Genomic DNA, 57,671 nt, shown 5'->3' with positions numbered 1-57,671 from the left:
GTAAACAGGATTATGCCTTAAATAGTTGGGATTCACTTGGATAGTATTACCTTGTTCTGGATCGTATTCATTGCCTTTTTCTCTAACAGGAATAGATTGTTCACTTTCAATAAATCCTTTGTATACTATACTGTCCGATGGTTTTACAAGCATAGCTCCTTTTTCACTAGCTAAATTAAAAAGTTTCTTACTCTTTACTCCTACTTCATATGCCCAAACGTCACGATCTCCAGTAGAAGTATCCTGAATCTCATAAAAACTGTAATTTTTTGTGGTATTCCATTTCTCATAGTTAGAATTTTGTGCTGTAAATTCTTGATAATTATTAAAGAAGTTAATAAACAGAATAACTAAAATTATTGAAAATATAAGCTTTGAGCTATAGTTTAAAAACTGAACTAGTTTTAAGGGTTTCTTATTTTTTAACATTTCGGCAATTTTTATATGGTATACCATTAAGAAAGGCGCTAATCCAAATAGAATAGACACAAATGTAAATACAAGCTGCCACACGACCCACCCGCTGCTAAAATCTAAAAACCTACTTATTCTATTATAAAAGAATAAGTAAATAACTTGGAATATAATCACTATTCCCAAAGCAATGGCATGAATTAGTACATTCTCTTTCATTAAATGCTTAAAAATTAGCTCTCTATCGCTGTAACCAAACATTTTTTTTATTGCCAGTTCTTTGTAATTTAATAAAATATAGTATAAAAAACTTAAGGAAATTAAAATGAATATGATAACAAGAACAATTATTAGATATTTACTAAATCCCTGATCTGCTAAGGTATCTATAATGTTTAATTGCTTTTGGTTTTTAATTTTAAAACCTACTTTTGTTTTCAATTCATCTTTTATTTTTTCAATAACTTTGGGTTTTTCACTATCAACTAAATAAGTTCCTCTTAAATTTTCATTCTTTGCTGCTTTTAGTGGTCTTATTTCAATAATGTTACTGGGTGAAAATAAATCTATTCTACCAACTTGTTTATTATTTTTTTCATTTAGAGATGATAAATATAGATCTGTAGAATCTTTTTCTGTAAATAGTTTGCCTGATTTCAAAGGAAATTCTTTCTTAAATTTATCTACATCGTTTATTGCGGAATAAAGAATTATTTTTTGCTTTTGTGAAGTTTCAATAGGCTTATATACTACTTTGTAGATATTCACCTTTTCTTTTCTTGAGATTTCATCTATCTTATTCAATTTATCTTCTGGTCTTTCGTTTTTACTCCATTCAACCACATTTAGTGATGCCTTATTAGATGAATTAATATCTATCATTTCTTTTACTTCATAGTATTTAATAAACATAAAAGATGAAATGCCATAGGCTACAAGTACTAGACCTATTAAAATCTTTTTCATGATAGTCCCCCGCTATAAGCTAATATTGAAATAATTACTCTTTTTAATCTTTTGAAATCCTTTAATAATTTTCATAAAACCTATGCCATAATGAGAAAAAATAGTTAAATAAATGTTTATTATTTTTTCCTCCACAGTTCACTAGATATATGTACGCTGTTAATTTTGTGCTTATTTTTATAAATATAAAAATAAGGAATTCCTGAGAAATATTGAAAAATACCAACATTCCTCAGGAATTAAATTATTGTTATAAAAATGACTAATTAAATCTATTAGATTAGTAAAAGAATGTAATGTTTAGCAATTATTCTGAAAAATACAAATAAAAATAATCTGTATTATTGTACATCCCAATAAGAATAATCGACTGCAAACGCTCTATCTGTTGCACTTGCATAAGATGTTACCCCTGGAGATTTCCAACCAGAATCATAATAATAGGCTCCTTGCACTGAAGATTTATGTACTTTAGAACCATGGTAATAGTTTGACCAAACCTTTCCTCCGCCTGTTCCATAGTCCCATTTTCCACCACCCACGTATGCTGTAGATGCAAATGCTGCTGTTACCCCTGAACCTAGAAGTGCACCGCATAGTACCAACGAAGTTAAACCTTTTTTTAATTTCATCTCCAAATCCTCCCTACAATTCATATTAGTAGCGTATTAGGCTAACAAATACCATAATAAACACTTATTGGAAAAAAGGGAAGTATTTTTTTACAAAAAAATAGATTTTTTTGTAAAAAACCTGCAAATGAAGTCGGAATATAGTTTCATATTTGGAATAATGTGTAAAAAGTTCGTATAAATAGTAACCTCTATTTTTTCTCATTTCTCCACTACTAAGTTTATATTTCTTTTTAAATACGTTTCTAGCTCTTAAGATCCTCTTTTCAGCTACCATTGAAAAACAGTTTGCTAAGAAATAATAGGTGAAAAATAATCTAGAAACTTTACGGATGCATAAAGGTGTCGCGCAAACCGTTCATTTATCCATTATTTATATCAAACAAACAGATGGAGGATTTCCAAGACGAGAAAAAATAGGCTGTGCTCCTAACTTAAACCAAGATTAATTTATATAAGGAATTTTTCTTTTCTTATGAGTAGAAATTCTTATATTGGCAGTTAGAAGATCTATTAGCCATTTTTCCTTTTGACATCCGTTCTTTATATTATCCAGTCGGAGCTATATCCGAATCATACAATCCGCAAGTACTCATAGAGAAATATAAGAGTCCTGTCAAACAGCAGAGCAAAGCGAGATCAAGAGTACCATCCCCCTCACATAGAATCAAAACTAACTTAACCTAGGATACAAAATGGTAAAAAAGAGTCCTCTTTTCCCATTTAAACTTTTGCTTTTTTTAATGTTCCATTTCTCGCGTTGCATTCCGTTTTTTTGTAAAATGTGTCCCATTGTTCCGTGCAAAAAATTTCGTGAATCCATTTTATAATTTCTCTTTTCTCCCTTTGTCATAATCCTTTATCTCTCTTAGTACCTCCCTCCTTTTTTAGCCGACTTTTAAAAATTCTCAGGAAGAAATGCTCTTTTCTTTCGTAATTTCATCTATTTTTTTAACGGCAATCAGATCGATATTTTTTAAAAACATATCCATAATATTTGTTTTTTTCCTATAAAGTGTGGTTCCCCACTACAAAAGAGAGAAGAGCATAAGGGGTTTTTGCCCCCACCATAGGTGTGGGGCTAGGCAAAGCCTAGCAAAACGATGGGGTCAAGAAAACAGTCTTGCTGTGGACCTACTGTGAACCTAAAACCACTCATGTTAACCTGCTGTGAACCTCCAAAAGCACGAAATTTGGAAGAAAAATAGGGAATGTGAACCTACTGTGAACATGCCTTTCTTCACTTCATGACCAAATCCTGTTCTTTTTTATTCAACTTTTTCAGCTTTTCTTGCAAACTTTTTTGTTCATCTTCATAGAGCTGAATGCTTTCGTCACTGAGCTGAATAGTATCTTTTTTTATCGCAATTTTTGATTCTGTCTCGACTTTTCCATAGCTGTTCATTTTTTTTTTATAAAATCTTTTTCTAACTCATTTGAACATGAAAAAAATAAATATCGGCGTCTTGTGAATGTATATTTTTTTAGAACGGTCATCGTTTATAGAATAAAAGTTGATTAATGAATTATAAAAAAGCACTCGTAAATCACTTGTATTGTAAGTAAAATGAAATGGCCGTTTTGAACATGAACGTGCGAAAGAAATAAAAAAAGATCGCTTGCTTCTGTCTTATTTTTTTCAAAAAAACACTTCAAAATGAAGTGACCCTTGAGGGGACATTTACCAACTATGAAGGGTCGGCGAAGGGGTTCCTTGCACAAATATTGTAATCACTGAGGGGCCCGTGAAGGGACTGCCTCTTAATTTGAGGATACGTTGAGGGGGTTCCTTGAAGATTTTGCATAATATCATGTTTTTGCTAGGCTCTGCCTAGCCTATCACACCTTGTGATAGCAAAAACCCCTTATGCTCTTCTCTCTATTTTTTAAAGGGTACCAGTATTTTGGGGATTTCAAATAAAATATGGAACCTAAAATAAGAAATGTTGATCCTACTGCTGTAAAAAAACTTGATGAGTTAGCAAGAAAACATGAACAATCATGACAGTAATTTTCAAAGAATTAGGTTCACACATGAGCCATTTTTAATCAACAATTCGACCGAGAAGGACCTCTTAAAAATTTAATTAAAGTCAAAAGCAAGACGATGGAACGTTATGTAATTTCTATGGAAAACTTAAATGATATGTTAAAAGAGTTGATGAGGAAGTATGGGGATGATGAATAGAAAGGCCGGATGATTTCACTCGACATAGTCACATATTAATACATTCAAGATTACATGCTAAAAAACAAAATTAGATATCCTGGCGACACTATATCTGATATTTGTAATAGATTCAAATATAAACAAAAAAAGAACGGAACTGCACTAATTTTCTCATAAGTAAGCTCACCACTTGGAGCTCCTACTTTTCCAATAGGACCATTTTCCCCTCACATATTAATAAAAAAAGCAGCTTCTACATTTATAAGTAGAAGCTGCCTTTATCATACTTTTGGAATTTTGCATAGTGTCATTTTTTATAGTCCCTTTTTAGAAAAAGGACTATAAAAAATGGCACTACCTAGAATGCCCATTTACCCTTACCATTGAAGTTGTATTCATTCATTAAATTTCCAAAAATAATAAAAACTACACATCATAACATACTTTAGAATACTTGAGGAGGGGAAACTTTTTCCCCCTCCCCTACTCTAAAAACCTCATATATGATAAAGGTGATTCCTACAACAATATAGGATCGCTCGTAGCTAAATATACTTGTTTTGATATATTTTGCTAATTTTTATTGAATTATGAGACTAGTTAACGCTATAATAAAACTAACAAAAACGTGCGGATAGAAAAAAGACTTCAACTGTTTAAGTAGTGCAGACACACTCTTAAACCGTTCCTCCTAGTTACGGTAGGAAAAACACTTGTCGAAGTCTCTTGTTAATAGAGTTAGTTTTTCTATAAAATAAAACTTATGGTTTTATTTTATATGAAATTGACATCTATTTCAAGGGCTTAGTTCATCAAAATCACGGCATTGTTTTCCTTTCATAAGGGAGACAGTGTCTTTTTTGTGTTCGTTAAAGGAGACGATGAACAAATGACAAAGCTCTTTACCTGCTATTTACAAGATGTAAATACCTTCAATGGACGATTCACATGGTTATGGAAAGAAAAACCGACCCTTCGCAAAAAGAAAGAAGCGTTTTTAGAAACACTTCGTACTTACTTTAAACAACAACAAGTAGCCCTACATAAAGTATTCCCTAAAAAACGGATGGAAATGTTAGATTACGTGATTTATAACCTTGTTGCTACAGGCATTCAAGCGATTCACTCAAAAACACTCATGCAAAAATTTGATGTATCCCAAAGTACCGTTTCTCGCTTTGTAAAATCATTAAAGGAAACACCGTTTATGATCGTGGCACGATATATCAAAGAAGATACAACAGGTGCTCATCCTGATAGCTATGTATTTATCCTTAAAAGCCATACGAATTTTGATCAAATTTGTGATGAAATCTTTTTTGCACACGATACAACAGGTGTACAAACACTTCAACAAGAAGAAATGACAACTCCTGTGACAACTCCTGTGACAAGTCCAGAAAGTGCTGAAAACGTTGATACACCAAACTTTGAGGACGAAAAAGCATCGTCCCCCTTTATTAACCTTGATTTACCTAAAAATCATTTAAATAATCATTTAATATCTGCTTCACAGTCATTTGCGTATATCAAAGGTGTGCCTAAAAAAGTAAATCATGTGTACGCAGGTAAATATGGTCATCAACTAAAAGACTTTTATGCGCGTATTCAAAATGCGGCAAAAGCAGTAAAACGAGATACAAAGATTGAGATTATGAAAGAACAAGTTCATGAAGTTGCTTATACAGCGATTGTAGGCTTAGATAAATATGTCCATGAGGCGAATCATAAGGGTACTACCCTATCACTGGATGAAATGTGCCGTCTTGTTTATCAAATTGCCTACAATCAATTTACAAATCTATCAAAAGAGAATAAAGAAGAACAATCATCTGAGTCAGACATACATACTGAAGCTGAAACAGCAGCACGATTTACGCCTAAACATATCATCCGTAAGGAATTGGTTCCTGCTTGGTTACAAGCTGAACAGGAGCAAAAAGCGTGTACACAAGAAACAGCTATTTCTCTGGATCAACAGCTTGAAATGATCCAATTAAAGCACGATTTAGGGCAAGAACTAACGCCAGAAGAAGAAAACTTATTCCAAGAGCACAGTACTACGTACAGTTCGTTCGAAATGGCGCAGCTGAAACAGGATCTAGGACAAGCCTTAACACCAGAAGAACAAGCTTTATTACACGAACAGGCCCAAATAAAAGGCTCAGTTTCCTAATTCAAACGTGAAGAAATCCCTTGGAAGCTGATGTTTAGTAAGAGTATTATTATTTAGAACATGTTTCTAAATAATTAATATATAAATCTATGTAGGAGGAGATCACGATGCCCCATAAAATGACAATAACAGGATCTGCGACAGGACCCTTACGAGAATACGATCGCTACGTTGCCTTTGATATGCGAGAAAAAGGTTCACCTTCTGCGCCTAAAGGTCTGAAGAAGAGTACGTTTATTTCGTATACCGTGTTTGTTGCCAAGAAAGCCTTTAATAAAACCGGACTGACAAAAAAGAGTATTATGCATGAAAAAATCTTAATTCAAGGGGAACCAACATTAGATATTCCCATTGACGAGTGCCCTGGAGAAATTGGTATCATCTGCTTTCAGATTACCGTTCTCCCGAATAAAAACGATAAAGAAGCCAATGATTCAAAAGATAAAAAAGAAGCGAGACAAGAGGCTTCTAAGGCACAACAAGAGGTTGCAGCTACCAAGCAGGAAGAAGAACAAGATCCTGTTTCTCAGCCTGTAGAAAAAGAAGCGAAACAAGAAGATAAAACTATACAATCAAAAGTGAAAGAAACGCCTGTTCAAGAGAAAAAGGCTGTGCCACAAAAGACGCAGCAACCAACTCAGCCAAAAGGGACACAGGATGTTGTGAACTTTGACGAGATAATCGTTCCCGAAGCCTTCTTAAAGACACGTCCAAACCCTGTGAAAACAGAAGAAGTTGTTGAGTTTGTAAAGCGTACAGGACACCTTGACAAGCCGTTAACGATTGAGAAAGGATCGAAGGTCTTAAAAGATGGCTATCGTCGTTATGTTGTGGCTAAAACGGTGAAAATGAATAAAGTTCCGGTTGTCTATGAATATCAAAAATAAAGAAAATCTAAGGGGGAGCTATGAATATTAAACATATGCTAGAGTTTGGACTGTAAACATGGGCTTATCATCTAAGCTTAAGTTACCCTTATGATTTAGATTATTTATCGCCAGATGATCGAAGATATAATATTTACGTGGCCACTTTAATCCCAAAATTAAGTATAGATGAAGATTCTATCCAATTCTTTGAAAATTATATACGTTTTGACGTAATCGTTGGGACAGGAGAACATACTTCAAGAGAGACACTGGACATTTCTATTTTTTCGGATGATATGCCGGAATTTGATCACAGAAAATTTGAATTTAACTATGAGAAGCCACGTAAAGCGATGGTATTCACAGGTTGGAAAAAAGGCACTATCGAGTTAAATCTTCTTCATGCCTACCGTGAGGATTCAAAGTATTACCTAGATATAGAGATTGTTTATATTGGGCAGGCATTTGGAGAAAATGGAGAGCGCCTTCCTGCTGAAGAGCTGATGTCTGATCCTATATTGCAGAAGGTTGAAGCAGCTCTTTTACGTGAATATCCTGAAAAAGATCTAGCCCTTTTATTATTGGAGTTCAAATCACAATTATTAGAGGAAATAGATAGTGAGGACGAGGATCTAATTCAACTACAAGAGATCACAAAAAATCCTCCTCTGGGATTAAATAATCAAATCTTAAATGCAACGGAAGCAGCTCTAATCAATTATTTTAAACCTGAGTACAATGAGAGGTTCAACAATGATTTTCCTAAGGTAGAAGATCACGGGTTACATTATCGTTCCGCCACTGTACAGGTTCATCCCGATATTATAGGATTAAAGCTATTCTCGAAGGAAAAGACATACCTATCAAATGAGCGTATTGTCCCTTCTCTTTCACACTCGAATAGCTAAAAGAAAATTGATTTAAAGCTACAATTAAACAAGGTCACACTACAAATATATAATAATCTTAAAATGCCTCTGTATGTTATTCTATACAGAGGCATTTTCTTTTTCCTTTTATAATGAATTACTAAATCAACTCAAGCTCACCTTTAGTTTAACTTGAGTTGAATTTATTATTTTTGAACACAACTCTATTTCTCGCAAGTTAAACTAAGGTTAAACTAAATATCGCGCAAATAGCGCTATGATATAATATAAAGGATTCTATACATATACAGAGAATAAGATTAGATATTATATATTCAGGAGGAAGAATATGAACAACAAATACGGTGTATTCGCTAAAGAAGTATATATGCACCTAGATATCAATCCTGCAACCCTTCGAAACTGGAGTTCTATGATTGAGAGTCACGGGTATGAATTTGAGAAAAATCATAAAGGACAACGTATTTATTACCAGCGCGAGATTTTCGCACTTGCGAATTTAAAGACTCTTTTGGCTCAAAGAGAGAGTTTAGAAAGCGCGACAAAAGCTGTAGCAGCAAAGCTTATTGAGGAAAAAAGCGCAGAAAAAGCGATAAGCGCTATTACAGAAAAAGAGGAAGATGAGAATACTATAACGCTATCTAAGAGTGATTTAGATAATTATATTGATAATTTAGAAAGGAAATTTAGTGATTTCATAGCCAAACGAGATGCTTTATTTTTAGAAGAGATGCAAAAACGAGATAAACTACTCCTTGAGGCTATCACTAAGATGCAATTACAAGTTGCTGCTAGTAAAGAGGCAATAGAAACGAGCATTAACGATGATAATAAAGATGACCATAAAAATGAACATACAGATATCATCTTAAATGAAATTAAAGAGTTGAAACAACAAATAAGTGCTTCACAAGCAGAAGGGAAAAAGGGACTGTTTCAGAAGCTTTTTGGGAAGGATTAAAAAGCGCTTCTATCCCTATAATAGCAACGTTCAAAACGCTAAAAAGCGCACAAAAAGCGATAAGCGCTTTTTGAAATTATTCGTTTTCAAATATAAGAGGGACTTGTTTCCAGAGTATAGAAACAAGTCCCTTTTCCGTTAAACTTTTCACTTACAAAGGAATATTCACAACAAAGACCGCCCATTATGTATTAGTGTACAAGGCGGTCTTAACTGTATTCATGCTATATGATTATGACAAAAATATCGACAGTATTCTAGTTTAATGGAATCTTCTCTAAATTTAACTGTAATTTTAGTTACTTAATTAAGCATATGGTCTTTGCCTGTCCTTTATGTGCAAAAGAATGAAAAATAATGCAAAAATATTGTATATTTTGGACTTGATTTGGAAATTATGTTATTAAAAACAGGAGTGTTCTAAGTTGTGGTGGAAAAACCCAAAAAGAAGTAAATTTGGAAGATTTCTAGATCATGAAGGTATTACACAAAACGAATTTGCGGAAAAAAGTCAACTTTCTAAACGTACTATATCAACATTATGTAATGACCGTAAATACGAACCAAGCCCGAAAACCCTAAAGAAAATTATGTCGGTTATAAAGAAAATTGACAAGAGTAAGCAACCAAATGATTTTTTTGATATATAAAAGATAAAATTATTATGCCTTTACATATTTTCTTTGATACTTAAAGGAAATGACCCTCTATTTAAAAAAATAGAAGGTCATTAATCCGTGCCTGCCTGTCAATAGTCAACCCTCGGAAGGTGACATCTCTATTCTTATCCAAAATAAACACAATCTAAACTGTCTATATAAACATATATCTTTATTTCCAGTTAACATAAAACCAGTTATCGGTACTTATTAAATAAACCAATTAAGATATGTTTCTTTGTCACATATTAAAGCTTCAAGATTAAGGGATTTAATTATATCCTCGATATTTGTATCTTTAGCTACAAATAATGTTATAAAAGAATCATAGATCCCCATAAACGCAAAATCCTTATTTTCATCTGTAATAATTGACTCATTAGGAGATAAGTTAGCTATTTCTAACAAAGACATATCATTGACTTTAAATGAACCATTTGTGTCATGAATAGGTTCAGAAAAATATAAAGTATTTGCCCCTTTTGAACAGAGTATCTTTAATAAACTATTTAATATAAATAATGATGTACGATCTTCTTCAGGGTAATAAAAATCAGAATTAAGCTTAACATAGGAAGCTAACTTTTTATATTCATCGCTAGGCGCACCAGTAAGGGTTTGCAACGCTATGGATAATTCCTTGTAGGATCTTAAATTACTCTTAGACATTACTTCTTTCCATGATATTGGTTCCCCAAGGTTAAACATTTCCTCGTCACTAGGATATATATGCTGATAAGAGTTTTCTCTCTTTGATTTTTCCCAACCAGATGGCATTTGAATAAAAAGATGTAATAGAATAGCAGCAGACTTAAAGCCATTAGGTAATTGAGATAAGATAGGTAAATCTCAGTCTAACCGTATATAATCCAACAATATATAAACATCTCCTTTTAATGTACTTAGTTACGTATATTTTATATGTATAGAACACTTACTTCTAGTTACCATAATGTGCATTATCGGAAATAAAAGGACTTTAACTTTTAAAGTCCTTTTATTTAGTGACTTATAGAAAGCTATGATAATTATTTCTTTTCTCGGTAAGCTGAACAGTGTTCATCAGAAATACGATAATTCTCTTTACCTGTTGAAGCTGCTACTTCAACTAATTTATGACCTAATCCGTCCCATACCGCAAGTGTATTTAAAGATACCCATGTTAAATCTCCCCTGGCAAGACGAAAGGAATGGTACTCATTTTCCGTAGTTACTAATACCCTTTTATAAGAAAACTGTTTCTTCTTCGGATTCTTAATTTCTAAAATAAAATCTAACATGTTTTCTTCCCTAGGTACTTGAATAATCCGAGCTATAAATGTTCCATTCGGATTTTTTTTAGTTTTATAAACTTTTTCTGTTTCTATTTCTAATTCTGGCCGTCCCCTCATATTTTCTCCCCCATATACTAATTAAAAAAAGGTAATCTAATTTTAGCATAGGAGCTGTATACGATATACAAAGGTAGTTAACATAATCACTCTTCAAGGAACCAAGCAAACGAAAAAACCCTTATAAATAAGGGCTCTCTGAAGGTTTTTTTTATTGGATATGCGGTTTCTTATACATCTTTGATATGATCAATTTTTCCCGTTCACCCGTTGAGAGGATAATGTATAAGAAACCTACCTTTTATACATATGCTAATTCATCCAAAAATAGCCATAATGGCAAAAATGTGCTATTGTTTACTTGCGGTTATATTTTGGTACTTTATAATTAGCAATCCTACTAAAAAGCTATCTCGCCTGGTAATAACGAGATAGCTTTTTATATTCTTTATCATTATGTGAGATTAATTTTAATCTCACCGGAAGAAGCTGATGTCCTTAGCTTTCCGTCTCTTTGTTGTTTACCCGTACCCTTATATTTCTCCATCAATTCATGAATACTTGCTACTTGTATAATGCGGATATGGTCAGAATGAACAGCATACCGAACAGGCGTAATCAAAATGACGGAAGGGAAGATGGCTGATCGGTCCTCTGGCTGCCAATGCAATGTCTTCCATTCATCTGAAAAGAAAAACTCTTCATAAAGGTTAATCTTCGCTTGCATTTTCTGTTCGGAATACTGATTACGTTGAATTTCAATCCAAAAGGGAGATCCTTTAAAAATACAAAAGAGGTCTGGTTCGATGCCTCCTTTTCGTCCAGTAGGTTTATCCTCCACAATGATCTGTTTAGGCGCACTATACGTGTACATTTGTTTATAGATATCTAGAATTGAAAGGAAATGGAGGATTTTTTGAGAATTCTTTTTAATCTTTGCATCTACAGGTAAGTAGACCGTCGGAGAATACTGCTGTGTGCGTTCAATTAGCCCCAATCGATATAAACGTACCATCACGCTATTACATGCATTTACGGGCGATTTCAGTTGTTTAAAGAATAGGTCAACTAATGAGTCTCGATCCACGGCTCTAAATTGATTAATAAACGCTATGATGTCTTTATCACGTTGAGATAAACGGAAACTCATCGCTGCTCCTCCTTCTCTAATAAACCAAAGATGGATTGTGATGCCACTTCTAGTTCAGGTTCAGGATCTTTCACGAGCGTTTTATAAGGCGAAAGTATTTCCTTACAAGCTCCTTCATCTAAGAAAAAGGCTTGAAACTCTTTGACCTCATCGATCTTAATTTTCATGCGCCCCCTGGCTGCGGCATCGATTTCTTCCGCACCGATTACTCCAGCTACTTTTGCATTTATCGCATCGGCCTGCCTTCCAGAGATCCGAACCCGTAAGTTGGCTTTTAGTGCTGAATTCAACAAATCGGCATCGGGACGCTGCATCGCAATAATTGTATGAACACCTAGTGCTCGACCTTGGCTGGCAAACTGTTGGATCATCTCTACAAGCTCCGTTTCTCTCTTCACTATGGACATTTCATCAATTACCACAACGGTACGAGGTAGCTTAAAAGGCAGCCTGCTTATATGTGTGACCCCGTGCTCTAACAATAAATCGCCTCTTCGGTACATCTCAGCTCGTAATAAAGCAAAAGGTTTTCTCGTATCCTTGGCCTCAAAACAAAGCGCATCCACATGCTCGATCCGGTGGAATAACCCTAGATCTGCTCGTTTGAGATCCACTAACACTAAGCGCAAGTCTTCAGGCGATGTATATTTCACCCATGTTGTGAGGATCACACGCATGAGACTGCTTTTTCCGGCTCCAATTTCGCCCGAAATCAGTAACGTTTCTAAATCAGCAAAATCCCATGAAACGGGGTTTCCATAGATATCTTGACCAATGCATACGGGAAGCTCCATTTTCTTAATATGGGGATGAATGACTTCATAACTATAGTTGAGCATCTTAGGTAGGTGTTTATGATGGACCGTGATACTAAAATTCTTTAGACTGCCATTTACTTCAATGTTGCTGCCTAATACTTGTCGTAGTGCCCATCTTTTTTTAACTAAAAGTTCAGGATCAATGCCATTCACTAAGGAAAAAGTATACCGAGTATAGGTGTTCTGATGATCGATTTGATGAATTTTCGGAAACAGATAGGAGGTACGATCCCCACGCTTTATGACCCGATAAATCTCTGCTGTACGAAACGCTTTAATAAGCTTTCCACGCAATTTTAGTTTCTCAAACATCTAAACCCCTCCTCAAAACATAAATGTCACAAAGAAATAAAATAAGACTCCATAAAAGGTGACAGGTAAGATAAACCGCATCACTTTTTCAAACTGATCGGCAAGATCTATTACACCCAATCGCTCTAATATCTGTTCAATGAAGGCAATTCCTAAGACAATTCCTCCTATGGTTAGAATGGTAGGATCAAGCATGGCAAATGGACTAAAAGGAACAAACGAATAAGCGTTAAAAGGACGAGGTTTTATGGAGGAGGTTAAAGAAGGTTTATGAAAGAAGTTTCGAAAGTCAAACCATTGTGTTTTTCTCATGTTGGCACCTACTTTCATTCTTTTTATTTTTTCGCTTTTCATGTCTCATTTATTTCAGCTCAACACATCCGGTCGCCCCCTTCGCCTCTTCGGCTCAGCTCCCTTACAGATTCCATGAAGAGCTTTACTGAACGAATAAAGCTTGTATTAATGCGGTAACATTAAATAAATAGATACTGGTTAGCGAGTGAAGTAGTGATTCCTTAGATACTATGTAGCTACAGCAGCAAGGTTGCATGTCCACTCTAAAAATAACAAAGATCCCTTACTGCAGTAAGAGATCGGTAGATGATTGTGTAAGAGGTGCTTGACTTATAGGTGCTAGTGGTTGGCCTAGTCGCTTATCTTTTTTATGAAATGGACGAGGTATACAAAGGTGTCCGGAAGACTAAAGGTATTTTCTAGCTCCTAACGCGAAGTTAATAGAGGCAAATAAAAAAGAGAAAGGTACATTTACAGACCTCTGGAAGTAAGCTAAATCACAAGCTATTGTAGCTATCATTACCCTGATCTGGGTATTCAGCATAGTTATACACTTTATCATGATGTACTTCTTGCTGCTTTTCTTAAATACTGATATATAGTAAAAAAGTCCACAACTTAAAGGTATGTTTTTTCTCGCAGTTAAGCAGACAGACCCTTATATTTAGTGTAAGATATCCATATAACTTAAATTTTGTATGTATAGAAAGGGTTCACCATGAAAGTCTTTACAAAAACAACGTACATCTCCATGACAATTGCAACTATGATGACAGCTTGTGGTACAGATACTACTGTTAATTCTGCTAACAAGGCTGAAAAAGTACAAATAATTAATGCAATAAATGGAGAGGAATTTAGGAATGCCAAAATTCTTGAACAAGAAAGAAATAAGGATAGAAAACGGTTAGAGGGAGGAATCTTAGTCTACGGTCAGGGGATAAAAGGTGATTACAGTACTAAATCTATACAAGAGGCTACATATAAAGAAAGTAATAAAAACTTCGGTATAGTTACAGCTAAGATTGAAGTTAAAAATATACGCAAAGATAAGAAGCCTTATGACCTTTCAGAATTTAAGTACTTCGTGAGAGATTCAAAAACGGGTGATACTTTTAAGGGTGAAGCAATTCCGTCTAGCCTTGAAGAGTTTAAAAATCTTCCTTCTAATACAACTATAAAGTATGATATCGCATTTAAAGTTAAAAAGAAGGATAACTTAAACAATAATTATCTATACATTGATAGTGATATTGAACCTTCTTCAAGAATAAGTTGGTACCTCAATGACCTAACTAAAAGATAACAATTAATTAAGGGAGCCGATGGGGCTCCTTTTTCAATTTAATCTTAGCATTTAAAACCAAAGTGAAATGGGGAAATATGAATGTTATGTCCAGATTATAGCATGTTTCTTTCCCGATATTTTTAGGATATTTAACATTTATTAAATAGATCAAGTATCGAAATGTTTATTTTGTGTGAACTATATGTATTGTTATTTAAATTTTAATTAGGCTTATAAACTAAAAAACTAATATTAGGGTATAAAATAACAGATTATATTAATACAGAAATATGTTGAAATATGAAAAATATTAAGTTAATGTTACAAATGGAGTGTAAAAAGAAACATAAACAAAAAAAGAAAAATACAGGCTAATTAACTATATGGGTTCCATTAATAACTAGCATGAATTTTTTATTGGGGTGAAAGTTTTGACAAAGAGATCTCTTATCATTATTCCTGCTTTTAATGAAGAAGCTAGTATTACAGATACAGTAAAGAGTGTAGAGGCATTAAAAGAATTTGATTACATTGTAATTAATGACGGGTCTAAAGATAAAACACTTGAAATACTAGAGAAAAACCAATTTAATTATTTAGATTTACCAGTTAACTTAGGGATTGGTGGAGCAATGCAAACAGGATATAAGTATGCTTTACGAAATAACTACGATTATGCTATTCAATTAGACGCAGATGGCCAACATAATCCAAAAGATTTAAAAAAACTTATCGATGAGATTGAAACAAAAAATTATGATATGGTAATTGGCTCAAGATTTGTTGAAAAAACAGCATATAAAGGGACTTTTATCAGGAGATTAGGCATTTTTTATTTTTATAAACTAATTCATGTTTTAACAGGAAATAAAGTTACAGATCCTACTTCAGGTTATCGAATTGTAAACAACAAAATAATTAAAGAATTCTCTGATTATTATCCGCAAGATTATCCTGAAGTGGAGGTAGTTGTAGACTTAGCTAAAAAAGGATATAAAATCAATGAAATACGAGTAGATATGAACGCTCGACAGGGCGGAGTTTCATCAATAACTCCAATTAAGTCTATTTATTATATGATTAAAGTTACGTATTTTTCGCTAGTGAGAAAGGTATTTTAGGTGGTTTTATGACAGCTGTACAAATTGTTTCGATATGCATTGCTTTAATATTTTTTATTCAGGTACTAATTTATACAAGTAAACACAAGTTAAAGGATCAAGTGGCTTTTTTTTGGATGATGGTTTCTTTATCAGGAATCATTATTGCTATATTATTACCTATTTTTAATAAAATAACTCATAAAATAGGAATCGCGTATACACCTTCTTTACTGTTTTTATTAGCTTTTATTGTTGTTTTAAATATTTTGATTTACCAAAACATTATCTTATCAAAACAACAAGATAAATTAAAGGATTTAACTCAACAAATAGCATTTTTAAAGCATAATTTGCAAACAAAAGAAAAGGATCGTCATTAAAATGAATCTTGTCAATTTTTTATTAATATTAGCTAATACTTTAATGTTAGTTTCGGGTCAATTTTTATGGAAATTTGGCCTTCAATCTAAATCTAATGTTTTTGAATCTTTCTATTCTGTTATCAAATTATTTTTATCTCCCTACGTTCTTTCAGGCCTTTTTCTTTATGGCCTAGCAACTGTTCTTTGGCTCTTCATCCTTACACGAGTGCCTCTAAGTGTTGCTTACCCTATCCAAAGTATTGCTTATATTTTGGCTGCTGTGGGAGCATATTTTGTATTTGGAGAATCAATTACTGTTTACAAAATCATTGGATGTACATTTATTATGATAGGAGTAGCATTTATAGGCTTTACTTCTACTCAGTGAGGCCTAATATGCAAGTGTGTAATTTATGAAGTTAAATAAATATTTAATAGCTATCCTTTTATTGGGGTTTTGTTTAAGAATATTAACATTTTTTATATATGGTTATGATTTAAATTTACAAAGTGACGATGCGAACTATCGTGTTAGTGCTGAAGTCCTCTTAAAAACAGGCATGTTAACATACGTAGAACATACAATTCCAACTGTCCATATTATGCCTGGACAAGTTTGGTTGTTGTCGCTACCTATTTTGTTATTTGGGCCTGGAAATGCTAGCCTAATCGCTACAAAAATTATGTTTATTCTCTTGGGCACATTAAGTATATATCTTCTATATAAAATTGGGGCTAAACTATTTAATGAAAAAGCAGGATTAATTGCAGCCTTTTTATTAGCTATCTACTTGCCTCAAGTACTTATGGACAACATCACCTTAACTGAAAGTCCATTTTTACCTGCCTTTCTGGCTCTTATTTATTTTAGCCTTAAATTAGTAGAGAAGAAAAATATGAGTACATTCTTAATCATGTTACTGTTTTACTTTATAGCTTTATTTTTACGTGTGCAAATTGCTTTATATCCTGTATTTTTGTTCATTTATTTACTAATTAAAAAGTATCCCTTTAAGCTCATGATGAAACAGTTTTCTGTGAGTGTAGTTCTACTATTGATTGTTATGGGACCATGGTGGATTCGTAACTATGCAGCCTATAATCAGTTTATTCCTTTAACAGGAGGGAGTGGAAACCCTCTTTTATTAGGAAGTTTTTACGGTCAAGGAATTACCCCTGGAAACTATTCAGAGATTGTTGAACAAATTAACAAAGAGCATCCTCACGCAAATAAATATGAAATTATGGAGGCTCAAAAAGAAGTAGCCAAGGAGAGAATTAGCTACTGGTGGAAACATAATCCGAAATATTTTATAAAGAGTTACCTTTATATAAAACCACAACTGTTATGGCATAAAGAATATTTTCCAAAAGAAATCTTTTTACCATTCGATGTTGTTAATAAAGCCGGTAACTACTTAAAAGTCATTGGGTTTGCTTCATTGATAGCAGCGTTCTTTCTACTGAAGAAGCAACGAAAAGAGCTAATCTTTATAGCTTTATTGTTGTTTTTCCAAACATACTTCAACAGCAGTATCCTGTCTTTTAACAGATACGCTTTACCGATGATGCCTTTACTCTTTATGGCTATTGGAGGTTTAGGAGGGTACTTAATTATAAAGTATAAAAGTAAATACTTAGAATCCTCTAGTAATAGTAAATCTACGTCATAAATGACTAATTATATAAAAATAACCCCCAACTTTAGAAAATTGGGGGTCATTTTTATTCAAAAGGCACAGAAAGACTCATATAAGTCACTTTGTTAGAATCAGGATCAATATCTACACTAAAGTCGTAATTTCCTACTTCATAGTAGAATGTTTTAATACCATCTTCAGGGTAATATTCTGAGTCTTGAGGTTTACCTAATGCACTGATAAGTTCTGACTCATTCATATTAATTTTGTCTTCGTATGCATCAATATAATCTACTTTTTTAGTTTTATAGTCAAAGTAATAAGTAAAAACGTCATAGTCATAATACAAAACTTTTTCTCTAGAATTATCGTACACTTCAATTGGTTTACCAAACTTACTAACTACTTCATTTGCAGTTGCACCAATTGCTACATCCATAGTTGGTAACTTACCTTGCTTAAGAAGGTCCTTAGATAATAAAGTTTTTGTAATATCTACATCATAACCGAGACCAGTTAATACGCTATCTGTAAGTGTACCAGATGATCCTAATACATACGTAGGAAGTCTATCTGTTGAAAGATAATCTTTTACCGTTTGGTTCGTATTTGTTGGATGTGTTAAAACAATTTTTGCATGTAACTTATTAGCTAGTCCTCCAGCAGCCACAGCATCTGGGTAGTCTTCAGACGTTGTTTTTACCGAAGTACCCCTAACTAGGATTGTATTCTTAAATGAGATAGTAGAAGCTTTTAAAGCAGCCACGTTTGTAGAGAAACGATCTCCACCAGCAATACGTTTAACCGTTTTGCCTTGTTTTGTAAGTTGATTTTGTACATCACTACTCACTACACCTGTTGAGCCGTAAATTACAACGTTTTTAACAGTACTAGGTAGAGAGATAGGTAAATTATTTGTTCGTGTAAGGTAAATAGGAACCTTATTGATTGCAGACTCACTTGTTGCAGATAAGGCATCTACTACTGTGTCTCCGTTTACGACAATTGCACTTGTATTTTTAGAGGTGCCAGCTTCTTCATTAATTTTCTTAGCTGTGTCAAAGCGATTCGCACCAGATAATCTAGTTACAGATTTGTTGTTTGCTTTTAATGTATTTTCAACACTTTGGCTAATCGCTCCTGTGCTTCCTAATACATATACTTTCGTTGCTCCCAAACGATTGATTTCACTTAAGACACGGCTGTCTAAAGAATTTGTGTTTGTTAACAAAATTGGTGCATCTTTTACACCTGCTAAACTTGCAGCAGATAACGCATCTACTGGATTATCCGATCTTGCAAGGATAACAGCTTTTTCAGAACTAGTTAATCCTGTTGGCCATCCTGTTTTACATATTTGAATAGCAGTATCCAGTCTATCTTTTCCTGATAACCTTACATAATCTTTTTCAGCTGCTTGTGCATCTTTAAGGTCCATAGATGTTAAAAGACCAAAAGATACAGAAAACGCTAAGGCCGATGTCAATATTTTTTTCATAAAACTTCCCCCATGTATTATATATGTAAAAAACTAAGAGTATCTTATCACTTAATGTTGGAAAAAGAATGGTCAAATAGACTTATTTATTCTCTTTTTTAGCATTTTATTACTCTATTTGTAAAATTTATGGTTAGGACTTTTTTAACTCATAAAATTACATATACTTTAAATAATTCTTGGAGGCGCAAATTATTAATTTTATAATAAAGGTAAACAAACCACGTGAGGAAAATTAGGGCTTGATAGAACTACTAAAGAAACTTAAAAAATTATCTACGGTTAACCAAGAAGAGGGTAGGATTCCACATATCCATAAATTATGTGATGCTTGTTACGGAACAGGGTTGGAGGATCTATTTTCTACATGTGAATTTTGCAATGGCAATGGATTATAAAGAATATGTTGATTCACTATCAGATTAAATTTGTAGTCATTTTATATGTTTTAAAATTATAAATAAAAAGAGCGTAGGATCTTTAATAGCCTTACGTCTTTTTATTTAGGGACCTTTATCCTGATTTTTTTGAATAAATTCCCTTTTTTACTATTTAGATACTCATTTTATGTTTTATTCCTCTTATTCTACCAGAACCGTTCGTAAAAGTATGTGATTTTTAAAAAACGTTCGTAATTTGTTTTAAAACTTAAAGGGATGTTAAAAATGATAGATTTCTTATATAAAAGAAAAGTCCGTAAAAGTACACTTTTACGAACAAGAAATTTAAATTTATTACATAATGTTAAAGTAATTATTATCGTTAACAAAATAAAAAGCCACCTCATCCTATTGGCATTGGAGTAAGGCAACTTTTTAAGGGATACTATGAAACATAATTGTTTTAGCAAATATATTTTAACATATTTTTGCTAAAAAGACTATATTTTTCTATAGGAGCATATGCATAAAACATGCGCTTTTTATACATTTTTTTCTCGTTCGTCTCCTACTAAAGCGTTAGTGTGTCAAAGATGTATAAAAAGCTGCATATCCGATAAAAGCCATACTACTCCGAACCCTTGTCCTGCATGGATTCATTTTTTTGCTTGGTTTCTTTAAGAAACATTATGTTAACTAAGGATGTATATTATATGCAGCTTAAAAAACAGAAAAAACTACTGAACAGGGATCAGTAGTTTTTCTTAATACATGTTGTCAACTCAAAAAGATGAGGATTTCCAAAGTGATGCTTCACAGCATCTTGTGTAGTTTGTTCAATATATTAAATTTTATTTATTTTTGTAAGAAGTTTATTTTCTGCTTTAAGCACCCACTTATAATAACCTAATAAAATTAGAAATAAGATAGGATTGACAATAGCTGAATACCATAGTTTCCACCACCCATAATGAAAGTATCCCCATGGTTCAGGAAGCAATGTCATTAATTCATAAATTAAAATGGCAATGACCCATATAACTAGATAACCAATTTTGTGCCTTATATTTTTTTCAAACGGATACCAATTTAGAAACAACATATTCACAGGTGGGAGTAGTGCAAGGTGAGCAGGTATTGCTTTCCAGTCAACTCCTTTTGTAAAGTACCAGTAACCATGATATTTAATATTAATCATAAGGTCGAAAATCTGTTGAAAAGCTATAGTGAACGTCCAAAGGTGAAGGATTTGGTTTAAGGTTAATCTTATGTTCGTTCTAAATGCAATAAGATTAAACAGGATAATAGCTATTATAAGTCCAATCATATTTTTTCCTTTTTGGTATTATTTTTCTCTTTGTAGCTTACCTTTATACTTCTAAGTAGAAGAAAAGCGGGCTTAAGCCTGCTAGTACTGTCTTGATAAGAGCATTTATTCTAAGGAATCTATGGTTAAATTTAAACCAAGAAGCGCTTGTTCTAGATTTGCTTTTATGGTTATTTTACTAAAGTCAATTCCAAGTTGGATCATTGTTTGGGCAACTTCAGGACGAATACCAATTAATATCGTTTTTACCCCAAGAAGACCTAACGCCTCTACAATTTTAAAAATTTGATGAGCAACCATGGTATCTATAATCATCACACCGGAGAGGTCGAATAGCATGTGTGATAATTTCAGTTCATTTGCTTTCCTTAATGTTTCTTCTAATAAAAGCGTTGCTCTTTCCGTATCTACCTCCCCAATGAGAGGTAGAATAGCAATACCTTTGGTGATTGGAACCACAGGTACTGATAATTCAAGGAAAGCACTCTTTGCTTTTTTTAATGTTTCATGATGAATATTTACATAAGTTAAACTAAAAGCAAAAACAGCTTTATCTAATAAGGGATCAATAATTGAGCTTAATTCAAATACTGTATCTATAGACATATTCTGCTTTTTTATTTCTTCTTTAAGTATTTCCCATATGAATGTTCGATAATAGGTTGTATCTTCTAAGGCCTCACTAAGAGAAACGCCTAAATTTGATGCAAATTCTCCTGATTGGTTCCCCCATTTTACTATTTGATCTAACATGGTTTTTTGATCGAGTTTTTCCATGATAGCCCGTCCAAAATAGCTGATGAAATTTGCTCTCAATTCAATAATTTCTTCATTTGTAAGATTGGCATCCTTTATTTCTTTAAGGTCAGCCATTCTATTCGTGTGTACCATTTTTGCAATCTCATATTTTCTCTCTAAGATTTTCTCTCCTAGAAAGTGCAAATCATCCATTATAATTCGTCCCCCGAGCTTAACTTCTCTAAAAAAGTAGTTTTAACTATTTTATCATTTAAAAGAAAGGCTGCATAATTAGGAGTTGAAGAAAGCTAGAATGTTCCAAGGATAATAAAAATCTTTTTACTTAATTTTTTTAGTTCCGGGAATTTACATGAGGGTAACTACATTTGTATATCGTATTCATTAACAAACTCAGAAAGAAAGCTGCCAAGGAGGGCAGCTTTCTTTCTCATAGGACTGCAGTAGAAGACGCTGTTCAGACATTTTGAATAGTTTACTCAATATAGAAAAAACTCATGTACAGGAAGACAAAAAAATTAGTGTTTTCTTAAATTTAGTATTTTAGCAGCAGTGTTCAAATGTTTTCCTGATTGTTCTAATCGTTTTTCTATAAGGTAAGTAAAAGTGAAAGTGATTTTAATAAAAATAATTTATTAATTATTTTCATTAAGAATATAAATTAAAAAAGGTTGATATGAATTGGAAATCCATAATATATAGATTACATATTTAAGTAATCTATTAAAACAGATGAAAAACGGGGTGTAGGATGAAAAAGGTAAAGGGTTCTAAAGTAAGGGCTAATCTAATTACGAGGAGTTTAATTCCAGAAAATAAGGAGACACCTATTCAATTTTTAAAAGATGATAGTGTAAGTGAAAGACTGTTTTATAGACGCAATCATTTTTCTTATCCAAATTTTTTATCTTCCTTTTATTATTTACCAATTGAAGGGTTCGTTTATTCTCCTAAAACATTTTCGATGCAAGAAATTCTAACACTTCCGCCTAAAACATTAAAAGTTGTACTAGAGTGTGCGGGGGATAAAAGAGACTTATTTAAACCTAAAGTATTTGGTGAACAATGGGAAAAAGGCGCTATCAGCCAAGGGAGTTGGAAAGGTGTTCCCTTGAGAACTTTACTGCAGTTTACTGGATTACAGGCAGATGCAAAAGAAATTGTAGTGGAAGGTTATGATGTTGGAGAAAGAACGGATTCCGATGAAATTGTTCATTTTTCTAGGAGTTTGTCTCTAGAAAAAGCTCTTGATCCCAATACCATTATAGCCTATGAGTACAATGGACATCCTATCCCTTTTAAGCATGGCTATCCTTTACGATTAATTGTTCCAGGTTGGTATGCCATGGCTTCTGTGAAATGGATTAAACGAATTAAGGTAATTGATAAACAATTTAAAGGTCCTTTCCAAACTGTTGATTATGTTTATTATCCTCATGATGAAAATGATAATGAAAATTTTCCGGTTACAACTATAAATGTAAATTCGACCATCCAAAAACCTTTAGATATGCAAATATTAAATACTGGAATTCATGAAATAAAAGGTATTGCATGGACAGGAGTTGGAAAAATCACTAAAGTCGATATTAGTCTAGATAATGGTGCAACATGGAACGCATGTCAATTTACCTCTTCTACTGAAAAACATGCATGGACTCATTGGGCATATATGTGGGAAATAAAAGAACAAGGAGAATATACCATACTGATAAAAGCTACCGATTCTGAAGGAAATGTACAACCAGAGAAACCTATGTGGAATAGGAAAGGATATGGTTATAATGCCATTGAATGCATCAAAGTGAAAATTGAATAAATGGTATCAACAATTAAAGCTCAGAGTATCACTCTGGGCTTTAACTGTGAAAATATCTAATATCTTAATAAGTATTAGAGAGTTTATTTGTATATGGGAGTAAATTGGATATATTGTTATTCCTATAACCATATATGGTTTAAGCGTACCTTCTTCTAAGACCTAAGATGTAGATAAACTTGCTTCTTCAGCGTCTGTTTGAACATTTAAGGCTTCTGTATACTTAGGATATACATACAAAAATAGTTGGAGTGAGAAGTATGACAGAAACGACATTGATTCTTATAGAAGATTGGGGTATCTGGGGTATGCTTCTTTCCCTATTTATTGAAGGGAGTGCATTTCCCTTTATTGGCACATTTTTCATTGTAACAGTAGGTTTTATTTTAGATTTGTCCTGGTTCGAAATTAGTGGAATTTCGCTATTAGGAAGCTTCCTATATGCTGTAGGTAGTTACATTCCTTATTTTATTGGATACAAATTAGGAAACTCCTTGGAGAACAGGTTAAGTCCCACGAAAAGAGCAGGACTGGAAAAAGCCAAAGCTAATTTTAACAAATATGGCATCTGGAGTGTAGCAATTTCAAGTCCCCTTCATTTAGGGAATGTTGTTCCTTTCTTATCTGGCATGTCGAATATGAATCTTCGATTGTATACGTTACTAACCATAATTGGAATTGCTCCGACAACCTTTCTGTTTTTGAGTATCGGTCACTTCTATGATGGCGATACAGAGACCGTAATTAAAACGATTACAGACTATCAATCGCTGCTTCTTATTGGCTTTGTGATAATTACTGTTGTATATGTAGGATGGAAAGCACGTGGCCGCCGTCAAAAAAAGAAAGATGCTAAGAACGAGATGGTTGGCTAGAGGAACGAAGAGTTACCAATTAACTTTCATTTAAGTCAAATTATTCATTGAATGAAATACTAAATAAAGTAAAGTTATCGAGCTGAATTCTATAACTTTTATAGACAACATCAGAAAAACGCATGTTCAAAATTATAAAAAATCCAAGGATGATTTTAGAATGCCCTAGGGTAAGCTCTAGCTTTTTATTAAGGTTCAAACATATTTTAAATATGAAAAACTATAGCAAATAAATAGTATTGTACCTTTTCCAAAATGACTATTTCTATAAGGACTAGCATATGTATAAAAGGCAGACTTTTTATACATTCTCCTTCCACCTGGATCTTGGGACAAACCAGTCATATCAAGGATGTATAAAAAGCTGCTTATCCGATAAAAGTCATCCTACTCCGAACCCTTGTCCTGCATGGGTTCATTTTTTTCTTGGTTTCTTTAAAAGTGCTTATGTAAACTAACTTTGTATATCATATACAGCGTAAAAATAGAAAAAACTACCCCATGAGAGTAAGGTAGTTTTTTCTGCTACATTTGTTGTTTGGACGATGTTTTGTGACATCATGAGTAGTTTGCTCAAAATACTATTAAATATCCGTTTATATAAGAGTAGAATATAAATTATTTTTTATAAGTTGTTCGGACTAAATAATTTGTGAAGAAGAGAATAATAAAGGGAACTATTGATTCTTTTCAAAGTTTTTTTCTATACGTGCAAGATTATAGCTGAAATTATGATCAAAATCAGTGTAAAAAGAAAATATTAAAATACTGAGACAAATAACACCACCAATTAAAAAGAATATAAATTTAAATAAATTTTTCATTTTCTCATTGGTCCTTTTTATTAGGATTTAAAGCTTTATTAGTTTTTTCTAATAACTGCTTTCCTTTTATGCAGAGTTATTACTTATTTCCAAACAACCTAATAATCATTCATTGGCTAGTTTTATCTTTATTAGTTTCGCTACTAATTTATAGTGTATATCTTTTAAGAAAAAGAACACAATAATTCTCTAGAATGGGACTTATATTAGAGAAAGGATTTATTTATAAATGAGCAAAAAAACCTCTGAATATGTCATCTTTATTTTGTGGTTTATTTTTCTGTTTACTCTATGGGCACTTGTAACGTTGTTAGAAGGTACAAATGGACAATGGTGGTCTATTCTTCGGTTAAATCCCGAAGTACCTGAACCATTTGCTCTAGAGTTTTCGTATCTGAAAATAATCATTGCAGCTATTTTGTCTTTCATGCGGGCTTATTTTATAGTTTTATTGCTAAGAAAGAAATAAAGCCTCTATTTATCATATAGAGGCTTTATTTTTAAGTGCTTATACTAACTAACTTCGTATATGATATACAACTAAAAAACAGAAAAAGTGTTTACTGATGAAGAAACCTACTCTTCAGTAGTTTGCTAATGATATGAGGTTACCACATAGAAAGTAGTAGTAATATCCCTGAAAAAGCATGCTTAAGCCTGCTTCTGTAGCTTCTTTCATAAAGATAACGTTTAATATGTCCTAATGGAGCAAAAAACTATAGTCTGTACTTTTAAAAACGTAAGACTTTTTAGTTTTAAATGCTCCTTATAGAACATCAAGATCCAATAAGCCTGTTAAAAAAGGAAGAGAACCTAACTGTCTCGGAGCTTGTTCTTTTCTTCATAATACCTTGCATATAGAATAACCATTGTAAGCCAAAATCCACTAATAAGGTATCCACCAATAACATCACTTGGATGATGTACGCCTAGGTAAATACGACTTAATCCCATGACTAAAATTATAGTGATTACTATTAAAGTCAATAGAACTTTCATATTTTTATTTTTCACATGCCTCCACAGGATGTATAAAAGGAATCCGTAGAGAACAAAAGTGTTCATAGCATGCTGGCTCGGAAAGCTGTGACCATCGACCTCTACTAAATGTCGCCCGTTTGGTCGTGAACGATTTAGTAGAGGTTTTAGTCCTTCTCCGAGTAATCGCTCTCCTAGCATGGTAACAATAAATAAAACAGACATAAGACCATCTTTCATCACAAAATAGAGGTAAAATAACACTAACAGCGATACCCCAATAATAAAGTAGGTTGATCCAATAAAATCAAGAAACTTCATTACCTTTGTTAAGAAAGAGAAGTGATTTTTATGAACATTAGATAATAACCACTGGTCAAATTTATCTAGTTTTTCTAGTTTAACTAATATGGAAATCATAACGAAACTACTAAGTAATATTAGCGCCGTAATTATAGATAACTTGAATCTAACTAAAATTTTCATGTCAGCACCTTCAAATCTATGTGAGTAATAACAATGTGTTAGCTAAGGGTGTTTGTTCTCGTCTATCGTAAATAAAACATGTTCATTCTACTTCTATGTAATTAAGTCATTAGTGTTTATTCTTTGTGATTATTAAAGGCTTTATGTAGTAAAAACTACATAAAGCCTTTAATAATCAACCGTAACTCAATTGCTATACAAAACATACTATTGTAAATACAGTTTTTATCACTTAGATAAACCGTTTTTCATCTGGTTTCTACTGATCATTGTTTGCATAGTTGGTGCCCCTGTTTTATTTCCATTTCCTCTTGTTATCAAAATCACTAAAGTCCCAATTCCTATGCTTAAAAGTGACAGTAGCATGCCTCTGTTATTATTTTTCTTTCCAAATAGGCCATTAACATTAAATAAAGAAGTTAGCTGCTGTACATTATTCATTATGCAAATCCCTCTTTGATAAGTGTTTGAAAGAAAGCTCTCTTCCAACATCTTTATTTTTTGTCAATGCTTCATATATATACTGGGAAAACGATGCTATCGTTACTTGGGTTTTCAAATTATTTCCTGTAATTATTTAAAAAACCAATGTAAACCTTAATACATATATGACTATTAGAAGGAGTGAAAAAAGAATGAAGGCAGAAAAATATGTACTGGGACTCTTATCAGCTATTTTATCAGTAGGATTTCTTTTTGGTTGTAATGATAAAAAAGATGAAGCTGAGCCTGATCCAACTGAAGAACCGTCTGAACAAAAAGCTCAAAATACTCGTGACAACAATGATCTACGAGACGTGGGATTTCAACCCGACGGTGTTCAAAATAATAATGTAGATAATAATAATCAGACACGATTAGACGTAGCTGATAAAGCTGCGGATCGTATTGCTAAATTAAATGAAGTAGATACTGCGAATGTGATTGTTACAAACCAAAATGCATACGTGGCTGTTGTTTTAAAGAATGAAGCAAACGGGGAGGTAACCGACCGTTTAAAAAAGAAGATTTCAGATCAAGTAAAAGCTACAGATAAAGATATTCGAAATGTGTATGTGTCATCCGATCCTGATTTTGTGAATCGTATGGAAGGGTACGGAAATCGAATTAATGAAGGTTCGACAAGAAATGGCCTATTTGAAGATTTTACTGAAACCGTTAAAAGAGTATTCCCTAACAATCGTTAAATAAAAATGATGAGATATAAAAAAGCAATTTTTTATGTTTTAAAAAGAGAGACCTCCTTATAGATTAAGGAGGTTTCATATATGCTTCTCTCTCTATTATAAGAAATGACTTAATAGTTATTTTTGGTTCCTTTTTTGCTATCATAGGAGCGTTAATTATGTACTGAGTTCTTCGTTAGGAAAAAAGGGTATGTCTATCTAAAAATGAAGGAGGAGATCATCATGGATTACAAAATATTTAGGATAATCAGTCATCTGGCTGGTCGCTATTCTGTATTAGATATGCTGATGATATTGATTTCAAATAAGATACGTTATTTATTCGCTTTCGTATTAATGTTGATGTGGTTTCGGGGCTATTCACAAAGAAAAGTGACCGTATATGCCATCATATCTGCAACTTTTACGTTGCTGATTAACATGTTAATTAAATGTTTTTATTTTAAGCCTCGTCCATTTATGAAGCGCCGTGTCGGCATCCTTATTCCTTCAAAAATGAACTCCGCATTCTTAAGTAAACATACGTTACTTACAACTGCTGTAGCCACTTCTATTTTTCTGCATGAACGTGTTCTCGGGTCAGTTATGTGGGGACTGTCTTTGTTAACAGGATTCTCAAGGGTTTGGGTAGGGCATCATTATCCTTCTGATATTACCCGAAGCCTCTTTGTTGGTAGCTTGACAAGTATTATCGTTGAGAAAGTTTTTGGTTCTCTAAAAATAATGAACCGAAAAACAAAAAAGTGTTATGCTCCAACACGTAAATGATAAATTCCTAAAGCTCTATACAAAAATTCAAGAACCTGGTTTTTTGTTGAGATTTTAACCACTCGTCTACAGAGGAGTAGTGTTAAAATAATGAAAGTCCTCTTCTCTAGGATTGTCTCTGGTATATATGGTCATTCTATTGTAGAAAAAACCTTTAGTTAACAGGTTTCGCTTTAGAAAGGAGGAAGGTGGATGGAATCTATCTGGCTCGAATACGCTTGGGCATTGTTAGTTCTAATCGGCTTAGAAGGATTATTATCGGCGGACAATGCTCTTGTACTAGCCGTTATAGCCAAACATTTACCCGACGATCAGAAAAAAAGAGCGATTAATTACGGAATTCTTATGGCCTTTATCTTTCGATTTGCAGCTCTTTTTGCCATTTCATTTATTGCCAACGTCTGGTGGATACAGGCGGTAGGAGCAGCTTATCTTCTGTATTTAGGTTTAAAGCATGTGATTAAGGCCCGGTTCGGGAAAGATAATGAGAATATTCATAACGATGATGTAAAGAAGTCTGCTGTAAAAGGTTTCTGGCCTACAGTAGGGAAAATTGCGTTAGCTGACCTCGCTTTTGCAGTGGACTCAATTTTAGCTGCGGTCGCTCTAGCCCTTGGTCTTCCGGATTCTGAACTTGGTGACATCGGCGGCATGGATGGGGGACAGTTTGCAGTTGTAGTTCTTGGAGGGATTGCGGGACTTATCTTGATTAAGTTTGCAGCGACCTGGTTTGTGCAACTCCTTGAAAAGCGACCTGCATTAGAAACCACAGCCTATGCTATCGTTGCCTGGGTAGGTGTCAAACTTGCTGTTATTACTCTTGCTCATGAGGATATAGGTGTCTTAGACCCACACTTCCCCCATAGCACCACCTGGACACTAATCTTCTATGGAGTATTAGTTGGCATAGCTCTATTCGGTTGGTTTGCACCAAGCAATAAGTCATTAAAGAAACCTTCAGCTTAGAACATAATTAAGAACAATGTACAGACATAGACCAGATTTCTATTAGGCATTATTATGTTTCATCATCTTATGAAAAGCATATATCATCAATTATCTTTTTTTACACCCAAAAGAGCTAAAGTGTTAACATTTAAAAACATGTTCGCGCTCTATAAAAAAAAGTGAATTTTTGTAGTTCATATGTGGCTATAGAGTGCATTAACCTAAACAGGCTTAATGCACTTTTTTATCGGAATTATGGCACAAAAGAAGAAGGGTAATTACATTCTATAAACTGAATTAAAGCCTTTTTTTGGAGTTAGTATGCACTATAGAAATAAGTTAAGATTAAAACTTCATATAAATTTAAAGTAAGGGAGGTCTCTTTAATTTGAAAGTTGCCAATAAAGAAAGTATTCACTACTTAAAATTTTGTATCGTCGGGGGATTAAATACAGCTATTGATTTTTTCGTTTTTTCTTTCTTATCTTATGTAGGCGTATATTATATAGTAGCTCAATGCGTATCTTATGGGTGTGGTGTACTAAACAGTTATCTTTTAAATAGAACATGGACGTTTCAACAACAGGGTAAAAGGGAGAAGTATGAAATTCTCAAGTTTACTGCCCTAAATGTTTTTACTTTAATTGTTACATCTTTCTTATTAACTTTGTTTCATTATAGATTTAATATATCACTTCCTTACAGTAAGGTTTTAGTAACGATTGTTAGCGTGGGGTTAAACTATATAGGTACTAGGTTTTGGGTTTTTAAACCATAAAAAAAATAAATGATTAACGTGCTCTGAAGGAAAAGTGTAAGAAACAGTAAAATAGCTATACTTTAATTTTTTATTAAATAGATAAGAACTTCATTACATAACGAAACAAGCATATCTTTGTAGAGATGCTTGTTTGTCTTAGATTGATGCAAATTATTCATTTGAATACTTTTTAAAAGTGTCTAATAAGTGCCAAAACAAAGCCTAGAATGAAACTAAAAATCCATAGTATCGAATTGTCATGTGAAAATAAAAAATATTTATAAAAAAGAAAGAATTGGATTGGGTATATATAATCTATACACTTTATTATAAGAAAAGCTGATTTAGTTGAACTCTTCTTTAGTTAATAAACTTTCTTCTGCGAACGTTGACACCCCTAATCTTTCTGTATATAAGTCAATATCAACCGCATAAGGAGGCCTCTTTTTTACTTCTATAAATATCTTTCCAATATATTCTCCTACTACTCCAATACTTATTAACTGTATGGCACCTAACAGCCAAATAGAGATAATTAGAGAGGTCCAGCCTATACTCGTGTTACCTAATAACTTTTGAATAAACGCATAACCACCTGTAATCACACTTATAAAAAATAATAAGCAACCTAAAAGAGTAAAGGCTCGAATAGGAACCACACTAAATGAGGTGAGGCCATTAAAGGCGAAAGAGACCATCTTTTTCAAAGGATATTTGGTTTCCCCGGCTAGACGTTCCTTTCGATTATATGTCACTTCTGAGGATTTAAATCCAATTAAAGGGACAATTCCTCTTAAAAACAAATCTGCTTCTTTATAACGCGAAAGTTCTTCAATCGCTCGCTTGCTCATTAAACGATAATCTGCATGGTTATAAATAAGGTTGATATTCAACTTTTGCATAAGACGGTAAAAACATAAAGCAGTATTTCGTTTAAAAAAAGTATCTGTTTCTCTGCTATCACGCACACCATATACAATTTCATCCCCCTCATGATACTTTAAGAGGAAACTTCGAATAACAGAAACGTCATCTTGCAGATCGGCATCAATCGAAATGACACAGTCCGATTTAGATTTAGCTTTCTCTAGTCCAGCAAGAAGAGCCTTCTGATGTCCTACATTGCATGATAGCTTTAGTCCTGTTACATAGTTATTAATTGTACTCTCCATCGCAATTAATGACCATGTCCGATCTTTACTACCGTCATCTACAAATAATATCTTGCTATAAGCTGAAATTAACTCTTCTTTCCTTAAATCATCTAAAACAGAGGATAATTGCGTAATAGTATCTTTTAATACTTCTTGTTCGTTGTAACATGGAACCACTATTGTTACTAAGGGCAGCGTTGGTTTCAATTTTTATACCTCCTACATTACTTGATACAAGTAAATCTTCCACGCAGATTCTTTATGATTAAATTCCTTCAAGAGCGAAAGGTTATTATCTTTCGCGTTCAGAATAGGGACCGATGAAAAGATATAACGACCACCCATTTCTTTAAATTGAGTCGTGTTTAACTGCAGATGACGTACTTCTTTTTTCTGATCTTTTCTGAACTCGTATGTTTTCCCAAGTTCATTGACAAAGATGTAACAACGGCTTCCCCATTCATCATAATATTTTTTTAATTGCTTATTTTTTTCTAACTCTTTTGCTATTATCTTTCGAAATTTATACTTGTATTCAAGGGGATATACATTGTTATATGTATCCAGGGTATAAAACCCATTGTATTGTGAAATAGCTGGATGGAGTCCAATACTTGCTACACGATACGAATCCTGAGGATCCCCTATATATTCTTTTATATCATTGAATTGCTTTGTAGCATAAAACTCCTTAAAAGAAGGAGAGTGAAAGTAATGGCCATAAAGAAGTTCTTCGTTAAACAGGAGAAGTGTTATAATCTGACTTATAATCGCTATAGTAGCTAGTTGCCTCCAAAACTTTCCTAGTGACCATAGAATATAACAGGCTAAGCTGAAACTAAGGTAGATAACAATAATACGTAAGAAGTGAAACCTCGCAAAGTTAAATGTATTTAAAAAACTGATCTTTTCTTTTAAAGGAATCCATAAATTATTAAACCAAAAAGCGTACCATATCGATAAAGCAACATTTAAAAGAAATAAAAAAATGAATAGTTTGTTATGTTTTATCTTCCTTTTAAAAGCTAATAAAATAAGGGTCAAAAATAATATTGGAAGAATAACATGCGTATGAACAGTCATAGCATGTGTATGCCCTATGAGAAAGTTTTTAAGTGAAAGGCGCATAGAGTGCCAAAAATCGTGTCTTGATGATATAAATTCCATCCTATGATTTGGCTGTTCTGAGAGAACCATTGAATAGACCAGGCGATATTCAATTAAAAGGTAAAGGGAGGTCATAAAAATAAGGCTGAATAGAAATGGCCAATTCCAGCTTTTCTTTCTAATCAAGTCGTAAACCCATAAAAAAGAAATAGCGACTAAAAAGAAAAAAAAGCCAAGTACAAAGCTTGAATAAAAGGGTAAAAGGAAAAGAGCGACCCATTCTTTCCATGAAAAATCTCCAGAACGGATATTCAAAAATGCCCATAAAGCAAGAGGGTATCCTAATGTACTTAACATGCCTGAAGGCCAAAATGGGGTAAGTGCAAATGCAAGTGATACACCAACACGAACAAAGTGGGCACCTTCGTGTTTAATAAAGTGCTTCTTCAATAGTAAATACATTCCACCAAAAGCAACTAACCGAGTAATAGTTTGGCTTAAAGCGTAAGCAGTCATAGAAGGAAAGAGAGCGTGAAGCCAAACTATCCCACTGAATGCCGTCCCGAACGCATCACGAGGCAATCCATTGATAATTTGAGGAATTGTAGAGTGAAGGCCCCCAAATATCTGACCACTTTCAGCCAATACCTTATACCAAGCAATATTAGAATCTAAATTATCATGAACACGTATGTGAGCATTTTCTCCTAATACATACATAGGAAGAAAATAAAGAAAAAGCAACACAAGTGCACTAATAATATAAATTTTCTCTTTTTTCTTCTCTGTGGTAGTCATTGTCATTGCTTACACATCCATTAAATTATATTTTAGGTGTATTGACTCTGTTTGATAATTCTATTCATACCAATTATCATTTTATTAATATTTCCCTTATTACAATGAAAATGTATGTTAGAGAAAGATTTTGAAATCAACATGAGACCATGCGAATAAAACTCCTTAATCATTAAGGAGTTTTACCATATACATGGAATATTGGGCGGTTAGTCAACTTTAAGTAGACCTTTTTATCTTTGTGCGCAATCCTGCCCATGCCCCTATAAGAAGGCCCCCTAAAGCATCTGCAATTAAATCAATCATTGTATCTTTATTTCCACCGCCCTGTAAAGTCATTCCGAAAAATTGATCTGAGCTAAATTCGTAAATTTCCCATATGACACCTCCAAGTGCAGCAAAAGAAAAGGTAAATAGAAAAACAAACCATGCTGATATATACTCTCCTGCACTTCGATGTATTAATCGTTCATATAAAGCGATTCCTGCAAAAGCAAGGATAGCTCCACTTATTAAGTGTAAAAATGTATCCCACCATCCTAATCCATACCAACCTAAAATTGAACCTAGGTACTGTGAACAAAATAAAAAAACTAAGTAGGAAATGATGATAGGCAAGTTAAATTTAAGCTTAGTAAAAAAAGCTAATAAAAGTGGTATTAATCCGCATACGAAACCACCTATTGAAACCATGGCCTTAAAGGATTCATTACTCACATAGTAAAATACTGCCAAACACCCCATGAAAATGACGTAAATCAAACTAAACAATATAACCAGCTTACGTTTCATTCCAACACCTCCTATATTATTTATAGTTTTTCTCGTCGTTTCATAGAATAAATAGCAATTAAAAGACCTGATATCATACCTATAATCATGTCATACATGGTATCTGTATTTCCTCCTGATTGCATAGTGTGAGTAAAAGTTAAATCACCTAAGAATTCATAAATTTCCCATAAAACTGTAGCATTCACTGAGATTGAAAGCACAAATAAGAAAATAACCCATTTGGAAATTCTAGCTTGTATCCGTGTAGCTATAAGTAGCTTATAAAGAGAAATCCCTACAAATCCCATAAAGATTCCTTTATAAAAGTGTAGAACAGCATCCCACCATTTAAAGCGATTATAAAAATCTTCAATTGACCCTAAAAATAGTGAGCAAAAAAGAAAAAGATAATACCCCACTATAATAGGAATAGGGAAGAGATTAACCTTCTTAAACAACAACAAGGTTGGTAATGCACTTGCCATCACGCCTCCCAATGCTACCTGCCAACGAGAGGAATCTCCTTTGATTAGATAAAAAAAGAGTAAAACAAGCATAAATATAATAAAAGATATACTAAGAGTTAAGGTTATTTTTAATTTCAAATTTCCACCTCATTTGTCTAAAATTCTTCTTCCAATAAAAATTATGTAGTTAGCTCTTAAGCTATAAGAAATCAAATTTTATCTATATTTTTTGATAAATAATAAAGGTATATACTCTTATTGGAAATTTCCCAAAATTATACTAGGTTATGTAGAGAACAAAAGAGCTTTCTTTACGTCAAAAGAGAAAAAACAGCTTAAATGCCTTTTGACTATACAAAGATAGATGCAGATAAGAGTATTTATGTAAACTAGCATTCCTATACGTTTTCATGAATATAGATAGGAGAATAGTGAAGAAAGGGAAGGTGTGAATGATAAGAAAGTTATCTATTCCTATTTTAATTTTAGTGATACTATGGACAATTATTCTTTGCCTAGAAAAACAAGTTATTGCGGCCTGTTTTCTATGGATCGTTTATAGCACCTTGCAGTTTTTTCGAAGGAAATAAGAAATAATTTTTATCCTTTAAATAAAGATTTTTAAGAAAGTATATGAATAGTACATAGGAGGATTTCTAATAGACCTTTGAATTCCTTTAGCAATACTATAAACTTAACCTCCTTACATAAACAAAAGACACTGGCTCTTAACCAGTATCTTTTGTTTATTATTTTATTTTATCCTCAATAATTTTTATAGAAATGTCATTCAAGTAAATCATTAGACGCTTTTCAATTCCCTTGAATCTTTTACTTTATTTTTGTATTTCTTTTCATATTTATTGAACATGGATATATTCGCTAGTACTCCTACAGCAAACAGAAGCAATGTAAGAGAAGAACCCCCATAACTTACAAAAGGTAATGTTACACCTGTGATAGGAAGAAGACCCGTTACTGCTCCTAGGTTAACGAATGCTTGAATGCCAATCATGACTGAGATACCGATAGCTAATAAGGCACCAAAAGGATCGCTGCACCTTCTTGCTATTTTTAGACCTTGCAAAATAATAAAAAACAGTAATCCTAATACAAGAAGTACTCCCCAAAAACCTAATTCTTCGGCAATAACCGCCATAATAAAATCTGTGTGAGATTCAGGTAGGTAACCGGCTTTTTGGACACCTTGTCCTAACCCTTCACCAGTTAATCCCCCAGTTCCTATAGCCAAGTAAGAATTAACCAATTGGTATCCATTCCCTTGTTGGTTTGCAAAAGGATGGAGAAAACCAGTAAAACGAGCTAAACGAACAGGTGAAAATACGGTATCTATATGTCCCGTTACTAATAAAACGACTAACATAACAAATATTCCTACTACTCCTAACAGAGCAATCTTTAACATCGATTTTTTTGAGATGCCTGAACATAACACGATTGCTGAAACGGTACCTAAAATAAGGAGAATTCCACCGTAATCGGGTTGTAAAGCAATTAAGAAACAAATAAAAAATACGATAAGGATAGGTGGAATAATAGCGCGCTTTAAATCATTAATATACTCTTGTTTATTCGCAAAAACAGCCGATAGGTATACAATAATCGTTAGTTTCGTAAATTCAAGTGGTTGTATTCTAATCGGACCTAGTATAAGCCAACTCTGTGCATTCCCGGCGGTATGTCCAAAAATAAGGACCAAAGCAAGAAGCGTAATCACTGTTACTAATAATATTTTTAATACTTTTTTTTCTCGATAAATTTTATAGGGAATAAAAGCAGCAACACAGAAAAAGAAGAAGCCTGCTATAAGAGCAAGTTTTTGCTTTTGATAAAAATAATCCCCTTCTACACCGTAACGACTAACCGCCGTTACCATACTAGCACTGTAAACCATAACTAAACCGATGAGGCTTAGAACAATTAAGGCTACAATAAATTTGTAATCATAACATTTTACTATTCTCTTAAACATAAAAACTCCTCGTTCCTTGCAAGTGTAAGATTCTTATTTTCATCATAAAAAAAAGATTCTTAGTAAATTATATAGAGTAAAAAGAATACTCAATAGTATAATAATAGTTCCTCGCGCTTTGTTCTTTCCGACGATATAATTATTTACACCGTGTAAGATAAAAGATACTGCAATAATAAGAACAGCTATATTGTACCAGTAATCGCTATCAAATAGCCAAGCTATACTCATACAAATAACCAATACAATCAACGTTGCATTTCGAATTCGATTATCAATAAAAATTTGTGCGTATTTCATAAAAATCTCCCATTACTATGTCTTTTATTATATAGAGTTACGTTTTATTCTTTCCTCTCGGTCTCACCTTATTAACTTATATACTTCTTAGATGTTCCTGTTTTTAAGATTAATAATCCTCTTTCTTCCAAAAAGTTAGGACATATAGAACATTTTGGTATATAATAAGTCGTTTTGGATGTTTTAATTATAGACATTAGGATAAAGAAAACAATAAAAAACGAATCCTTTCTTTTTTATGCAATTAGTTATTATACAGCTAAATTGATTTTAGTACTTTTTGTACCTGATTAAAATATGAAGAGAGACTTATTACTCTTATTTAGTATTCTCACACTTAAACGTGAGAAATAAGGAGAATTACTATGTCATTGACTACTATAGATAATTTCTTTCATTTCTTAATACTGGATATCATTCTTAGTTTCCTCCTCCTTTGTTTTATTATTTTTCTAGATAAATATTTTGGGAAAAATAAAGATACAAGTGAAGAAAAGAGAAGAAAATATCAGAAAGATTTTATTGCCTTGTTAACAGTCGGATTAATCATTTATTTTATGTAACATACTATACAATAGAGAATCATTAATCATATGGAGGAGCAGCAGTATGATTCGAACAATCGCTATTACACAAGACTTACATGTCAAAGAAGATGTACCCCTTGATCACTTATCTGACCCTTCAATTAAGTGGTTCTGGGTAGATCTTGCCTCTCCATCTGAAGAGGAAGCAAAAGTGTTAGAGACGTTTTTCCACTTTCACCCTTTAGCTATCGAAGATTGTCTTCACTTATTACAACGTCCTAAACTTGATTATTATGAGGGTTACAGCTTTTTAGTTCTTCATTATTTAAATAGCAACACGTTAGATGTTGAAGAAGTAGATTTATTTATTGGAGAAAATTATTTAGTAACCTTCCACTTTAAACCGGTACTCAGTATTGAAACAGTACGACAACGCCTTTTACAGCATCCTAGTGGATTTAATAAAGGAGTGTCCTATATTGCTTATGCGGTTCTCGATCAATTAGTGGATGATTACTTCCCAATTGTGTATGAAATTGAAGATAAATTAAATGAAATTGAAAGCAGAGATGCCAAAAAATCAATTGCTCTACTGATGAATGATGTTTTTGATATCCGGAGTGATTTATTAAAGCTCAGAAAAACCATTCTTCCTATGCGTGATCTGCTATATCGAATTATTAATTCTGAACGTTTACATATACCTGCGGAGCAGAAAGCCTATTTCAATGACATCTATGACCACTTGATAAAATTAACAAGCATGGTGGAAGCCAATCGAGATATGACATCAGATATGAGAGATAATTACCTTTCACTTAACGCCAATCGGATGAACTCCATTATGATGACATTAACAATTATCTCCTCTATTTTCATCCCCCTTACATTTGTTGTAGGGTTATATGGGATGAATTTTGATCATATGCCTGAACTTCACTGGCACTACGGGTATTATATTGTTTTAGGAATTATGGCTTTAATGACAATCGGTATGATTCTCTGGTTTAAACGAAAAGGCTGGTTTAATGTAAATAAATAATATCAATAAAATGCTGACTTATCTTCTAAAGAATGTGGCTGCTTTTTTAAGTAGTTGTTACGTCTTTTTGTTCACGTAATATGAGTTATTAGGAACCTTTAAAAAGAGTTAAAAAATAGGGCTTTTAATTTCTAATTAAAAGCCCTATTTTTTAAGATTTTCTATAATTTACATTGTGGTAACTAAGTTCGTATATGATATTCATTAGAAAAGCAGAAAAACTCCCCTAACACACCAGGGAGTTTTTTCTGTTGTGTATCAAACACTGATCTATATTTAAAATTTATAATTATCACTAAAGTGCTCATAATATGAAAAATACGTTAAAAGGAGATTCAAAAATGCTTATTAAAAAGATATTAATATCTTTACCACTATTCCTTTTTTTTGTTTATTCCCCTACACACGCATTAGAGATGACGAGTACTTTTAGGATTGTAAATGATAAAAACGAGACGATTACTTTGAAAGAAGTTTCATTTCAAGAAGGTGAGACACTATACGAAGTAACAAAAAGGGCCTTCAATATAGAAGAATCCCAAGGGAATATTATATCTATAAATGGTATCCATTCAATTCCAAAGAAAAATATACATTGGGCTGTTTTTGTAAACAAGAATTTTATAGAGTTAGGTTTAGATGAAGTCACGCTCAATGAAAATGATGATGTAGTATGGGCTTTGAAAAATTGGAATAACCAAGAAATTTTAAAGTGAATAACATAGAAAATTAAAACATCCTACAAAAAGAAGTTGGTTATTATTCCGACTTCTTTTTGTAAGTTATAATTTCCGATAACTCACATTATGTGAATTAAACAAATACGAAGTTTGACTATAAAGTAAGAGGATGAGGTGTTTGAATATGAATAAACTGAATTAGTAGATATAGTTGCAACAAAATATGAACTAACGAAACAGGATTCAAAAAAAACTGTAGATGCGTTGTTTGAAACGATTTCTAATACGCTTGCCCAAGAAGAAAAAATGCAATTAGTTGGATTTGGTACATTTGAAATACGTGAGCGCGCAGAGCGTACAGATCGTAACCCTCAGCAGGTAAAGAAATGACAATTCCGGCTTCAAAGGCTCCTACTTTTAAACCAGGAAAAGAATTAAAAGAGGCCGTTAAATAAATATGCCTTATAATCAAGCCCCCTCTAGAGATAGACTTCTAAAGGGGGCTATTTTTCATGGTGAAAAACCTCTAAATACCTACACACAAATATTATTTAATCAAGATTTCTATTTTCTTGTGTCGTCTTAGAGTTGGAGGTAGGCTCTTTGCCAAGTCTAGGTTTCCAATGTCCTAACTTGTTTTTTAAGTAATCCTTTAAAAAATCACGTTTCTTTTTTCGTCTTTTATCCCTGTTTTTCATAAGGACTCACCACCTTTAGGTTACTTAATAGATGCAATTTCTCCTTATTATTATAATTATGTTGAAAAATCAACTCTTTATGCTAAATCTTTAAGTAATAAGTAGTTCATCTTACTAGTAAAAGGTACACTATTAAGTACTGTCTTAATCTATAATAATAAAGAAAGAAGGTTAATATTTATTAACCTTCTTTTCAAACTGACTAGAAACCTTTTAAGTTCTCGTTAGAAAGGATTGTATGATTTCGTAGAAGAGGCATCCCTGTTCTCAGAGGTAGAAACTTTCCCTTTAAAGTTATTTAGACCTACTGTATGAAACTAACACCCTATGTTTCTAGAGAGTATTTTTTGCACTAGAATCCCTATTTTGGCAATATTTCAAACGCTAAGAATTGGGTTACTTGGTTACGATTGAAATTGTCATCTGAAATTAGAACTAAACTGTCATGTCCATTTGGGAGCTTTGGTCCCCAAGATATCCCTTCGATATTGTCCAGTACCGATAAACCTAATGTTGTCAAATCCAGAACAAGACGCTTTTTCACAGGTTTAAATTTTTGTCCTTGTAATGAATGAATGTTACTAATGTCACTAGCCCCGCGTGTATCTAATTCATAAATACGAATATAATTTTTAAATGTTCCATCCGCGCTTTGTACACCAGAGCGTTCAATAGTTAGAAGTTTGTGTTTATTTACAGATAAAATTTCTGATACTCCGTTATCTGCATACTTACCAGGGCCAGGCTTCGCCGGGATGGCATCAATAGGATATGCATATTGTGCTAATAGCTTTCCCTTACGGTCATATCGTGTAATTCGTGAAAGCGCCCCATTAGTTGTTGTAGGTACAGGCCCATCTTGATATAAAGGGGCTTCCATGGAAACCCATAAGGAATTACCGTCGTTTGCAAAGGTGATTCCTTCAAAAGTTAAATTATCACGTGGTCCATTCTCGTGTTCTGGTATCATGTTAAATTGTTTCGCTAAAGGTAAAGTAGCCAAATATTTCCCTTCCCCATTCGCATGCTTTATGAAAGGATTTAAGCCAAGAGAACGGCTCCCCTCACTTGTATACCAAATACTTCCGTCTTTTGGATCTAGACGTATGGATTCAAAATCTGGTACTTCTCCTCCCTTTAGGGCATATTGCGTTTGATTAGGATAGTTTGTACCATCGGCTTGTTTTAAAAAGTTCATTTCTGTCAGTTTAACCGAATCAAAATTCTTATTATCGTAGTTCAATTGAGCTGTATAAAAACGGGCAGGACTGTTATCCGATTTATCATCACTTATCATCATCCATGTACCTTGCCTATCGTTATAGGAAATTCCTGATAACCCTCCTACAATGGTACCTTGAAATTCTTTCTTAAAAGGGATCCTTTGCTCTCCAATCATTTTTAGGCTTCCAATATTATGTGTTTCTTTTATATTGTATTCCCACTTTTTATTTTGGAACGGTTGACCAGCTGTTTCTTTATTATTTTTAGCTGCATCCGCAGGAGTAGATATAGCTAAAAAGGAACCTAATGCCATAACACTTAAGACTTTAAAACAATTGCCTGATTTTTGCTTATTCATAATAACCTCCCGAATTTTTAAAATGAGATGGGACACATATAATACGATAGCAATCAGACGTGAATTTTTATTTAAAGGAACATTAATCCATTGTAAAGTTAGTTTGAGTAAGTATGTATCTCATGATACATACTTAGAAGATAGCCTCATTTGACTGTAGAAATAATTAAAGGATTGTTTACCTCTGATGATTTACAAACCCTATTTCTTTATAAAAGTTTGTACTGCGAGTATTCCTCTCTATTTCATTACACCCGTTTCCCATTTTTTATCTTATAACCCCTTTTCTTAAGAAAGTCATAATTCTACTTCCTTATAAGCCTCTTCTTTTTATTTGAGGGTACCTATAACGGTGATTATATTAACTAAAAATATATAAGATATACATTAACGCATCATTCGTAAGTATCATCTTTAAGAGACGTTACGGTAAGAAATAAAATATGAATTGGTACTTGATTGATGACTGTAAATATGGCGAGTTTATTTCTTAATTGATTACTGCATTTTATATATTCTATATACTCTATAAACTATATAAAGTAAAAGGGACTATTAATTTCATAAGGCATAAAGGTACCCAATATCCAATCATAAATGAAAATGAAAGGAGCGAGTTTTTAAATGACTATGGTAAAAAATAGGACATTACAAATACCCGAAGCAATTCTCTACTACGAGGTACGTGGATCAGGTCCAATCCTCCTTTTAATCCACGGTGGAGGCGGTGATGCTGACAAATTCAATAATATTGCTAATCATCTTGCTGATAGGTATACAGTTGTGACTTACGATCGTCGTGGTCATTCGCGTAGTAATCTTATTAATAAGACAGAAGGTTATAAAGTGGAAACACATAGCAAAGATGCTCACCTATTATTAGCAGAACTTACAGATAAACCTGCGTACGTATTCGGAAGCAGCTCAGGTGCTGTCATCGGACTTGATTTGTGCATACGCTACTCCGGACAAGTACGAGGAATGATCCCACACGAACCAGTCTTATTGCAACTTTTATTTGGAAAGGAGTTAAAACAAGCAGAGCAATTCATGGAAGACCTTCAGAATAACCATCGAAGTGAAGTCATTAAATTATTGTCAAATTTAGAAATGAACGATACCAAATCCAAACAATCAATAGATATACTAACAGAGCGTCTTCTCAGCAATTCAACATATTTCACTAAGTATGAAATTCCCTGATTCTTAACTATACATTAGATATTAATAAATTAAATACCTTGTTAAAATCTTCATCAATTAAGATATTTCCAGCTGGAGGGCGTGCTTCCCGGGCTCTTTTCCCTTATGGTTGCGCAGCCACCTTAGCAGAACAACTAGGCACGGAAATTGTTGAGTTTCCCGGCCACCATGCAGGGTTTGACACAACGCATCATGAAGAGTTCGCTGAGAGGTTGCACAATGTTTTAGTCACAAAACTATTTAAAAGATATAAAGAATAATCTACTTCTTATAAAACCTACTATGTTAACTAAAAATGTATATGGTATATACCTTAAAAACAGGTCCATGAATATAATGTAATTTGTATTCTTAAAGTTATCCGCCTTTTTAGGAAAACACCTTCTTAACAGTATTCACCTAAAAAAACATTGGCTAAGCTTCAGCCAATGTTTTTTATTGTTGGGTCTTTTATTTTATCTGTGATGCTTAATGGCCATTTTTTATGAATACAATAAAATCTATTATGTTAGCAGAATCCGTATATTATATAAATGATTCTCTTCATGTATTACAAGTATTCCTGATTTTTAGATAAACCTCACACCCTAAAATTTCTCTATAAACTTTCTTTACCTATCCATGTATTGAGGTTTATTTTCTACATTCCTTATTCTTATTATGGACATAGTTCGAATCAATAGAATAAAGGCCCCCTCTAGATTCAATTTCCTTTATAATTTGAAGGTGAATTTCCCGACCTTCTTCATTTAGATAGGGAGTTATCTGTTGGAATGAATGATGAAAATAAGTAAGTTCATTATCTTTCCATTCTTTTTTTTGAAATCATTGCCAATTTAGTCATATCTCGACCTCTATACAATTTATAAACACCTCTCCATTTTATAATTCGAAAATAATAAGTTTAGTGAAACCAAAAGAAATTTCCTCTTTAACTCGAAATTTTTTTCTTGTGCATCACTGTGTTCATTTAGGTAGACAACAAAATTATCTAATCCTTCTTTCATACGATTAAGGGCAACACCTTTTCCAATGCCATTGTCTCTTCGGTAATTAAAGCCTCCCCTTTCTTTTTACTTTGCTTGTGCTAATATAATTGTCATTTTCATGGATAGGAAGAGGATGCATATCGCTTTCGATGACAGGTTGGTGATTTTGAGTTTGTTCAGGTTATCCTCCTGTTTGGATAAGTATTTTAATTCTACTTTAGCCTTAGCGTTTAGGATTTAAACCTTTCCCTATTTCTAAAGAACAGTGAAAGGTTGTACCAATATATATAAAAGACAATTGTTCGTTTATTAATGAGGGTTACATATTATGTGACCCTAGCGTAATACGTCATAGATAGCTCGTCCATCACTTGACGTTGTTTCTGATAATTTAACTGGTAATAAAGAAAAGACAATATAATAAATGGAGAAATAGACAAATTGGTAAAAGAAGAGCCCTGTTGGAAAAACGTCAAATGTAATCAAACCATTTACCATAAAAATAGAAGCCAAACTCTTTATATATAAAGAGTTTGGCTTCTATTAATGTTGACTATGCTAACTGAGAATGTATACGATATACAACGTAAAAACTGAAAAATTTAGTTTTACAAACAATTAGTCGTTATTACGTTTGTTGTTAGCTTTGCCGCCCTTTTCGCCAATCTCCTGGTAAAACTCTTTATCATAATTTTTAGCTGTAGCTTCTCCGCCTTTTTCGCCAATCTCTTGGTAAAACTCTTTATCATGATTTTTGGCTGTAGCTTCTCCACCCATTCTTCCAGCTTCTTCACGGCTCATTTTGTCATTATTTTTATTATTTGTCATTTTACATTCCTCCTAATAATTTTTGACTTGTTTTTTGTCTTCCACGTAAAAAAAGAGCTAAACTATTTATTTTTATTTTCCTAATAATTGAGAATCATTTCCCGTTTTTTATGTTTTTCGTTAGCTTTCTTGAAATCTATAGAGTTTTGTTTTTTCCTCTTTTTTCCGTTACTCTTCTCTCATTTAAATTAATCAGTTGATCTCTATTTCTTTTTCTTCTAGTAAGAAAATAGATAATAAAACCTATTAAAACTAATAAGGTAATGAGAAGAATACTTGTAGGAAAGTATAACGTACCTATGTGAATAGCAAGGAATTGAGTCATTAACCCTTCACCTCCATATAAGATTAGTAAACGACTCTAGTGGGTTACTTCTATTCACTACCCTTGGAGGATATAAAAAAAATTCGTATAGTAAAACAAACCATATATATAGACAGCAACATACCAATAAGGTTCTCGATCACTTAGTTTCTTCAACATTTATTGCACCTGCGAATTATTAAATACTCTTCTTTGCAATAATTACTATACGTTCTTGTTTCATCTCACCTATACATCGTTCAGTTTCTTCTTTTGTTAACCCTAACAATGTCATTTTGGAACGAAGTTCATCTTCACGGGAAAATAACTTATTAACGGTAGATGTAAAAACCCCTTGTTCAGAAGTTCGATATTCTTTCGTATTTGTTATATCTGTTAAATATTCCGAGCGCTCTTTATTATAGGTCAACAAATAAACTTCACTTTTACTAAACCCATTGGTAAAAAAATCTTCAATGAACTTATTTGCCTGACCACTATTTTCTGCTACTTTAATTTCTTTCACTACTTCCTCCTCCTCTCCCCCTATAAAATAGGTTGTTCTACTAATAGATATATCCTTCACCAGCTAATTAAAACCAATCCCATTCAGATACAGGATAAAGGTTGTATAAATTGAGTTAAATTATCTACTATTAAGGAACTAAGATGTGGATTTTTAAACTCCAAATGTATAGTTTATAAAATTAGTTTTCCCATTAGAACCTAACCTTCCTGGGCTGAAAGATTAGATAAGATCTTAAAATAAGAAATAAGCTTAAATAATTCAGCTTATGTAAAGATTTAAATTAACCACGTAGCATAAACTGGCTAAATTTTTGACATACTTATAGAAATAAACTATATTAAAAAAGGGCGAACTTTTTTAGCTTTTTTATTATTAATTATTCGTATTTAGAGGTGCTATTTATGGAAAACGTGTTTGATTACGAAGATATACAACTAATTCCTGCTAAATCAATAGTGAACAGCAGGACTGAGTGTGATACTACTATAACATTTGGTGAGCGTAAATTTAAGTTACCTGTCGTGCCCGCCAATATGCAAACGATTATAGATGAAAAACTTTCAATTTACCTAGCAGAAAATGGTTATTTTTATGTGATGCACCGTTTTCTTCCAGAGAAGCGAATATCTTTTATTAAAGATATGAAAGAACGTGGCCTATTTGCTTCTATTAGTGTAGGCGTTAAAGAAGAGGAATATAAATTTATCCAGCAATTAGCAGAGGAAGAACTTTTACCTGAATACATTACGATTGATATTGCACATGGTCATTCAGATGCCGTCATACAGATGATACAGCATATAAAAAAACACCTGCCCCATAGTTTTGTTATTGCAGGAAATGTGGGAACTCCGGAAGCAGTAAGGGATCTAGAGCGTGCTGGTGCCGATGCAACAAAAGTAGGAATTGGTCCAGGGAAAGTATGTATTACAAAGATTAAAACTGGATTTGGAACAGGCGGTTGGCAATTAGCAGCTTTGCGTTGGTGTGCAAAGGCAGCAAGCAAGCCTATAATTGCAGACGGGGGCATTCGCACGCATGGCGATATTGCGAAATCAATTAGATTTGGTGCGTCTATGATAATGATTGGATCACTATTTGCTGGACATGAAGAGTCTCCAGGTGAATCCGTTGAGAAAGATGGAAATCTTTATAAAGAATACTTTGGTTCTGCCTCTGAATTTCAAAAAGGTGAAAAGAAAAATGTAGAAGGTAAAAAAATGTTGGTAAAACACAAAGGGTCTATAAAAAATACTCTGATAGAAATGGAACAAGACCTTCAGTCTTCTATTTCTTATGCAGGAGGAAATAAGCTAGAAGCAATTCGTAATGTTGATTATGTTATTGTAAAAAATTCTATCTTTAACGGAGATAAAACATATTAAGAATTTTTTATTTATTTGACCTTACTCAATTAGCTACTTAACTAAGGAGTAATTAATAATAAAAGAAGTTAGTTTATAGCTAACTTCTTTTATTATTGAGCAAAAAAGGAAATTATTATAAACAAAAAGGCTGGTTCTCGATTCTTATCGGAGCCCCTTCTGAACGTTTACTATATTTTATTTTCTCTCTATAAATCCTTGATATTACTTAATTTATAGTGGGAGCTTTGTATATGGTACTCACTCATAATTAAGCCATAAGTAATCCATGGCAAAAGATAAGTCTTTTGCCATGGATTTTTCTTATAAAGTACATTATGGTAACTAAAAATGTATGCTTTTACGAACAAGATATTTAAAGCTATTACAAGATGTTAAAGTAATTATTATCGTTAGCAAAAAAAGAAAGATTTCTATTTCTTTCAATTTTCATAGGATTTAAATCGTATAATGGCCAAAACGGCCAACTTGTACTTTATAAATTCATGGCAACTTTATGTCTTTAATTTTTTATGTTTTTATAAATTTCAGAAAATCATTGGTGACATGTCTGACAAAATACATTATAATAGCAATAAGACATATTTTTTTAAGAACACCTAAACCATCAAACGAAACCCAAAAAGGCTATCTCTTCCTTGAGATAGCCTTTTTGGGACCCTTATTTATAAAGTTTATTTATACATTCTAGATGTTAGTATAGAAAAAATTGTTATTAGTCGTACAACATTCTGTCTGCTTAAGTAGTAGAATATTTCGATATGTAATATATACAAAATATAGATAAATTTGGTAAAATAGACATTAATGCAAAAGATGCATTATATATATATCTTTGATTTTGTATTAGAATTTACCTTTTTAAAAATGGTGTAAATCAGTTTAGAAGAAAAGCAATCCACCTCCCAACTTGGAATGTTTTTCTTCTTTTTTATATTTTTTGATTTATACGTCCTTAGTGGAAATAACATCATTTATTAGTTATGGTAGAAGTCCTTTTATTAAGGGATTTTATCAACTTGTAAATGCATTCTTCTAAGTAGTCATAATATAACGGACTTTGGAGCAATATTTGATATCGGAAACTAAACATACACTATAAAAAAGGAGCTACCTCAAAATAGGGAAAGAGGTAGCTTTTCAAGGAATATTGTTATGAAAAAAGAATTGCAAAACAATACTACCATATATTTATAACAGGGACATTTCAGATAAGTTACAGCATATATATAAAGCTGCATACTCCGGAAAAAGAAGCCTCGGCGGAACCGTTCTGCGACAAGGCTTCTTTTTTGTGGTGTGTTCCGGAAAGAGTGTTTATGTAAAGTAGCATTCCTGATTGAAATTACTTGGTGTCTTGAAATAAAAAAGTCCCCTTGATATGATGCAGAAGGTCATGGCCATGACTTCAATTCATCATTCAAGGAGGACTCTTATGAATTGTACTCAAAACGAAAAGTTAAATCAATTTACACCCCATACACTGATTGTCGGGGTAGATATTGCTAAATTTAAGCATGTTGCTCGGGCACAAGATGATCGTAGAAAGATCCTTGGGAAAGCTCTAACCTTCACGAATACAAAAGAAGGATTTGATGTGTTCTTTGCCTGGTTGGAAGAGATGCAACACAAACATGAGAAAGCCGATGTTCTAGTGGGTATGGAACCTCTGTATATCATATACAAACCCAGTTAAGATAATCACTCTTCTGGAATCTACACAAAGGGAGACCCCTTGCAGTGCAGGGAGTCTGATGAGGTCCCATTTCTTGTTCATGCAGCTTTTTATACGTCGTGATCTCTTGGAGGTGTGTATGACAATAGAATGTATAAAAAGTGCACGTTTTATCCATGTGCTCAAGATTATTTAATATTGCTTTATTTACAATTTCGTAATATAATTATTCAGACTATTTTTACAAATTTCACACATTTAATCCTAAAGATAAAAAGTTACCTCTTTCCTGTGTGAGGTAACTTTTTATCTTGTTATCAACTTTAATTATCCCTAAATTATACTATCACTCTTCGAGATCTTCGTAGTTACCCAACTTGCTACTCCATCTCTTCTCATGCCTCCACTAATAGCTAAAATATGATAGATATAGTCCCCAATAGACGAACCATACATAGTTAGATTCAATAACAATTCGTTCTTAGAATTGCAAAAGTCTTTTTATATTTTTTCTCGTTAAAAAAACAAAAATCCTGAAGGCTAGTTAAGCCGTCTAAAGAAGGACTAGTTTGCTTTTAAGCAGAAATGAATTTTTTATAAAGCTCTTGTGCTAGAGCGCACTCTAGGTATTATACTGAGAAACATCTTAAGAATAGAAAGGGTTGATCAGTAATGTTAAATGTTGAGGAGAAGGTAGTTATTATAACTGGATCTTCAAGTGGAATCGGTGAAGCAACTGCTAAAGTACTTGCTAGCAAAGGAGCTAAAGTTGTACTATCTGCAAGACGTGAGGAACGATTACGAAAACTTAAGTCAGAAATTGAAAAACAAGGCGGTATAGTTGAATATAAAGTAACGGATGTTGCTTCTCAACAAGAGGTAGAAGAACTTGCAAGTTTTACTTTAGATAACTTTGGACAGATTGATGTCCTGATTAACAATGCTGGATTTATGCCACTTTCTTATTTACATGAAAAAAGAGTGACAGAATGGGAACAAATGATTGATGTAAATATTAAAGGTGTCCTTTATGGGATTGCTGCAGTTCTCCCTTATATGAGAACAAGAAAACAAGGACATATTATTAATGTTTCTTCTGTTGCAGGGCACATAGCTTTTCCCTCGAGTGCTGTCTATTCAGGTACAAAATTTGCTGTAAGGGCTATTACTGAAGGGTTGAGGCAAGAAGAAGTAGAAAATAATGTTCGTACAACAATTATTTCACCTGGAGCAGTAGATACAGAATTGGTCAATTTCATTTCTAATCAAGAAATTAAAAAAGGTATTGAAGAACAAATTATGGAATTTGGACTTCCTGCAGAGGCTATCGCTAATTCGATTTTATATGCAATTTCTCAACCAGATAATATAGCTGTCAATGAAATCATTGTAAGACCAACTAAACAAGAAATATAATAAAAAAAGATATTGATATTTGTGGCTCACTTTTTTTGTAAGTGGGCCTTTATTTGCAAAAAATTTAATAGTGAATTGACTCAATACTGATTTAAAAATATGAACAAGCTAACCATTTTAAACTAATCGTACCTTCCAGATAATGATGGAATAAATACTAAAGAGATAGGAGGTATTAACTATGAGCTACACAATTAGTCAAGTATCAGACCAAACAGGCTTATCAATTCATACTTTGCGTTATTATGAAAAAGAAGGTATTACTCCGATTATTAAGCGAAATGAAAGTGGTAGACGTATTTATGAAACTAAAGACATTGAATGGCTTAAATATATTTGCTGTTTTCGAGCTACGGGTATGACTATTGCTGATCTAAAGGAATTTGTGGCCCTCGTTATGCAGGGGGATGAAACAATTGAACAACGAATATCAATGCTTAAAAACCAAAATGAATATATACAGTCAAAGATAAATCAATTGATATCTTATCAAGCAATGATTGACCATAAAATTAATTGGTATACTAATGAGATAGGTCATAGTAAAGTTTGTCCTAGAGAAGATAGCATTGAGAATAGACTAAATTCAGGGTGAAAATATTCATTAAAAATAGAGTTTTTCTACTATCATTCTTCTAAAGAGATTGTTACTTCGTTATAAATATTGATATTACAACATTCTTCTAATTATCTCTTCTCACTCTATTTAAATAGTAATTCGCCACTAGAATTGCAAGAGTCTTTTTATATTTTTTTGTTAGAAATAACATGAGCCTGAAAGCTAAAAAATCATCCCAAAGGTGATTAATCTAATTAACAAAATAAAGAGCGACCTCGGCATTGGCAAGCGAGGTCGCTTTTTAGGGATTAAAACTATGAAATATTAACGACAAATCAATATTAACATATCTTTATAACAGTACTATTTCACGCGGATTACATATGTATAGAAATAAATACGTCAAAAAGAAGGCAACCTATCCTGTCTACTATGGAGGGGATTTTTTGATGCGGTTCCAGGAAAACACATTATGGTAACTAGGGATGAGTGCCTCATATACTAATTTGAAAGGTTCTCGATTAGCAAATCTCTGGTCTTTTCTAGGTAGTTCTCAGCACTTTTATTATCAATTGGTTCACTCCAAGTAAAACCATCACCTTTGTATCTGGGAATGATATGAAGGTGGTAATGACTCAATTCATTAAACTTTCCACCATTTGCACAGGTAGTAACGCCATGTGGCTTAAACACTTTTTTAATTAGCTTTATCATACTAACTGTAGCTTTATTTATCTCAATTTGCGTATCTATATCTATCTCATCGATATCGTGGAAGTGTTGTTTTGGTAATACTAATAAATGCCCTTCATTAAAAGGAGCGATATCTAAAGTACAACAAATGTATTCGTTTTCATAAATAATGTGCCCAGGGGGGACCAATCCTTTAGCAATCTTACACCCTAAACATTCATTAAGTTTTATCATTCGCCTATCTCCTCGTACGTAAAAATTAAGGTTCTAATTTATTTTATAGTTCTTTTTTTAACTAGAAAACCCTTTATATACAAGCTAATGAAGAGGAGGCTTTACTGATTTTCGATAATCATGATTATGCTAACTAATTTTGTATGGGGTATACATTCGTAAAATAAAAAAGAAGCCAGAATGTAATTTCCAGCTTCTCTTTTATTTACCTATATTGATAAATTAAAAGGAAACAAAGGGTTACTGTGTTTCCTCATCATTTTTTAAAAGAGAAACAGACGTAATCGTACCGTCTACAAACTCTGCTTTTGCTTTTTGTTTTGCCTCTTCAATTGTTAGAGCATCGTACTGTCTATAGTATGTAACATTACGCTTTGAGTCTAAAATTTCAACAGAATAAGATTTATTTTCTACACTCATCGTTTCTACCTCCCTAATTAAGGCTGCTTAATTAAGATACGATCAATAAGACCGTAATCTACTGCTTCTTGTGCTTGCATAAAATTATCTCGTTCTGTGTCATTAGAAATTTCTTCTACACTTTTTCCTGTTCGTTCAGCTAATATTTCATTAAGGTGTTGTCTCATACGTAAAATTCTTTTTGCACTAATTTCGATATCTGAAGCCTGCCCTCTTGCACCACCTAATGGTTGATGAATCATGATTTCACTATTACCAAGGGCAAAACGTTTTCCTTTAACTCCACCAGCTAACAGAAAAGCTCCCATGGAAGCTGCTAGTCCTATACACAATGTACTGACATCTGCTCTTATATGTTGCATCGTATCATAAATAGCCATGCCTGCCGTAATAGATCCCCCCGGAGAATTTATATAGATGCTAATGTCTTTTTCAGGATCGTCTGCATCGAGGAACAGTAATTGCGATATAACACTATTGGCCACTTCATCTGTGATTTCGCCTGTTAACATAATAATTCTGTCCCTGAGTAAACGAGAGTAAATATCATAAGAACGTTCGCCACGGCTTGTTTGCTCGACTACGTAAGGAATTAAGTTCATTCTTTGCCCCCCTATATTTGAAATCAAATTATCTTCTCTTACTAATTCATTTACAAGGTTTGCTACTTCTTTATTGATAGGAATTTCATATGCTTCGTCTTCACCAACTAAGGGAATGGTAATTGATTGTTGTATACATTTTTCAACACCATCACTTCCCTCAAAATGAACGGAAACAGATAAAGTTTCTATCGATTCCGGATTATACGTTTCCGTAAATAATTCAAGAAGAATACACTCCTGTTGAATTAACCGATTTACTAGAAGAGCTCCCTGCTCATTCTCCTTTAGCTGGTTAAAATTTAGGCCTGTAGCACAATAGGAAGAATGATGTACTTCAATTTTATGAACATATTTTCTTTCGTTCCATTGGAGATGGATCAGTATATAGTTCAGCCCTTCCTCATTCTCCATTTTTTCTTTTGCTAACTTAATTTCCATTATGACTGTCTCCATTGGGAAAGAGTTGTGAAACTGATTGAATAACCTTTTGTTTCATGGCTGGAGAAAGGTTCGTATCCAATGTTATAGCTACACTGGCATTTATTAGATGGGTTTCTTGATGAAGGACATTTTCTGAGTTAATAAACTCTAATTGATTAGCCACACGTTCAATATCTTCATAGGAAAGATCTTTTAATACATTATGAATATTGCCTAACGTCTCTCCGGTTCTTGTGAGTGTAAGAATGGCTTTACCATATATTAAATGTTTATCCGTATAGACACGCTTATTCCCAACAAGCTCCAATGGAGGGAGTAAACTTAACTGTGTATAGTAACGAATCGTACGTAACTTAAGAGTAGGATCATACTCTTGAAGCAGTTCAGTTAACTCGTTTGCTGTGTATATATTCATATAAACCTCCTTTACATTAATGTGTAATAGTTACACTTTACTGTCACACATTTATCTTACTATTTGTTCCATATAATTTCAATTAATATCCATTTATCTCAGTGATTTTCAAGGATATATTGCTATTAATACCCAGAATAAAAAACCATTCTTTTGAAGAATGGCTTTCATTTGTACTGACTCCTTTAGAATCTATCTATTTTGATTTAGTAGCTTTGGAAAGAGGTTAGGGGCTGATGTAAAACTTAATTCTAAAATAATCATAGTTTGAACCAAAGAAAAAGCTGATAATTAGCTTTTTTTATCAAGGTCATTTATTTCTCTTTCAATAAGGGATACCGAAATTTCGAATGCTTCTATCCGTCTTTTAGCTAAGGTAATTTGAGATTTATATCTATTAGGATTTTCTTTAGCTTTAAGAGTTTTTACTGTCTCTCTGAGTTTGTGTAAAGTTGAATCAATTTGACGTTTTGCTTCAACTAATTCAGATACATCAAATTCCATTTAAATACCCCCCTTTTATAATTAATGATTGTTAATTTTGCTTTTCGTCTACCGGAACTAATTAATGTATCAGATGCTGAGAAGACTGTAAAAGATAGACATCTGCATTGCGATTGGCTAACTTCTACTTCCGTGTTTTATGTTAACTAAGAATGTATAGAGTATATACCTACTTTTAAATAATTTGTCCAGTTTATATTGATAAGCATGCTTTCCTGATTCTAATTAAATTTATGTATGTAATAGTTATAGAGACTAAGCTAATAGCCAATGGAATGACATAATAATGGCTATTAAATAATTTATCATAGCGATCTAAAGGAGTAAGGTAAATGGCTGCTAAAAAGTTCATGAAACCTAATACAATTGTCGTAATTAAATTTAAGTTCTTACCTTTAATGTTTCTATAAATGAACATAGAATTAGTCACTAACATCCACATACTTAATACAAGCAATGCATGAGGAATTCTTTCTTGATATAAAGAGTGAAAATTAAATATCACGATTGAAAGAATTATTAGAGCAATTATAGGTGTTACCATAAGAGTGCTGGTTTGAATAGTCAAGCTTTTCACTGATAAGTACCCTTTCAAGCCAATGAGCTTATTGGCGTTTAGAATTGAAAGAAAAGATAAGATTACAGCTAGAATTATTGCAATAAACAAAAAATCACTTCCTAAACGATAATATACAAATATCATACTATAAATACATATTTAGGAAAGTGATTTCTACCGATAATACGTTTTATGTTAATTATCTTTGTATATGATATACAGCTTAAAAACAGAAAAAAATACTGTTTGTTATAGAAACAATGCATCAAAACGAAAACAGCCCCAAGCGATGGCTCATCACTTGGGGCGTGTTGTTAATAACATTAATGTTTTTTTCTTCTTACATGTCAACTGTCTAATTGACTAAATAACATACGTATCCACATTATAGCTTAGAACCTTGTTCAGCATCATTGGGCCTCTGCATCCCAACCGAACGCTTTCGAACTAAAACAAAATAGGAAAGAAACGCCAACAAGCTAGCACCAAAAATCGTAACGCCCATTGGAACACCCGTATACGATCCTGCTATTCCAACAAGAGGTGCTGATAGCGATCCGAGTACAAATGGCAATAAGCCTAATAATGCGGAGGCGCTGCCCGCAATATGTCCTTGTGATTCAATGGCTAATGCAAAGGACGTCGTACCAATAATACTGATTGATGAAACAAAAAAGAAAATCGGGATCGCCACGGCAATTAATGGAGCTTTTAAAAGAAGAGCGATGAGTAGGATTGCTCCTGCCGTTATAGAAATTCCTAGTCCTATCTTTAAGAATGTCCGCTCCGAAATGTAATCGGCCAAGCGTCCAACCAACTGACTTCCAATAATCAAGCCTAAACCATTAACTCCAAAGAGTAGACTGAACTGTTGCGGAGAAACATGGTAAATATTTTGATAGACAAACGGAATACCAGATACATAAGCAAATATTCCAGCTGTCGTGAATCCTTGTGTGAATGCGTATCCCATGAATTCTCGCTCCTTAAATAAGGAACCCAAATTGCTCATGAGCTGTGGCAGATTACTAGGCACACGTTTTTCAGGTGGTAGCGTTTCTGGTAGTTTTAGGGAAACCATGAAGATTAATATAGCTCCAATACAAGCTAAAACAATAAAAACTCCATTCCACTTGGTAAACGAAAGAATGGCTCCTCCAGCAATTGGTGCAACTATTGGGCCGAGGTTACCGACTAATACAATTAAAGTAAAAAATTTGGTCAGTTCCTTTCCACTGAAAAGGTCCCTGACAATAGCTCTTGAAACCACAAGCCCGCCTGCTGCCGAAAAACCCTGGACAAAACGAGCCACAATAAGGAAATAGATATTTGGTGAAAACGAGCAAGTTAAAGAAGCTAATAAATATAAGCAAAGAAATAATAGTAAAGGTTTACGACGGCCTTTCACATCACTCAATGGGCCAATAAATAATTGTCCTGCTCCCAATCCTAATAAGCATGCTGTCAAACTAATTTGTACGAGTGATGCCGTAGTATGAAAATCTTTTACGATTGTGGGGAAGGAAGGTAAATACGTATCAATTGTAAAAGGGCCTAAGAGTCCAAGTGATCCCAAAAGTATCGCAAGTTGAATTCTTTTTTTTCCACTAAGTGTATTCAATTTTTCCTCGCCTTTCTATATAGTTTGTATTTCATTTCACTAAAGAAATGTAGGCTACAAGCTCCCATCCTACATTAAGCACAAAGGGACCAAAATGTAGATTTAATTCGATACCCGAAATTACATAGTTCTGATTATAACCTGTTATCATTTCGGGGTAAACAATTAAAAATTCAGCTTGCAAATATAATCCATAAAACCTTTTTATGGTAAAATGTAAATTTAATCCCACTTATTATTAAGGAGGAAGTTTACTTGGTAACATTTATAGAAAAAGGTTTTTTATATGGGTTCATTTTAGGGTTATCTTTAGGTTTTTTCATTGTTCCATATAAAGAGGTCTTCCCAATGGGGGAAGGCGTAACGGAAACTACATATTTAAACCTTGTTGATTTTATCATTCCTTTAATACGTGTTGGTGTTATTACAGCAGTAATTGGAGGATTAGTAGGTTTCTTTTTTTATCGTAAAAAAATAAGAGCTTACAATAATAAATAGCGTTTAATAAAAAAGAATCCTTTGCGAGTATATGTAAAGGATTTTCAAATTTATTGGAATAGGGGGGAATACGTTATTAGGCTGGCCAGATTTGTAGATTCATATACATGTACCCTAAAAAAATGTTGTGATTGAGTTTTCTATTACAAAATAACCTTATCTTCGTTTTAGAAATCATTAAGTAAACATTAAAGTATTTCATATGTTACGAAGGTTTTATTATTTACACCTACTGACGACAAATACGCAGTTTTTCTACAAAGTAGATAAATATTAAACTATTTTTGAATAAAATACATTAATAATTATACTTGTTAATAATATTAAATTATCTATATATTAACATGTAAGTCCTTTAGTTATAAAAAACTTTTATAAAGAAGAAGTTTCCTTTAGTCATTTCTTTTTTATATCATAGAGGAATTATGACACTGAGTGAACACAATAGGAACTTCTGTACAAAATTGGCTAGATAAAATCTAGGGTGAAAGAATAATGAAAAAAAAAGAAATTAATTATCTCAAGTTTGCGGGATTTTTGATAGATTTACTCTCTTTTTATCGTATTAAATAACGAATACTGTATTAACACCAAAAGAACTAAGAATTCAGCATCAACATGAAATAGTAAAATTTATTAACAAAGACGGAGTGTGATGAATAAAATTATGTCAATCTACAAAGAACTAAATAAAATTACTATAAATATAAAAAATTATGATATACATGAATTGACAGAAAAAGAAGTTAAAGAAAGCACTTTTAAAGAAATTAAAAAACCAAAAATAAATTTAACACATAAAAACGCCAGGAGATATCTTCTGGCGTTTTATTTTTCAATCAACATACAGATTATTTTAATCCTAATTTACATTTTAAGATATTCTTTTCTTTCTTTTCTTTTGACAATTGTTAAATAAATAACAATGCTTACAATCATTAAACAAAAGGTAACATTTTGTGCAATACCAACAATGTCCCTCCAGCTTCTTGTTCCATTTACAAACAATTGCAAGAACAATCCTAGAAGT

The 57,671-nt window shown here is 32.9% G+C and carries 53 protein-coding genes and 4 pseudogenes (1 of these 57 running past the window's edge); 27 read left to right on the top strand and 30 right to left on the bottom strand.

Annotation, left to right across the window (positions count from 1 at the left end):
- Together ACLHDF_RS31565 and ACLHDF_RS31560 are read right to left on the bottom strand one after the other, a co-directional pair.
- On the bottom strand, positions 1-1,380 hold the 5' portion of the coding sequence (locus tag ACLHDF_RS31565; RefSeq protein WP_413922277.1) for a DUF1430 domain-containing protein. It extends 837 nt beyond the left edge of the window; 1,380 of the gene's 2,217 nt are visible here — the first part of the coding sequence; the start codon lies at positions 1,378-1,380; the stop codon falls past the left edge of the window.
- 341 nt (positions 1,381-1,721) lie between these two features.
- The gene (locus ACLHDF_RS31560; protein WP_413922276.1) at positions 1,722-2,012 is read right to left on the bottom strand and encodes a lactococcin 972 family bacteriocin; all 291 of its coding nucleotides are present in this window, start codon (positions 2,010-2,012) and stop codon (positions 1,722-1,724) included.
- Positions 2,013-2,317: 305 nt separating this feature from the next.
- On the opposite strand from ACLHDF_RS31560, the gene ACLHDF_RS31555 reads away from it, so the two are divergent.
- The 6 genes from ACLHDF_RS31555 (at position 2,318) to ACLHDF_RS31530 (ending at position 9,728) form a co-directional block, all read left to right on the top strand.
- Positions 2,318-2,461 (top strand): hypothetical protein, encoded by a 144-nt coding sequence (locus ACLHDF_RS31555; protein ID WP_413922275.1) that lies wholly within the window; start codon positions 2,318-2,320, stop codon positions 2,459-2,461.
- A gap of 2,610 nt (positions 2,462-5,071) precedes the next feature.
- Positions 5,072-6,358 (top strand): replication protein, encoded by a 1,287-nt coding sequence (locus tag ACLHDF_RS31550; protein WP_413922274.1) that lies wholly within the window; start codon positions 5,072-5,074, stop codon positions 6,356-6,358.
- Positions 6,359-6,465: 107 nt separating this feature from the next.
- Positions 6,466-7,245, top strand: coding sequence for a plasmid stabilization protein (locus ACLHDF_RS31545; protein ID WP_413922273.1), 780 nt, complete (start codon positions 6,466-6,468; stop codon positions 7,243-7,245).
- A 137-nt stretch (positions 7,246-7,382) separates the two neighbouring features.
- Positions 7,383-8,135 carry a hypothetical protein gene (locus ACLHDF_RS31540; RefSeq protein WP_413922272.1) on the top strand — a complete coding sequence of 251 codons (753 nt, stop codon included), beginning with the start codon at positions 7,383-7,385 and terminating at the stop codon, positions 8,133-8,135.
- Between the two features lie 310 nt (positions 8,136-8,445).
- The gene (locus ACLHDF_RS31535; protein ID WP_413922271.1) at positions 8,446-9,078 is read left to right on the top strand and encodes a hypothetical protein; all 633 of its coding nucleotides are present in this window, start codon (positions 8,446-8,448) and stop codon (positions 9,076-9,078) included.
- Positions 9,079-9,503: 425 nt separating this feature from the next.
- Positions 9,504-9,728: a helix-turn-helix domain-containing protein gene (locus tag ACLHDF_RS31530; RefSeq protein WP_413922270.1), complete on the top strand. Its 225-nt coding sequence runs from the start codon at positions 9,504-9,506 to the stop codon at positions 9,726-9,728.
- Between the two features lie 219 nt (positions 9,729-9,947).
- On the opposite strand, the gene ACLHDF_RS31525 is transcribed toward ACLHDF_RS31530, so the two are convergent.
- From ACLHDF_RS31525 to ACLHDF_RS31505, 5 genes are all read right to left on the bottom strand, one after another.
- Complete coding sequence (locus tag ACLHDF_RS31525) at positions 9,948-10,520, bottom strand: DUF2711 family protein (protein WP_413922282.1); 573 nt, start codon at positions 10,518-10,520, stop codon at positions 9,948-9,950.
- Between the two features lie 245 nt (positions 10,521-10,765).
- Positions 10,766-11,128: a hypothetical protein gene (locus ACLHDF_RS31520; RefSeq protein WP_413922269.1), complete on the bottom strand. Its 363-nt coding sequence runs from the start codon at positions 11,126-11,128 to the stop codon at positions 10,766-10,768.
- A 394-nt stretch (positions 11,129-11,522) separates the two neighbouring features.
- The gene (locus ACLHDF_RS31515) at positions 11,523-12,218 is read right to left on the bottom strand and encodes a hypothetical protein (protein WP_413922268.1); all 696 of its coding nucleotides are present in this window, start codon (positions 12,216-12,218) and stop codon (positions 11,523-11,525) included.
- The gene (locus ACLHDF_RS31510; protein WP_413922267.1) at positions 12,215-13,348 is read right to left on the bottom strand and encodes an FtsK/SpoIIIE domain-containing protein; all 1,134 of its coding nucleotides are present in this window, start codon (positions 13,346-13,348) and stop codon (positions 12,215-12,217) included. The genes ACLHDF_RS31515 and ACLHDF_RS31510 overlap by 4 nt, the downstream gene beginning before the upstream one ends.
- A gap of 12 nt (positions 13,349-13,360) precedes the next feature.
- Entirely contained in the window at positions 13,361-13,660 is a 300-nt protein-coding gene (locus ACLHDF_RS31505) for a hypothetical protein (protein ID WP_413922266.1), read from the bottom strand.
- A gap of 700 nt (positions 13,661-14,360) precedes the next feature.
- Here ACLHDF_RS31505 and ACLHDF_RS31500 point away from each other — a divergent pair.
- The 5 genes from ACLHDF_RS31500 (at position 14,361) to ACLHDF_RS31480 (ending at position 18,068) form a co-directional block, all read left to right on the top strand.
- Positions 14,361-14,948 carry a hypothetical protein gene (locus ACLHDF_RS31500; RefSeq protein WP_413922265.1) on the top strand — a complete coding sequence of 196 codons (588 nt, stop codon included), beginning with the start codon at positions 14,361-14,363 and terminating at the stop codon, positions 14,946-14,948.
- Between the two features lie 413 nt (positions 14,949-15,361).
- Positions 15,362-16,051: a glycosyltransferase family 2 protein gene (locus ACLHDF_RS31495; protein WP_413922264.1), complete on the top strand. Its 690-nt coding sequence runs from the start codon at positions 15,362-15,364 to the stop codon at positions 16,049-16,051.
- 8 nt (positions 16,052-16,059) lie between these two features.
- On the top strand, positions 16,060-16,413 hold the full coding sequence (locus ACLHDF_RS31490) for a DUF2304 domain-containing protein (protein ID WP_098980001.1): 354 nt from the start codon (positions 16,060-16,062) through the stop codon (positions 16,411-16,413).
- A gap of 1 nt (position 16,414) precedes the next feature.
- Positions 16,415-16,783: an EamA family transporter gene (locus tag ACLHDF_RS31485; protein ID WP_177564444.1), complete on the top strand. Its 369-nt coding sequence runs from the start codon at positions 16,415-16,417 to the stop codon at positions 16,781-16,783.
- Between the two features lie 25 nt (positions 16,784-16,808).
- Positions 16,809-18,068 carry an ArnT family glycosyltransferase gene (locus tag ACLHDF_RS31480; protein ID WP_413922263.1) on the top strand — a complete coding sequence of 420 codons (1,260 nt, stop codon included), beginning with the start codon at positions 16,809-16,811 and terminating at the stop codon, positions 18,066-18,068.
- A 52-nt stretch (positions 18,069-18,120) separates the two neighbouring features.
- On the opposite strand, the gene ACLHDF_RS31475 is transcribed toward ACLHDF_RS31480, so the two are convergent.
- From ACLHDF_RS31475 to ACLHDF_RS31465, 3 genes are all read right to left on the bottom strand, one after another.
- Complete coding sequence (locus tag ACLHDF_RS31475; RefSeq protein WP_413922262.1) at positions 18,121-19,521, bottom strand: cell wall-binding repeat-containing protein; 1,401 nt, start codon at positions 19,519-19,521, stop codon at positions 18,121-18,123.
- 1,236 nt (positions 19,522-20,757) lie between these two features.
- A complete protein-coding gene (locus tag ACLHDF_RS31470) occupies positions 20,758-21,240 on the bottom strand; it encodes a hypothetical protein (RefSeq protein WP_413922261.1) in 483 nt (160 codons plus the stop codon).
- Between the two features lie 105 nt (positions 21,241-21,345).
- Positions 21,346-22,191, bottom strand: coding sequence for an STAS domain-containing protein (locus ACLHDF_RS31465; protein WP_413922260.1), 846 nt, complete (start codon positions 22,189-22,191; stop codon positions 21,346-21,348).
- A 556-nt stretch (positions 22,192-22,747) separates the two neighbouring features.
- Here ACLHDF_RS31465 and ACLHDF_RS31460 point away from each other — a divergent pair.
- The 3 genes from ACLHDF_RS31460 (at position 22,748) to ACLHDF_RS31450 (ending at position 25,983) form a co-directional block, all read left to right on the top strand.
- Entirely contained in the window at positions 22,748-23,815 is a 1,068-nt protein-coding gene (locus ACLHDF_RS31460) for a sulfite oxidase (RefSeq protein ID WP_413922259.1), read from the top strand.
- Between the two features lie 260 nt (positions 23,816-24,075).
- Positions 24,076-24,690 (top strand): DedA family protein, encoded by a 615-nt coding sequence (locus ACLHDF_RS31455; protein WP_413922258.1) that lies wholly within the window; start codon positions 24,076-24,078, stop codon positions 24,688-24,690.
- Between the two features lie 1,053 nt (positions 24,691-25,743).
- The gene (locus ACLHDF_RS31450; RefSeq protein WP_413922257.1) at positions 25,744-25,983 is read left to right on the top strand and encodes a hypothetical protein; all 240 of its coding nucleotides are present in this window, start codon (positions 25,744-25,746) and stop codon (positions 25,981-25,983) included.
- Between the two features lie 344 nt (positions 25,984-26,327).
- Here ACLHDF_RS31450 and ACLHDF_RS31445 read toward each other — a convergent pair whose 3' ends face one another.
- A complete protein-coding gene (locus ACLHDF_RS31445) occupies positions 26,328-26,912 on the bottom strand; it encodes a phosphatase PAP2 family protein (protein ID WP_413922256.1) in 585 nt (194 codons plus the stop codon).
- Positions 26,913-27,206: 294 nt separating this feature from the next.
- Entirely contained in the window at positions 27,207-27,419 is a 213-nt protein-coding gene (locus ACLHDF_RS31440; protein WP_413922255.1) for a hypothetical protein, read from the bottom strand.
- A gap of 194 nt (positions 27,420-27,613) precedes the next feature.
- On the opposite strand from ACLHDF_RS31440, the gene ACLHDF_RS31435 reads away from it, so the two are divergent.
- The 4 genes from ACLHDF_RS31435 to ACLHDF_RS31420 all read left to right on the top strand — a co-directional run bounded on the left by ACLHDF_RS31435 (position 27,614) and on the right by ACLHDF_RS31420 (position 30,659).
- Complete coding sequence (locus tag ACLHDF_RS31435; RefSeq protein WP_413921132.1) at positions 27,614-28,165, top strand: YhcN/YlaJ family sporulation lipoprotein; 552 nt, start codon at positions 27,614-27,616, stop codon at positions 28,163-28,165.
- Between the two features lie 222 nt (positions 28,166-28,387).
- Positions 28,388-28,933: an undecaprenyl-diphosphatase gene (locus ACLHDF_RS31430; RefSeq protein WP_413922254.1), complete on the top strand. Its 546-nt coding sequence runs from the start codon at positions 28,388-28,390 to the stop codon at positions 28,931-28,933.
- 192 nt (positions 28,934-29,125) lie between these two features.
- Positions 29,126-29,899 carry a TerC family protein gene (locus ACLHDF_RS31425; RefSeq protein WP_413922253.1) on the top strand — a complete coding sequence of 258 codons (774 nt, stop codon included), beginning with the start codon at positions 29,126-29,128 and terminating at the stop codon, positions 29,897-29,899.
- 370 nt (positions 29,900-30,269) lie between these two features.
- Positions 30,270-30,659: a GtrA family protein gene (locus ACLHDF_RS31420; RefSeq protein WP_413922252.1), complete on the top strand. Its 390-nt coding sequence runs from the start codon at positions 30,270-30,272 to the stop codon at positions 30,657-30,659.
- A 326-nt stretch (positions 30,660-30,985) separates the two neighbouring features.
- Here ACLHDF_RS31420 and ACLHDF_RS31415 read toward each other — a convergent pair whose 3' ends face one another.
- From ACLHDF_RS31415 to ACLHDF_RS31390, 6 genes are all read right to left on the bottom strand, one after another.
- Positions 30,986-32,002, bottom strand: coding sequence for a glycosyltransferase family 2 protein (locus tag ACLHDF_RS31415; RefSeq protein WP_413922251.1), 1,017 nt, complete (start codon positions 32,000-32,002; stop codon positions 30,986-30,988).
- Positions 32,003-32,014: 12 nt separating this feature from the next.
- Positions 32,015-33,706: a DUF6044 family protein gene (locus ACLHDF_RS31410; RefSeq protein WP_413922250.1), complete on the bottom strand. Its 1,692-nt coding sequence runs from the start codon at positions 33,704-33,706 to the stop codon at positions 32,015-32,017.
- Between the two features lie 213 nt (positions 33,707-33,919).
- Positions 33,920-34,492 carry a hypothetical protein gene (locus tag ACLHDF_RS31405; RefSeq protein ID WP_413922249.1) on the bottom strand — a complete coding sequence of 191 codons (573 nt, stop codon included), beginning with the start codon at positions 34,490-34,492 and terminating at the stop codon, positions 33,920-33,922.
- Positions 34,493-34,512: 20 nt separating this feature from the next.
- Entirely contained in the window at positions 34,513-35,079 is a 567-nt protein-coding gene (locus ACLHDF_RS31400) for a membrane-spanning protein (RefSeq protein ID WP_413922248.1), read from the bottom strand.
- 664 nt (positions 35,080-35,743) lie between these two features.
- Positions 35,744-36,934 carry a putative lipid II flippase FtsW gene (ftsW, locus tag ACLHDF_RS31395; RefSeq protein WP_413922247.1) on the bottom strand — a complete coding sequence of 397 codons (1,191 nt, stop codon included), beginning with the start codon at positions 36,932-36,934 and terminating at the stop codon, positions 35,744-35,746.
- A 42-nt stretch (positions 36,935-36,976) separates the two neighbouring features.
- Positions 36,977-37,234, bottom strand: a complete 258-nt coding sequence (locus tag ACLHDF_RS31390; RefSeq protein WP_413922246.1) for a hypothetical protein — start codon at positions 37,232-37,234, stop codon at positions 36,977-36,979.
- 609 nt (positions 37,235-37,843) lie between these two features.
- Here ACLHDF_RS31390 and corA point away from each other — a divergent pair.
- The 3 genes and pseudogenes from corA (at position 37,844) to ACLHDF_RS31375 (ending at position 39,938) form a co-directional block, all read left to right on the top strand.
- Complete coding sequence (gene corA / locus ACLHDF_RS31385) at positions 37,844-38,803, top strand: magnesium/cobalt transporter CorA (protein WP_413922245.1); 960 nt, start codon at positions 37,844-37,846, stop codon at positions 38,801-38,803.
- Positions 38,804-39,114: 311 nt separating this feature from the next.
- Complete coding sequence (locus tag ACLHDF_RS31380; RefSeq protein ID WP_413922244.1) at positions 39,115-39,519, top strand: DUF4430 domain-containing protein; 405 nt, start codon at positions 39,115-39,117, stop codon at positions 39,517-39,519.
- 171 nt (positions 39,520-39,690) lie between these two features.
- Positions 39,691-39,938 (top strand): annotated as a pseudogene (locus ACLHDF_RS31375) (HU family DNA-binding protein).
- Between the two features lie 96 nt (positions 39,939-40,034).
- Here the strand turns inward: ACLHDF_RS31375 and ACLHDF_RS31370 are convergent.
- Together ACLHDF_RS31370 and ACLHDF_RS31365 are read right to left on the bottom strand one after the other, a co-directional pair.
- Entirely contained in the window at positions 40,035-40,181 is a 147-nt protein-coding gene (locus tag ACLHDF_RS31370) for a hypothetical protein (RefSeq protein ID WP_413922243.1), read from the bottom strand.
- A 361-nt stretch (positions 40,182-40,542) separates the two neighbouring features.
- Positions 40,543-41,763 (bottom strand): esterase-like activity of phytase family protein, encoded by a 1,221-nt coding sequence (locus ACLHDF_RS31365; RefSeq protein WP_413922242.1) that lies wholly within the window; start codon positions 41,761-41,763, stop codon positions 40,543-40,545.
- 624 nt (positions 41,764-42,387) lie between these two features.
- Here ACLHDF_RS31365 and ACLHDF_RS31360 point away from each other — a divergent pair.
- A pseudogene (locus ACLHDF_RS31360) lies at positions 42,388-43,226 on the top strand (alpha/beta fold hydrolase).
- Positions 43,227-44,291: 1,065 nt separating this feature from the next.
- On the opposite strand, the pseudogene ACLHDF_RS31355 reads toward ACLHDF_RS31360, so the two are convergent.
- The 3 genes and pseudogenes from ACLHDF_RS31355 to ACLHDF_RS31345 form a co-directional block, all read right to left on the bottom strand.
- Positions 44,292-44,471: pseudogene (locus ACLHDF_RS31355) on the bottom strand (hypothetical protein); the annotation flags it as partial.
- Between the two features lie 108 nt (positions 44,472-44,579).
- Positions 44,580-44,783 (bottom strand): annotated as a pseudogene (locus ACLHDF_RS31350) (KGG domain-containing protein); the annotation flags it as partial.
- Positions 44,784-45,286: 503 nt separating this feature from the next.
- Positions 45,287-45,613 carry a general stress protein gene (locus ACLHDF_RS31345; protein WP_413922241.1) on the bottom strand — a complete coding sequence of 109 codons (327 nt, stop codon included), beginning with the start codon at positions 45,611-45,613 and terminating at the stop codon, positions 45,287-45,289.
- 404 nt (positions 45,614-46,017) lie between these two features.
- Here ACLHDF_RS31345 and guaC point away from each other — a divergent pair, with 404 nt between their 5' ends.
- The 4 genes from guaC to ACLHDF_RS31325 all read left to right on the top strand — a co-directional run bounded on the left by guaC (position 46,018) and on the right by ACLHDF_RS31325 (position 50,687).
- Positions 46,018-47,001 carry a GMP reductase gene (gene guaC / locus ACLHDF_RS31340; protein ID WP_413922240.1) on the top strand — a complete coding sequence of 328 codons (984 nt, stop codon included), beginning with the start codon at positions 46,018-46,020 and terminating at the stop codon, positions 46,999-47,001.
- A 1,435-nt stretch (positions 47,002-48,436) separates the two neighbouring features.
- On the top strand, positions 48,437-48,697 hold the full coding sequence (locus ACLHDF_RS31335) for an IS110 family transposase (protein WP_413922239.1): 261 nt from the start codon (positions 48,437-48,439) through the stop codon (positions 48,695-48,697).
- 651 nt (positions 48,698-49,348) lie between these two features.
- Positions 49,349-50,092 (top strand): SDR family oxidoreductase, encoded by a 744-nt coding sequence (locus tag ACLHDF_RS31330; RefSeq protein ID WP_413922238.1) that lies wholly within the window; start codon positions 49,349-49,351, stop codon positions 50,090-50,092.
- 181 nt (positions 50,093-50,273) lie between these two features.
- The gene (locus ACLHDF_RS31325) at positions 50,274-50,687 is read left to right on the top strand and encodes a MerR family transcriptional regulator (RefSeq protein WP_413922237.1); all 414 of its coding nucleotides are present in this window, start codon (positions 50,274-50,276) and stop codon (positions 50,685-50,687) included.
- Between the two features lie 465 nt (positions 50,688-51,152).
- On the opposite strand, the gene ACLHDF_RS31320 is transcribed toward ACLHDF_RS31325, so the two are convergent.
- The 7 genes from ACLHDF_RS31320 to ACLHDF_RS31290 form a co-directional block, all read right to left on the bottom strand.
- Positions 51,153-51,578 (bottom strand): HIT family protein, encoded by a 426-nt coding sequence (locus ACLHDF_RS31320; RefSeq protein WP_413922236.1) that lies wholly within the window; start codon positions 51,576-51,578, stop codon positions 51,153-51,155.
- 240 nt (positions 51,579-51,818) lie between these two features.
- Positions 51,819-51,998, bottom strand: coding sequence for a hypothetical protein (locus tag ACLHDF_RS31315; protein WP_098591340.1), 180 nt, complete (start codon positions 51,996-51,998; stop codon positions 51,819-51,821).
- A 17-nt stretch (positions 51,999-52,015) separates the two neighbouring features.
- Complete coding sequence (gene clpP / locus ACLHDF_RS31310) at positions 52,016-52,600, bottom strand: ATP-dependent Clp endopeptidase proteolytic subunit ClpP (protein ID WP_413922281.1); 585 nt, start codon at positions 52,598-52,600, stop codon at positions 52,016-52,018.
- A gap of 430 nt (positions 52,601-53,030) precedes the next feature.
- On the bottom strand, positions 53,031-53,459 hold the full coding sequence (locus ACLHDF_RS31305) for a MerR family transcriptional regulator (protein WP_413922235.1): 429 nt from the start codon (positions 53,457-53,459) through the stop codon (positions 53,031-53,033).
- Positions 53,460-53,750: 291 nt separating this feature from the next.
- Positions 53,751-53,963, bottom strand: a complete 213-nt coding sequence (locus tag ACLHDF_RS31300; RefSeq protein ID WP_413922234.1) for a hypothetical protein — start codon at positions 53,961-53,963, stop codon at positions 53,751-53,753.
- Positions 53,964-54,156: 193 nt separating this feature from the next.
- On the bottom strand, positions 54,157-54,630 hold the full coding sequence (locus ACLHDF_RS31295) for a hypothetical protein (RefSeq protein WP_413922233.1): 474 nt from the start codon (positions 54,628-54,630) through the stop codon (positions 54,157-54,159).
- Positions 54,631-54,907: 277 nt separating this feature from the next.
- Positions 54,908-56,143 carry a Bcr/CflA family multidrug efflux MFS transporter gene (locus tag ACLHDF_RS31290; RefSeq protein ID WP_413922232.1) on the bottom strand — a complete coding sequence of 412 codons (1,236 nt, stop codon included), beginning with the start codon at positions 56,141-56,143 and terminating at the stop codon, positions 54,908-54,910.
- 255 nt (positions 56,144-56,398) lie between these two features.
- On the opposite strand from ACLHDF_RS31290, the gene ACLHDF_RS31285 reads away from it, so the two are divergent.
- Positions 56,399-56,641 carry a hypothetical protein gene (locus ACLHDF_RS31285; protein WP_413922231.1) on the top strand — a complete coding sequence of 81 codons (243 nt, stop codon included), beginning with the start codon at positions 56,399-56,401 and terminating at the stop codon, positions 56,639-56,641.
- The last annotated feature ends 1,030 nt before the right edge of the window (positions 56,642-57,671 follow it).

Origin of the sequence: Priestia megaterium (genome assembly GCF_046599315.1) — a bacterium.
GTDB lineage: Bacteria > Bacillota > Bacilli > Bacillales > Bacillaceae_H > Priestia > Priestia megaterium_F.
This window is presented reverse-complemented; position numbering and strand designations above follow the sequence as displayed.

What these genes read in the sequence shown, in the direction of transcription:
- ACLHDF_RS31560 (WP_413922276.1), bottom strand. Translation starts at nt 2,012, where the DNA reads ATGAAATTAAAAAAAGGTTTAACTTCGTTGGTACTATGCGGTGCACTT.
- ACLHDF_RS31550 (WP_413922274.1), top strand. Translation starts at nt 5,072, where the DNA reads ATGACAAAGCTCTTTACCTGCTATTTACAAGATGTAAATACCTTCAAT.
- ACLHDF_RS31545 (WP_413922273.1), top strand. Translation starts at nt 6,466, where the DNA reads ATGCCCCATAAAATGACAATAACAGGATCTGCGACAGGACCCTTACGA.
- ACLHDF_RS31535 (WP_413922271.1), top strand. Translation starts at nt 8,446, where the DNA reads ATGAACAACAAATACGGTGTATTCGCTAAAGAAGTATATATGCACCTA.
- ACLHDF_RS31520 (WP_413922269.1), bottom strand. Translation starts at nt 11,128, where the DNA reads ATGAGGGGACGGCCAGAATTAGAAATAGAAACAGAAAAAGTTTATAAA.
- ACLHDF_RS31515 (WP_413922268.1), bottom strand. Translation starts at nt 12,218, where the DNA reads ATGAGTTTCCGTTTATCTCAACGTGATAAAGACATCATAGCGTTTATT.
- ACLHDF_RS31510 (WP_413922267.1), bottom strand. Translation starts at nt 13,348, where the DNA reads ATGTTTGAGAAACTAAAATTGCGTGGAAAGCTTATTAAAGCGTTTCGT.
- ACLHDF_RS31505 (WP_413922266.1), bottom strand. Translation starts at nt 13,660, where the DNA reads ATGAGAAAAACACAATGGTTTGACTTTCGAAACTTCTTTCATAAACCT.
- ACLHDF_RS31500 (WP_413922265.1), top strand. Translation starts at nt 14,361, where the DNA reads ATGAAAGTCTTTACAAAAACAACGTACATCTCCATGACAATTGCAACT.
- ACLHDF_RS31490 (WP_098980001.1), top strand. Translation starts at nt 16,060, where the DNA reads ATGACAGCTGTACAAATTGTTTCGATATGCATTGCTTTAATATTTTTT.
- ACLHDF_RS31485 (WP_177564444.1), top strand. Translation starts at nt 16,415, where the DNA reads ATGAATCTTGTCAATTTTTTATTAATATTAGCTAATACTTTAATGTTA.
- ACLHDF_RS31480 (WP_413922263.1), top strand. Translation starts at nt 16,809, where the DNA reads ATGAAGTTAAATAAATATTTAATAGCTATCCTTTTATTGGGGTTTTGT.
- ACLHDF_RS31470 (WP_413922261.1), bottom strand. Translation starts at nt 21,240, where the DNA reads ATGATTGGACTTATAATAGCTATTATCCTGTTTAATCTTATTGCATTT.
- ACLHDF_RS31465 (WP_413922260.1), bottom strand. Translation starts at nt 22,191, where the DNA reads ATGGATGATTTGCACTTTCTAGGAGAGAAAATCTTAGAGAGAAAATAT.
- ACLHDF_RS31460 (WP_413922259.1), top strand. Translation starts at nt 22,748, where the DNA reads ATGAAAAAGGTAAAGGGTTCTAAAGTAAGGGCTAATCTAATTACGAGG.
- ACLHDF_RS31455 (WP_413922258.1), top strand. Translation starts at nt 24,076, where the DNA reads ATGACAGAAACGACATTGATTCTTATAGAAGATTGGGGTATCTGGGGT.
- ACLHDF_RS31450 (WP_413922257.1), top strand. Translation starts at nt 25,744, where the DNA reads ATGAGCAAAAAAACCTCTGAATATGTCATCTTTATTTTGTGGTTTATT.
- ACLHDF_RS31445 (WP_413922256.1), bottom strand. Translation starts at nt 26,912, where the DNA reads ATGATTTCCATATTAGTTAAACTAGAAAAACTAGATAAATTTGACCAG.
- ACLHDF_RS31440 (WP_413922255.1), bottom strand. Translation starts at nt 27,419, where the DNA reads ATGAATAATGTACAGCAGCTAACTTCTTTATTTAATGTTAATGGCCTA.
- ACLHDF_RS31435 (WP_413921132.1), top strand. Translation starts at nt 27,614, where the DNA reads ATGAAGGCAGAAAAATATGTACTGGGACTCTTATCAGCTATTTTATCA.
- ACLHDF_RS31430 (WP_413922254.1), top strand. Translation starts at nt 28,388, where the DNA reads ATGGATTACAAAATATTTAGGATAATCAGTCATCTGGCTGGTCGCTAT.
- ACLHDF_RS31425 (WP_413922253.1), top strand. Translation starts at nt 29,126, where the DNA reads ATGGAATCTATCTGGCTCGAATACGCTTGGGCATTGTTAGTTCTAATC.
- ACLHDF_RS31410 (WP_413922250.1), bottom strand. Translation starts at nt 33,706, where the DNA reads ATGACAATGACTACCACAGAGAAGAAAAAAGAGAAAATTTATATTATT.
- ACLHDF_RS31405 (WP_413922249.1), bottom strand. Translation starts at nt 34,492, where the DNA reads ATGAAACGTAAGCTGGTTATATTGTTTAGTTTGATTTACGTCATTTTC.
- ftsW (WP_413922247.1), bottom strand. Translation starts at nt 36,934, where the DNA reads ATGTTTAAGAGAATAGTAAAATGTTATGATTACAAATTTATTGTAGCC.
- ACLHDF_RS31390 (WP_413922246.1), bottom strand. Translation starts at nt 37,234, where the DNA reads ATGAAATACGCACAAATTTTTATTGATAATCGAATTCGAAATGCAACG.
- corA (WP_413922245.1), top strand. Translation starts at nt 37,844, where the DNA reads ATGATTCGAACAATCGCTATTACACAAGACTTACATGTCAAAGAAGAT.
- ACLHDF_RS31380 (WP_413922244.1), top strand. Translation starts at nt 39,115, where the DNA reads ATGAAAAATACGTTAAAAGGAGATTCAAAAATGCTTATTAAAAAGATA.
- ACLHDF_RS31370 (WP_413922243.1), bottom strand. Translation starts at nt 40,181, where the DNA reads ATGAAAAACAGGGATAAAAGACGAAAAAAGAAACGTGATTTTTTAAAG.
- ACLHDF_RS31365 (WP_413922242.1), bottom strand. Translation starts at nt 41,763, where the DNA reads ATGAATAAGCAAAAATCAGGCAATTGTTTTAAAGTCTTAAGTGTTATG.
- guaC (WP_413922240.1), top strand. Translation starts at nt 46,018, where the DNA reads ATGGAAAACGTGTTTGATTACGAAGATATACAACTAATTCCTGCTAAA.
- ACLHDF_RS31335 (WP_413922239.1), top strand. Translation starts at nt 48,437, where the DNA reads ATGAATTGTACTCAAAACGAAAAGTTAAATCAATTTACACCCCATACA.
- ACLHDF_RS31330 (WP_413922238.1), top strand. Translation starts at nt 49,349, where the DNA reads ATGTTAAATGTTGAGGAGAAGGTAGTTATTATAACTGGATCTTCAAGT.
- ACLHDF_RS31325 (WP_413922237.1), top strand. Translation starts at nt 50,274, where the DNA reads ATGAGCTACACAATTAGTCAAGTATCAGACCAAACAGGCTTATCAATT.
- ACLHDF_RS31320 (WP_413922236.1), bottom strand. Translation starts at nt 51,578, where the DNA reads ATGATAAAACTTAATGAATGTTTAGGGTGTAAGATTGCTAAAGGATTG.
- ACLHDF_RS31315 (WP_098591340.1), bottom strand. Translation starts at nt 51,998, where the DNA reads ATGAGTGTAGAAAATAAATCTTATTCTGTTGAAATTTTAGACTCAAAG.
- clpP (WP_413922281.1), bottom strand. Translation starts at nt 52,600, where the DNA reads ATGAACTTAATTCCTTACGTAGTCGAGCAAACAAGCCGTGGCGAACGT.
- ACLHDF_RS31305 (WP_413922235.1), bottom strand. Translation starts at nt 53,459, where the DNA reads ATGAATATATACACAGCAAACGAGTTAACTGAACTGCTTCAAGAGTAT.
- ACLHDF_RS31300 (WP_413922234.1), bottom strand. Translation starts at nt 53,963, where the DNA reads ATGGAATTTGATGTATCTGAATTAGTTGAAGCAAAACGTCAAATTGAT.